Genomic DNA, 47,283 nt, shown 5'->3' on the forward strand with positions numbered 1-47,283 from the left:
GGCCATCAGGCTGTCCGCCGTGAAGACCAGCGCCGAGGACGGGAAATGAAAGGCGATATGGCCGACCGTATGGCCGTCCACCGCCAGCACGGTGCCGGTCTCGTCCCCGATGGCCACATTGTCGCCGGGCGCCAGCGCGACATCCAGCGCAGGCAGCCGGTGCGCATCGGCGGCGGCGCCCAGCACCCGCGCGCCGGTGGCGGCGCGGATTTCGGCCACGGCCTGAATATGGTCGTCATGGTGATGGGTGATCAGGATCTGGTGCAGCGGCCAGTCCCGCTCTGCCAGCGCTGCCAGCACCGGCGCCGCTTCGGGGGCGTCGACCAGCGCGACCTGCCCGGAGGCGGGATCATGCAGCAGATAGGCGAAGTTGTCGCGCAGGCAGGGGACGGTCACAAGGTCAAGAGGCATGGCTTTTCCCGGGTCGGCGGATAGAATGAACCCCGACCTTGGCCCGAAGGAGCCCCGCCCGCAATGCACCTTGATGTGCAGGACCTGCGCGATTTCTACTACCGCACCGCGCTTGGCCGGGTGGCGCAGCGGGCCATCCGCGATCAGCTGGTCCGGCTCTGCCCGCCTGCGCCCGGCCATACCGTGGCGGGCTTCGGGTTCGCTGTGCCGCTGCTGCGCCCCTATCTGGCCGAGGTGCGGCGGGTGATCGGGCTGATGCCCGGCCCGCAGGGGGTGATGCCCTGGCCCGCGGGGATGGAGAATGTCAGCGTGCTGTGTGAGGACACGGCCTGGCCGCTCTCCACCGGCTTTGTCGACCGGCTGGTGCTGATGCACGGGCTGGAGACCAGCGAACAGCCGAGCGCCGTGCTGGACGAGGCGCATCGCGTGCTGGGTCCGGGGGGGCGGGCGGTTTTCGTGGTACCGAACCGCGCGGGCCTCTGGGCGCGGCGGGATGTGACGCCCTTTGGCTATGGAAGGCCCTATTCCGGCGCGCAGCTGGAGGCGCAGCTGCGTCGCCATGGCTTCACCCCTGAACGCAGCCTGACCGTGCTGCACGCCCCGCCCAGCCACACACCGTTCTGGCTGCGCACGGCGGGGTTCTGGGAACAGCTGGGGCGACGCCTGCCGTGGCTGTCGGGCGGTGTGCTGATGGTCGAGGCGACAAAGCAGGTCTACGCGCCCACGCGGGGCGGGCTGAAGGCTGTGGTGAAACGGCCGCTGCGGGTGCTCGAAGGCGCGCGGGCGCCGGAGCCCGCGCTCAATCGCCTGCGCTGAACCGCCGCCTCTGCGGCGCGCGGCATTCGCCCCCCGGGTCTTCTCGCCCTCCGCCGCACCTGACGCTTCGAAATCCGCATGGGCGATATGCCCGCCGGGCGCGCGCGCTATGTCTCCGGCCGTCTTTGCCCTTGGCGGCATCCGCCGCCAGATCCCACGCGAAGCGGTGGTGGCGAAATCATGGATGCTGTCCTGAATGGTGATCCGCCCGATGGGGACATTTCCCTGCGCGACAAAGGCCCCTGTCCCATCCGCCGCAGCCCGGTCGAACCGGGGCATGGCAGGGCCGGAAGGGCAGGGAGGCGGGCGCTCCGTCGCGTCGTATCCTGCATCCTCTGCGGCCGGAAAAAGCGGTGTCGCGGGGGGCCGATTCTGCGGTCAGGCCGGTATTCCCGTCCCCCGCCTCCGCTTCATTATGACGCGGGCCGCGGGGCGCAGCGCTAACAGCCGGCAAAAGCGGAACCCGCCGCTCATGAAAGCGTGAGCATACTGGTTGCCGGGGGGGCGCACCTCTGCTAAGGACGCCGCGAATATTCGGAATAAGAGGGCGCTTCCGGCCCACGGCCTTGCAGGGCAAGGTCCGCGGTCAGGAGAGGTAAGGCCCAAATCAGGGGAAGGAAGACCGTGGCCGAACCAGCTTCGATCTCTCAGGGCATCGCCGCGCGATACGCGACCGCACTTTTCGATCTGGCACAGGAGGCGGGCACGCTGCCCGCGCTTGAAGCCGATGCAACCGCCCTGACCGAGGCGCTGGCCGCCTCGCCCGAACTGGGCCTCGTCATCTCTTCGCCGCTGATCAGCCGCGCCGAACAGGGTGCCGCGATCACCGCCGTGGCCACCCAGATGGGTCTGGGCGCGCTGACCATCAACACGCTGTCGCTGATGGCCGAAAAGCGCCGCCTGTTCGTGCTGCCGCAACTCTTGCGCGAACTGGCCGCCCTGATCGCCGCGGCAAAGGGCGAAGTCACCGCCGAGGTGACCGCCGCCACCGCGCTGTCGGCCGCCCAGTCGAAGAAGCTGGCCGAGACGCTGAAGGCCAAGGTCGGCAAGACCGTCAAGCTGAACACCACCGTCGATGAAAGCCTCATCGGCGGACTTATCGTCAAGCTGGGCTCGACCATGATCGACACGTCGGTCAAGTCGAAGCTCGCTTCCCTGCAGAATGCCATGAAAGAGGTTGGGTGATGGGAATTCAGGCCGCTGAGATTTCTGCGATCCTTAAGGAGCAGATCAAGAATTTCGGCAAGGACGCCGAAGTGGCCGAAATCGGCCGCGTCCTGTCGGTCGGCGACGGCATCGCCCGCGTCTACGGTCTGGACAACATCCAGGCCGGTGAAATGGTGGAATTCCCCGGCGGCATCCGCGGGATGGCGCTGAACCTTGAAGTCGACAACGTCGGCGTCGTGATCTTCGGCTCCGACAAGGACATCAAGGAAGGCGATACCGTCAAGCGCACCAAGGCCATCGTGGACGTGCCGGTGGGCGAAGGCCTTCTGGGCCGCGTCGTGGACGGTCTGGGCAACCCGATCGACGGCAAAGGCCCGATCGTCGCGGCCGAGCGCCGCGTGGCCGACGTGAAGGCTCCGGGCATCATCCCGCGCAAATCGGTGCACGAGCCGATGGCGACCGGCCTGAAGGCCATCGACGCCATGATCCCCGTTGGCCGCGGCCAGCGCGAACTGATCATCGGCGACCGTCAGACCGGCAAGACAGCCGTCGCTCTGGACGCCATTCTGAACCAGAAGTCCTACAACGAGGCTGCCGGTTCGGACGAGTCGAAGAAGCTTTACTGCATCTACGTCGCCGTCGGCCAGAAGCGCTCGACCGTCGCCCAGCTGGTGAAGAAGCTGGAAGAGACCGGCGCGCTGGCCTACACGATCGTCGTGGCCGCTACCGCCTCGGACCCGGCGCCGCTGCAGTTCCTGGCGCCCTTCTCGGGCACCGCGATTGCGGAATTCTTCCGCGACAATGGCCGCCACGCCCTGATCATCTATGATGATCTTTCGAAGCAGGCCGTGTCCTACCGTCAGATGTCGCTCCTGCTGCGCCGCCCGCCGGGCCGCGAAGCCTATCCGGGCGACGTGTTCTACCTGCACTCCCGCCTGCTGGAGCGTTCGGCCAAGCTGAACGAGGATTACGGCGCCGGCTCGCTGACCGCGCTGCCGATCATCGAAACGCAAGGCGGCGACATCTCGGCCTTCATCCCGACCAACGTGATCTCGATCACCGACGGCCAGATCTTCCTTGAAACCGAACTGTTCTATCAGGGCATCCGCCCGGCCGTGAACACCGGTCTGTCGGTGTCCCGCGTGGGCTCCTCGGCTCAGACCAACTCGATGAAGACCGTCGCCGGCCCGGTGAAGCTGTCGCTGGCGCAATACCGCGAAATGGCGGCCTTCGCGCAGTTCGGTTCGGACCTCGACGCCTCGACCCAGGCGCTGCTGAACCGCGGCGCCCGCCTGACCGAGCTGATGAAGCAGCCGCAATACTCGCCCCTGACCAACGCGGAAATCGTCTGCGTGATCTATGCGGGCACCGCGGGCTTCCTCGACAAGATCGCCGTCAAGGATGTGGGCCGGTTCGAAGCGGGCCTGCTGAGCTTCCTGCGCACCAAGCGCAAGGACATTCTGGACTGGCTGACCACCGCCGACCCGAAGATCAAGGGCGCCGATGAAGCGAAGCTGAAGGAAGCCATCGCCGAATTCGCCAAAGACTTCGCTTGATCCTGAAAGGACAGGGACATGCCCAGCCTTAAGGACCTAAAAAACCGCATCGGAAGCGTGAAGAACACGCGGAAGATCACCAAGGCGATGCAGATGGTCGCCGCCGCAAAACTGCGCCGGGCGCAGGATGCGGCGGAGGCTGCCCGCCCCTTCGCCGACCGGCTGAATGCCGTCATGTCGTCGCTGGCATCCGGCGTCGGCACGGGCGAGGGCGCGCCGCGCCTTCTGGCCGGGAACGGCAAGGATCAGGTGCATCTCCTGGTCGTCATGACCTCGGAACGCGGCCTCTGCGGCGGCTTCAACACCTCGATCGTGAAGCTGGCCCGCGCCCGCGCCGCCGAACTGGTGGCCGCCGGCAAGACGGTGAAGATCCTCACCGTGGGCAAGAAGGGGCGTGAACAGCTGCGCCGTGACTGGGGCCACACCTTCGTGGGCCATGTCGATCTGGCCGAAGTGAAGAAGATCGGCTACACCAATGCGCAGGATGTCGCGCGTCAGGTGACCGCCGCCTTCGACAATGGCGAAGTGGACGTGGTGACGATCTTCTACAACCGCTTCCAGTCGGTGATCAGCCAGATCCCGACCGCGCGGCAGATCATTCCTGCCCAGTTCGAAGCGGTCGGCGAAGCCTCGGCCCAGTATGACTACGAACCCTCGGAAGAGGCGATCCTCGCCGATCTTCTGCCGCGGTCCGTGGCCACGCAGATCTTTACCGCTCTCCTTGAAAACGGCGCCTCGGAACAGGGCGCGCGGATGTCCGCCATGGACAACGCGACGCGCAACGCGGGCGACATGATCAACAAGCTGACGATCCAGTACAACCGGAGCCGTCAGGCCGCGATCACCAAGGAACTCATCGAAATCATCTCGGGCGCCGAGGCGCTCTGACGAACCCGGAGTATTAGACTATGGCAAAAGCCCCGAAAGCCGCTGCTGCCGCCGGCAAGGTCACCCAGGTTATCGGCGCCGTCGTGGACGTGCAGTTCGAAGGTGCCCTTCCTGCGATCCTGAACGCGCTGGAAACCGACAACAACGGCAAGCGTCTGGTCCTTGAAGTGGCGCAGCACCTGGGCGAGAACACCGTCCGCTGCATCGCCATGGATGCGACCGAAGGTCTGGTTCGCGGCGCCGCGGTCAAGGACCTTGGCGCGCCGATCTCGGTTCCGGTGGGTGACGCGACCCTCGGCCGCATCCTGAACGTCATCGGCGAGCCGGTGGACGAAAAGGGCCCGGTCGTCGCTTCGGAAACCCGTGCGATCCACCAGCCCGCCCCGGAATTCGTCCAGCAATCGACCGAAAGCCAGATCCTCGTGACCGGCATCAAGGTCATCGACCTGCTGGCGCCCTATGCCAAGGGCGGCAAGATCGGCCTGTTCGGCGGCGCCGGCGTGGGCAAGACCGTTCTGATCATGGAGCTCATCAACAACATCGCCAAGGTGCACTCGGGCTATTCCGTGTTCGCCGGCGTGGGTGAGCGGACCCGTGAAGGCAACGATCTCTATCACGAAATGATCGAATCCGGGGTTATCAAGGAAGAGAACCTGTCGGAATCGAAGGTGGCGCTGGTCTATGGCCAGATGAACGAACCGCCGGGCGCCCGTGCCCGCGTCGCCCTGACCGGCCTGACCCTGGCCGAGCAGTTCCGCGACCAGTCCGGCACCGACGTTCTGTTCTTCGTGGACAACATCTTCCGCTTCACGCAGGCCGGTTCCGAAGTGTCGGCTCTGCTGGGCCGTATCCCCTCCGCCGTGGGTTATCAGCCGACGCTGGCCACCGACATGGGTGCCCTGCAAGAGCGCATCACCTCGACCAAGAACGGCTCGATCACCTCGGTGCAGGCGATCTATGTTCCGGCCGACGACCTGACCGACCCGGCGCCTGCGACCTCGTTCGCGCACCTTGACGCCACCACGGTTCTGTCGCGCGCCATCTCGGAACTGGGCATCTACCCGGCCGTGGACCCGCTCGACTCGACCTCGCGTCTGATGGACCCGGCCATTCTGGGCGCCGAGCACTATCAGGTGGCCCGTGACGTGCAGGGCATCCTGCAACGCTACAAGTCGCTGCAGGACATCATCGCCATCCTCGGCATGGACGAACTGTCGGAAGACGACAAGCTGACCGTGTCGCGCGCCCGCAAGATCCAGCGCTTCCTGTCGCAGCCTTTCGACGTGGCGAAGGTCTTCACCGGCTCGGACGGTGTGCAGGTTCCGCTGGAAAAGACCATCGCCTCGTTCCGGGCGGTTGTGGCCGGTGAATACGACCACCTGCCCGAAGCGGCCTTCTACATGGTCGGCGACATCGAAGAAGTGAAAGCCAAGGCTGCCAAGCTCGCCGCGGCTGCGGCATAAGGGGGCAACCATGGCAGGGGAACTGCAATTCGACCTCGTCAGCCCCGAGCGGCGTCTTGCCTCGGTCCCCGCGACCGAAGTGCAGATCCCGGCCGTGGCGGGCGACATGACGGCGATGGCGGGGCATGTTCCCACCATCACCACCCTGCGCGCGGGCCTTCTGCGCGCGGCCACCACGGCGGGCGTCAAATCCTATGTGGTGACGGGCGGTTTCGCGGAAGTCACGGCCACGGGCGTCACCGTCCTGGCCGAGCGCGCGATCCCGGTCGAGGAAGCCACCGGCACCATTCTGGATGACATCCTGGCCGAGGCGAAATCGCTGGCCGCTGCCGCCCTGCCGGGCGACAAAGACTTGGCCGAGAAGAATGTGGCCGATGTCATCGCCCTGCGCGATGCGGTGCTGACCGGCCGCTGATCCCGGATTGGGACTGATACGCAAAGGCCCCGCCCAAGCGGCGGGGCCTTCTGCATTTTGGTGGTTTTCACCGCGCGGCGGGCGACCTAATCTGCCCGGAAGACAAGGGCAGAATTCAATGCGGCGTTTCAGATCCACGGTCGGGGTTGTTCAGGGATCCCGGGTCCTGTTTTCCGATTTCGCCAATGGCGGCCAAATGTGGACTGGCAACGGCAACCGCGAAAGCCGGTTCATCGTGACCTTCAAAGAGCCCTTCGCCGAACCGCCCGCGGTGATCGTCGGCATGTCGATGTGGGACATGGACAGTGCCACCAACTCGCGCGCGGATATCACGGCCGAGCATGTGACGAAGAAGGGTTTCCACATCGTCTTCAAGACATGGGGCGACACCCGCGTCGCCCGCGTCCGCGCCGACTGGACCGCCATCGGTCCGGTGAAGGATGAAGACGACTGGGATGTGGAATAGCAGCGATCGGGAACAGCGCGGTGCTTAAGCCCCTGTGCTTTTCGGAAAGTGCTTCTGCCATGTAGTCGCTTTTCCTGATCGCCGGGCAACTATGCGCATGGATCAGAATGACGACGGCCCGGTCTCTGACGGCCCCCCGGATGCGCGCTCACCCGTCCTTTGGCGCGCTGCGGACTGGATCAGGGCAATCGTGCCGAAGGATGCCCGCCGCTTGCTGACGGGGCAGGGCGGGTTCAGCCCCCGCCCCCGAAGCCCGTTCAGCTGCGCGGATACAGGCTTTCGTAGATCGGAACCAGCGTTTCGGTCTCGAACAGGCTGGAGACGGACATGCCGCCCCAGATGTTCAGCACGGCCTGGGCGAACATGGGCGCGGTCGGCACGATGCGGATGTTTTTGCAGGCTTTCACTGCATCGGTCGGGGCGATGGAATCGGTGATGACCAGCGATTTCATCACCGAATTGGTAATCCGCTCCACCGCCGGGCCGGACAGCACGCCGTGGGTGATGTAGCTGTGCACTTCGGTCGCACCCGCTTCCATCAGCACTTCGGCTGCCTTGCAGAGCGTCCCGGCAGTGTCGCAGATGTCATCGACGATGATGCATTTCTTGCCTTCGACGCTGCCGATGACGGTCATCCCCGCCACTTCGCCCGCCTTTTCACGCCGCTTGTCCACGATCGACAGGGGGGCATTGATCCGCTTGGCAATCTCACGCGCGCGGGCCACGCCGCCCACATCGGGCGAGACGATCATCAGATCGTCCATCTGGCCACGGAACTGGTGTTCGATGTCCAGCGCGAAGACCGGGCTGGCATAAAGGTTGTCCACCGGAATGTCGAAAAAGCCCTGAATCTGCGCGGCATGCAGGTCCAGCGTCAGAACGCGGTCCACGCCTGCGGTCTGGATCAGGTTCGCCACCAGCTTGGCGCTGATCGGCGTGCGGGCCTTGGTACGGCGGTCCTGACGGGCATAGCCGAAATAGGGGATGACGGCGGTGATCCGCGCGGCCGAGGACCGGCGCAGCGCGTCGGTCATAATCAGCAGCTCCATCAGGTTGTCATTCGACGGGTTCGAGGTGGGCTGGATGACATACATATCCTCGCCGCGGACGTTCTCGAACACCTCGACAAAGATCTCCTGATCGTTGAACCGCTCCACCCGCGCATCGACAAGGCTGATCGACATGCCCCGGTGCATGGACATCCGGCGGGCGATGGATTGCGCGAGCGGCAGGTTCGCATTGCCGGAAATCAGTTTCGGCTCGGTGATGGCGGGCATGGGAGGCTCCGGTTGGGCAGCGGAATCGGCTGGCCGCGGCATAGCACCGGCAGGGCCGGGCGCAAAGGGCAAGGGCGGCGATTCCCGACCCAAATGACGCGGGGAAAGCGCGGGCCGCGGGGCAGGGGGTTGATCGGCGGCAGAGGGGGCGCTAATCCGGCGCGATTGCCGAAGAGGGGGCCATGCCCGAAGACCTGATTGCCGGACATCTGACACCGTGGCGGGTGTGGGACCGGGGCGGCCTCCGCCCGGTTCTGGCGCTGCATTGCTCGCTGGCGCATTCCGGGGCCTTTGCAGGTCTGGCCGAGCGGCTGGCGGGCGTGACGCTCACCGCGCTGGACCAGCCCGGCCACGGCCGCGCCGCCGACTGGGACGGCACCGGCGATCTGCACGACCTGACAACAAGGATCGCTGCCGATCTGGCGCAGCGCATCGGCGCGGGCGGGCCGGTGGATATCATCGGCCACAGCTTCGGCGCGACGATTGCGCTGCGGCTGGCGCTGGACCGGCCGGAACTGGTGCGCAGCCTCGTGCTGGTCGAACCGCCGCTGTTCGCCGCGGCTATGGCCGACCCGGCCGCCGCCCCACAGCTGGCCGCACAGGCCCGCGTGGCCGCGCTGATCACGCAGGACCGCGAGGCCGGGGCCGCGGCCTTCCATGCGCTCTGGGGCAGCGGCGAGGCTTTGGCCGACCTGCCCGAGCGGCAGCGCCGCTATATCACCGACCGCATCCACCATATCGCGGCCCAGACCGGCGCGCTGGTCCATGACAGCGCGCGGCTCCTGCGGCCCGGCGGGCTGGAGGGGGTGGCTGTGCCCGTCCTTCTCGTCGAAGGCGGTGACAGCCCGGCGGTGGTGGATTCGATCCAGTCCGCGCTGGCCGCGCGGTTGCCCCATGCCACCCGGCTGATCGTGCCGGGGGCGGGGCATATGGTGCCGATCACCCATCCCGATCTGGTGGCCCGGGCCGTGCAGGCCCATCTGGACGCGGCCTAAAGTGCTGCCAGGAAGGCGTCCACATCGCGGTCGCGGGTGGACCAGCTGGTGACCAGACGCGCGCCCTCGCGCCCGTCGTCCAGAGGCCAGGAATAAAGTTGCGCCCCGGCGGCACCCAGCCGGTCCGCAGTGCCTGCAGGCCATTCGGCAAAGATCATGTTGGCCTGCACCTTGTGGCTTTGCACCACGCCTTTGGCCGTCAGCCCCGCCGCCAGCCGCCCCGCGGCATCATTGGCCTGCCGGGCCAGACGCAGCCACAGGCCTTCGTCCAGATAGGCCGCCATCTGCGCTGACAGGAAGCGGTGCTTGGAAAACAGATGCCCGCCGCGCTTGCGCCGCAGTTCGAACTCCCAGGCTTTTGCCGGATCGAAGATCACCACCGCCTCGACCCCCAGACAGCCGTTCTTGGTGCCGCCGAAGGACAGGATATCGACGCCCGCCTTCCAGGTCATCTCGGCCGGCTTCGCGCCGGTCGCCACAATCGCATTGGCAAAGCGCGCGCCGTCCAGATGCACCGGCAGGCCAAAGGTCTTGGCCTCGGCCGCCAGCGCGGCGATCTCGGCCGCGGTATAGACGGTGCCTGCCTCGGTCACATTGGTCAGGGACAGCGCGCCGCGCTGCACGCCATGGACACCGCCCGCCCCGGTCCGTGCCAGCACGGCGCGCAGATCCTCGGGCGCCATCTTGCCATGCGCGCCGTCCACCAGCACCAGCTTCGCGCCGTTGGTATAGAACTCCGGCGCGCCGCATTCATCTTCGGCGATATGGGCCAGCCGGTGGCAGAAGACCGCGCCCCACGGCGGGCACAGCATCGACAGCGCCAGCGCATTGGCCGCAGTGCCGGTGGCCACCAGATAGACCGCCGCCTCCGGCGCCTCGAACGTGCGGCGCAGACGGTCTGTCACCAGATCCATCAGCGCATCCGTCCCATAGCTGCGCGCGGCGCCCTCGTTCGCGGCGGTCAGCGCGGCCATGACCTCAGGCGCGGCGCCCGATGTGTTGTCCGAGGCAAAGAACATCAGGGCATCTCCTCGATGATATGGTCTTCCCAGTCCTCCTCGGGCACCGTCAGTTCCGATACGGTGCGGCCGATGACGGATTGGCCCGCCTTGTGGGGGCTGTCCGGATCGCCGGTCAGCAGCGGATGCCAGTCGGGCAGGGGGCGCCCCTGATACAGCAGCTTGTAGGCACAGGTCGCGGGCATCCAATAGGCCGATTTCGCCAGCGTCTTCGGCGTCAGCACCACGCATTCCGGTACGTGCCGCTTGCGGTTCGCATAATCGCCGCACCGGCAGGTGTCATTGTCGAACAGCCGGCAGGCGATATTGGTGAAGGCCACTTCGCCGGTATCCTCGAACTCCAGCTTGTTCAGGCAGCATTTGCCGCAGCCGTCACAGAGCGCCTCCCATTCGGCAGGCGTCATCTTCTTCAGCGGGATGGTTTCCCAGAACCGGGGGCGCAGGTCGGACATGGCCGCAACCTGCCCTGTCCGCCGTAAAAAGGGAAGGGCGGGACAGCGACCAGCCGCGCGGCTGCCCATTTCCTCTTGATCCAAATACTCTGGGGGTCCGGGGGTGAAACCCCCGGCGCGCCGGCCGGGGCGGCTAAAGCGCCGCCACGATCGCCCGCGCCCTGGCGCAATCGGCATCCATCTGGGTGATCAGCGCGGGCAGCCCGTCGAATTTCATCTCAGGCCGCAGGTACTCCACCAGCGCGACCGAGAGGTGATGGCCATAGAGGTCGCCCTTGAAATCCATCAGGAAGGTCTCAAGGTTCGGCACTTCGCCATCGAACATCGGCCGCACGCCAAGGCTGGCCGCGCCGGAATAGCTGCCGGCCTGCGGGCCGGACAGCACGTCCACCTTCACCGCATAGACCCCGAATTTCGGCAGATGCAGGCCGCTCAGGCTCATGTTTGCCGTGGGATAACCCAGTTCGCGGCCGCGCTTTTCGCCATGGATCACCTCGCCCTCGATCCGGTGCCAGTGGCCCAGCATGGCGGCGGCATCGCGGGGGCGCCCCTCGGCCAAAGCGGTGCGGATCGCCGTCGAGGAGATCTCCACCCCCTCCACCGCCAGAAGCGGCGCGATGGTGGTGTCAAAGCCGAACCGCAGGCCCAGTTCGCGCAGGTCCGCCGCGGTGCCGGCGCGCGCCTTGCCAAAGCAGAAATCCTGCCCGATCACCACGTGCCGCACGCCCAGCCCCTCGGCCAGCACATCGCGGGCAAAGCCTTCGGGCGTCAGCGCGGCCAGCGGCGCGCCAAAGGGCAGCTGGAACAGATGCGCCACCCCCAGCTTGGCCAGCCGGTTGGCCTTGGCTTCGGCATTCATCAGCCGGAACGCGGGGCTGTCAGGAGCAAAGAATTCGCGCGGATGCGGCTCGAACGTCACCACGCCAAGCGGGCCCTTGCCGCGGGCCAGGTCGATCACTGACTGGTGCCCGCGGTGAAGGCCGTCGAAATTGCCGATGGCGACCGAGGCGCCGCGGGCCGCGGGGTCCAGCCATTGCCAGTCCTGATGAATCTGCATCGCACCCCGTGGGGGCGGCGCCCGCCCCGTCAGTCGAACTTGCGGCTTGGCGCCAGAACCAGCGCCTCGCCCTTCAGGACCGTTGTTTGACCCACCGAGGCGGTGGTTTCAAGGGTCACGCGGCGCTTTGCATGGTCGATCGACAGCACGGCGACCTTTGCCGTCACCTGATCGCCCGGGCGGACGGGGGCCAGAAACTTCAGGCTCTGCCCCAGATAGACCGTACCATGGCCCGGCAGCTGTTCCCCGATCACCGCTGAAATCAGCCCCGCTGTCAGCATGCCATGGGCGATCCGGCCCTGAAACATGGTGTCCTGTGCGTAAGCTTCGTCCAGATGCACCGGATTGCGGTCGGTCGAAACCTCGGCAAACAGTTCGATATCGCGGTCGGTGACGGTCTTGGTCAGCGTCCGCACCATGCCGATTTCCAGATCCTCGATGCAGATCGTTCCGCGCGGCAGGTTGTGTGTCGTGTCCAGCATCATGGGCTCCCCCCGGCTATGTCCGGGGTTCTAGCAGATGCTGCATTGCGGCGCAATTCTGTTGCGCACGAAACGTTCATTAGGTGTCTCATTTGTGAAACAATATTTCCGCCGCATCGCAGAAATCACGCCAGATGGGGGATGGCCCAGACCGGCGACAGCGCCCTTTCCGCCAGCCACGTCTCCAGCCGCGCGGGGTCGGGGCGCTGCGCATCCGGGCCAAAGGCCGCAGATTCGATGCCGCCGGTAACGAACATCACATCCAGCCCCTCCGCCAACCCGCCCTGCACATCGGTACCGACGCCGTCGCCGATGCACAGGATCGCCGGCGCCTCCGCCTTGGTCCGCGCGGACAGGCGGCGGCGGGCAAGGTCATAGATCGGCGGATGCGGCTTGCCGAAATACAGCGCGCGGCCCCCCATACCCTCATAATCCCGCGCCAGAGCGCCCGCGCACCACAGCCGCCGGTCGCCGAAATCGACCACGATATCGGGGTTCGCACAAAGCATCGGCAGGCCCAGCTGTTTCGCCATCATGAGCGTCGCGCGATAGTCGGCCGGCGTCTCGGTCAGATCGTCGCGCAGCCCGGTGCAGACGATCCCCTCGGCCTCGTCCAGCGTCACCCGCTGCACAGGTGGCTGGCCCGCGGCCACGGCGGCAATATCCGCGGCGAAATCGGTGAAGAAGGGCTCATCCTTGGGCGCACCGATGTGATGGATCCGGCGCCCCACGGCCCCGGTCACCAGCGCGAATTGTGCCGCATCGCCCGAGGTGACGATCTCGTCCCAGGCGTTGCGCGGCACGCCCAGCCGGTCCAGCTGCGCCGCCACGCTGGATTTCGGCCGCGGCGCATTGGTCAGCAGAACGACCGTCACCCCCTGCGCCCGCGCCGCATGCAGCGCGGCCACCGCGGCCGGGAAGGCCACCTTGCCGTTGTGCAGGCAGCCCCAAAGATCGCAGAACACGGCATCATATTGGCCTGACACTTCGGCCAGCGACGCGATGAGACGGGTCATCGGTGATCCTTTCTCAAAGACGGCATTTCATACTGGCGGAAATATCCTGCGGGGGTCCGGGGGCGCAAAGCCCCCGGCGCGGCTGCCGCAGCAGGATCAGATCTTCAGCATAGGGATGATCTGCTTCTTGCGGCTCATGATTCCGGGCAGAACGACGGTGTCGCCCAACACGGTGCAGCCGAAGCTGGCCTCGGCCACCTGTTTCACCAGATCGTTCGGCACCAGAAGCGTAGCCTCTTCGCGCAGGATGTCGATCACGAAGAGCAGCACCTGATCGGCGCCGTCCTCTGCCGCCACGGCAGGCATCGATTCCATCAGGCTGTCCTTGCGGTCCAGCAGGAGCTTGGGTGCGGTGGTCTCCAGCACGGAAATCCGCAACTCCTTGCCACCTATGGAATATTCCTTGCTGTCCATCCGCAGGAGTGCGGCGTCCGAAAAGGCGGAGACATCCGACTTCGCCTCGAACATCTGCGCGGCATAATCCGGGATCGACACGCCCAGATCGGCAGCCAGCGCCTCGGCCACGGCGCGGTCATGGGCGGTGGTGGTCGGGCTGCGGAATTCCAGCGTATCGGACAGGATGCAGGACAGCATCGCGCCCTTCACCGCCTTCGGCGCGCGGGCCACATCGGCGCCCATCAGGTCATGCATCAGCGTGGCGGTGCAGGCCAGCGGCCGGATGGTGATCTCGATCGGCGATTTGGTCTTCAGCCCGCCCACCAGCATATGGTGGTCGATGATCTGGGTCAGGTTCGCCTCGGCAATGCCGGGGGGCAGTTCGGCGGGGTTGTTGGTGTCCACCACCACTACATCCTGTCCGGGGGCCACGTCTGCAATGATCTCGGGCTTCTCGATGCCCCAATGGCGCAGGACGAAGGCGGCCTCGGTGTTCGGCTCACCCAGAAGGACGGCGCGGGCAGGGATGCCCTTCACCTCGGACAGATACCAGGCCCAGGCGATGGGAGAGCCGGTGGAATCGGTATCGGGCGATTTGTGGCCGAAGACGAGCGTCGTCATGGGAAACCTGCGGTCTATGGGAATTCGGCGCGGTTTATAGGCGGTGCAGCATGGTTTGTCACGGGGGAGGGGCACCAGGGAGGGCTGGGCGCGGTTTTGACGCGGGCGGGCAGATATGCTAAACACTGCGCACTTCAGAGGAGTGCACTGGCCATGGATCATCACGCCTGAGCCCCGGAACGGGCCGCCGCCCGCGCAGTCCCTGCGCGCCGCAACCCCTGAAGAGGAGTGCCCTGACAATGGTTATGACCCGGATCCGGCACGGCTGAGCGCCCGTGCGTCGCGCCCTCCATGCGAGGGCTGATCCCTGTTCCATTCACAAAGGCCATCCGATGCCGAAGAAATCCCATCCCCCCGCCATGGCGGGCCGTAACCTGCTGCCGACCGATCCGGCCGGTTCTGTGGCGGCTCCCCCGAAACCGGCGCGCGGCTTCGACCCCGCCGCCCTCAACGCCAAAGGCAAGAGCCAGCCCGCCGGTCCCCGTGCGCAGGTCGCGGCCATCCGCCCGCTGCGCCTGCCCGGAAAGGGCCGCGGCGGCTGACCGGAGACGCTGGTCCGCAAAAGACCGGATCGCAAAAGACGGGGGTGGCGCTGCCCGCGCCACCCCCTTTCCCGGGTCAGAACTCCAGCGGTGTCAGGGTCCAGCCCTCCTGCGCCAGAAGATTCAGCACCCCTTCTTCCCCCGACAGGTGCAGCGCACCGAAGGCCACGACCAGCGGGCCGGTCCCTTCTGCCGCGGCCGCGTCGATCACCGGAATCCAGGCGCGGTTGCGGCGGTTCATCATCGCGTCTTCCATCATGGCCATTTCGGCATCCACCTGCTCGGGCGTGGCGCCGGGCAGGTCATACGAGACCTCGCGCGTCAGTTCCCAGATCACCCGCGATTCACCGCGGAAATACAGATCCGCCAGCGTGACGGTGAAGTCGCCGCTCCGGCCCTCCATCAACAGGGTCGATTCGATCATGTCGGTTTCCTGATCCGGGGTCATGGCCCCGAAGATCGAGAATACCGTGTCATAGGGTTCCAGCGCCCTGATCGGGATGCCCGCCTCTGTGGCGGTGCCGATCAGCGCGGAATCCAGCCCGCGCGGTGTGCCCGCCGAAGGCATTTCGCAGGGGGACAGGGACAGCACGCTCATCGCATACCACGGCTGGAACTTGGCCGCCATGAAGGGGGGAATGCCGCGCGTCTCCATCGCCGCGGACAGCCGCTCCCAGGTTTCGGCCGGCAGCCGTTCCAGCAGGCTTGGCCCTTCGGTGATGAAGATCAGCGACGGGTCCTCCGTCATGGCCGTCTTCAGCGCCTTTTCCTCGTCCGGACCGGCCTCGACCAGCAGCGCCGCGGCATCCCGGATCAGCGGCTCGGCCGCGGTGACGACGGCGTCATGGCGGGAATCGGCCAGATGATAGGTGCCGATGATGGTCATCTCCTGCCCGTCCCGTTCGGCCTGCCAGAAATTGCCGGTGGCGAAGGGGGCGGACTCGGCGCGGGCGCTCAGGGCAGCCTGTTCGTCCGGCGGCAGCGCGTCGAACAGGTTCACGCCGCCGCATTCCTTCAACGGCGCGGATTCTGCCGCGGCCGGAGCAGAGGTGATCGGCCCGAGGGTGCAAAGGGCGGCAAGGGCGGCGGAAAGGATGCGGCGCATCGGGCCTCCGGTTGGGGTGCTACGCATCCAAGGTGGCACTCCCCGCGCCTGAACCCAAGCCCTGTTCGCGGATTTTGAACTCTCACTTTTGCCGATGCACGGGTGTTGACAGGTGAACCGGCTTTGCCTACCTCTCTCGCCGTTAGCACTCGTCATGTGCGAGTGCTGATCCCATCGAACCTGGAACCCAAGGGAGAGTTACCAGATGGCTTTCAAACCGCTGCATGACCGCGTGCTGGTCAAGCGTGTCCAGTCCGAAGAAAAGACCAAGGGCGGCCTGATCATCCCCGATACCGCCAAGGAAAAGCCCGCTGAAGGCGAAGTCGTGGCCGTGGGCGAAGGCGCCCGCAAGGATTCGGGCGAGCTGATCGCGCCGTCGGTGAAGGCGGGCGACCGCGTCCTGTTCGGCAAGTGGTCGGGCACCGAAGTCACCGTCAACGGCGAAGAGCTGCTGATCATGAAGGAAAGCGACATTCTCGGCGTCCTGGCCTGAGATCGCTGACCTGACCTGAAACCATTCCAAGGAGAAACAGCAATGGCTGCCAAGGACGTCAAATTCACCACCGATGCCCGCGACCGCATGCTGCGCGGTGTCAACACCCTGGCCGATGCGGTCAAGGTGACGCTGGGCCCGAAGGGCCGCAATGTCGTGATCGAAAAGTCGTTTGGTGCCCCGCGCATCACCAAGGACGGCGTGTCGGTCGCCAAGGAAATCGAACTCTCGGACAAGTTCGAGAACATGGGCGCCCAGCTCGTCAAGGAAGTCGCGCAGCGCACCAATGACGAAGCCGGCGACGGCACCACCACCGCCACCGTGCTGGCACAAGCCATCATCAAGGAAGGCCTGCGCTCGGTCGCGGCCGGCCTGAACCCGATGGATCTGAAGCGCGGCATCGACCTGGCCACCTCCAAGGTCGTTCAGGCGATCAAGGATGCCTCGCGCCCGGTCAAGGACTCGGACGAAGTGGCCCAAGTCGGCACCATCTCGGCCAACGGCGAAGCTTCGATCGGCCGCTTCATCGCGGATGCGATGCAGAAGGTCGGCAACGAGGGCGTGATCACCGTCGAAGAGAACAAGGGCCTGGAGACTTCGGTTGAAGTCGTCGAAGGCATGCAGTTCGACCGCGGCTACCTGTCGCCCTACTTCGTCACCAATGCCGACAAGATGATTGCGGACCTGGAAGACGCCTACATCCTGCTGCACGAGAAGAAGCTCTCGTCGCTGCAGCCGATGGTTCCGCTGCTGGAAGCCGTGATCCAGTCGCAGCGCCCGCTGGTCATCGTGGCCGAAGACGTCGAAGGCGAGGCTCTGGCCACGCTGGTCGTCAACAAGCTGCGCGGCGGCCTGAAGATCGCTGCCGTCAAGGCTCCGGGCTTCGGCGACCGTCGCAAGGCCATGCTGCAAGACATCGCGATCCTGACCGGCGGCCAGGTGATCTCGGACGATCTGGGCATGAAGCTGGAAAATGTCGGCATCGACATGCTCGGCCGTGCCAAGAAGGTCTCGATCAACAAGGACAACACCACCATCGTTGATGGCGCCGGTGACAAGGCCGAGATCGAAGCCCGCGTGGGTCAGATCCGCGCCCAGATCGAGGAAACCACCTCGGACTACGACCGTGAAAAGCTGCAAGAGCGCGTGGCCAAGCTGGCCGGCGGCGTTGCGGTGATCCGCGTCGGCGGTGCGACCGAAGTCGAAGTGAAAGAACGCAAGGACCGCGTGGACGACGCCCTGAACGCGACCCGTGCGGCCGTGCAGGAAGGCGTGATCGTCGGCGGCGGCGTGGCGCTGGTTCAGGCGACCAAGGTTCTGGAAGGCCTGAAGGGCGCGAATTCGGATCAGGATGTCGGCATCGCCATCATCCGCCGCGCGCTGGAAGCTCCGCTGCGCCAGATCTCGGAAAACTCGGGCGTCGATGGCGCCGTGGTTGCCGGCAAGATCCGCGAATCGGCTTCGAACACCTTCGGCTTCAACGCCCAGACCGAAGAATACGGCGACATGTTCGCCTTCGGCGTGATCGACCCGGCCAAGGTTGCCCGTACCGCGCTGGAAAACGCGGCTTCGGTGGCTTCGCTGCTGATCACGACTGAGGCGATGATCGCCGACAAGCCGGCCGACAAGGCTGCTGCTCCGGCGATGCCGGGCGGCGGCATGGGCGGCATGGACTTCTGATCCATCCCCTTTGCGGGACTGCGGGGGCGGCCTTCGGGCCGCCCTTTTGCGTTTGTCGGGCGTGTTGTCGCGTCCTAGACAAGGTTGTCGTCCTGCCGGAAAGATGTGGCAGGGTCGTTCAGAGACCCGTTGTGAAACAAGAGGATATGCCTTGTAACTCCGCTCGCATGCCGCGCGGGCGCCATCCACTGTGACATCCGGCGGGATGAGTGCGGAAACCGCATCAGGATCATGTTCGGGGATGGAAGGACTGGCGCCAGCCCATCAGCTTTCACGCCGGACGTCCGTCCTTCACAGCCGCCATCCTGCGCCTATCGTGAAACCGGATGCGCCTGATCCGGCGCGAGGGCCGGCGCCGCCAGCCCAAGCCGCGCGGCCAAAGCCGTCAGCACCGCGCCCGCGTCGGACCAGTCGGCCCGGTGGCTAAGGTACAGCGTGGCCTGCGACTGGTGGATCAGCCCGTCAGACAGAATTTTCAGGTGGTTCGCCCGCAGGGTTTCCCCGGTCGAGGTGATGTCGGCAATCGCCTCGGCCGTCAGGTTCTTCACCGTGCCTTCGGTCGCGCCCTGACTGTCCACCAGCGCATAATCGGCCACACCCTTTTCGGTCAGGAAATCCCGCACCAGCCGGTGATATTTGGTGGCGATCCGCAGGCGGTGCCCATGGGTCGCCCGGAACGCCGCCGCGGCCGCGTCCAGATCATCCAGCGTATCTACGTCGATCCAGCCCGCGGGCACGGCAATGATAAGATTGGCATGGCCGAAGCCCAGAAGCGCCCATTCCGCAACCTGCCGGTCCCAGTCGGCCAGCTTGTCGCGCACGAGGTCAGACCCGGTCACGCCAAGATGGATGCGCCCGGCGGCCAGTTCGCGCGGGATTTCCCCGGCGGACAGCAGCACCAGCTCCACGCCCGCAACCCCGTCGACCGCGCCCGAATATTCACGCTCGTTGCCGGTGCGGGCCATGGTCACGCCGCGGGCGCCGAACCAGTCGAAGGTCTTTTCCATCAGCCGCCCCTTGGACGGCACGCCGATCTTCAGCATCACGCTTTCCTCAGCCGGGCGACGAGTTCCGGCCGGACGATGGCGCCCACAGCCGGAATGGACCGCCCCTGTCCCAGCACGCTGGTCATCGCATCATAGCGCCCGCCGCTGGCCACTGCGGGCAGGTCCGCAGGCCCGTGCAGCGAGAAGACGAAGCCATCGTAATATTCCAGCGTGGTGCGGCCATGGCTGGCCTCGAACGGCAGGCTTGCCACATCCACCCCGCGCGCGGCCAGCGCGGAGAGGCGGGCGGCGAAGGTTTCGATCGCCGGTTCGATGGCGGGCAGCATGGGCGCGATGCCCCGCAGATGCGCCAGCGCGGCCTGCGCCGGAGCCTGCAGGGACAAGAGGTCATAAAGCAGCGCCGCCTCCGGCGCCTTCAGGGGCGGCGTCGCCGCATCCTCCAGAAGCGCCGCCGCGCGGGCGGCAATATCTTCGGGCGAGCGCAGGCCCACCAGCGGCCCCGCCGCCGCCACCAGCGCCTCGGGTGCATCGGCTGCCAGTCGTTCCAGAAGCTGCGCGCGGGCCGCGGGCACCGGCGCGCGCCCGGCGAAACGGTCGAGCAGCAGGCGGAACCGTTGCGGACGCCAGATGTGGCGCAGAAGTGCGGCCTTGCGACGGTCGGTCGTCGACAGGCCCCGCACCGCGGCGGTCAGGATGCCGATATCCCCGGTGGCGGGCCGCAGGTTCAGATCGGCCAGGGCCCCTGCGAACAGCGCAAAAACCTCGGCATCGGCCTCGGGTGCATTGCGGTCAAAGACCTCATAGCCGACCTGCAGATATTCCCGCGCGCGGCCGTCCAGATGTTCCTGCCGGCGGAAAACCTCACCCATATAGGCATAGCGCGCCGGGTCTGCCCCGCCCGCCATATGCGCCTGCACCACGGGCACGGTGAAATCCGGCCGCAGCATCATCTCGCCATGCAGCGGATCGGCGGTCACATAGGCGCGGGCGCGGATATCCTCGCCATAAAGGTCCAGCAGAGTTTCCGCCGGTTGCAGGATGTCGGTTTCCACCGGCTGCGCGCCTGCCGCCAGAAAGGCGGCATAAAGCCGTTCAGCCTCGGCCCGGATGGCGGTTTTGTCGGCGGTCATAGCAGGTCATCGAACCCGTTCTCGGACGGGTTTGCGTTCTTATCGGTGGCGGCAAGCATCTTCTGCACCTCCGAAACGAGGTCGGCGCGTTTCACAGTGATCTGAGCAGGACGACCTTTCCACTCTTCCAAGGTAGCATCCTTGGCGATTTCGGCACCGAGGATCAAATCCTTCAGCACGACCATATCTTTGGCTGCCTCATCCGCACCCTGGATGATTGCAATGGGCGACTGCCGCTTGTCCGCATATTTCAGCTGGTTGCCGAAGTTCTTCGGATTGCCCAGATAGACCTCGGCCCGGATTTTGCCCTTGCTAGGATCGTTCGGGTCTATGTCCGCCTGCCGCAGGTCGGCGACCATGGCCATGTAATCGGCCATCCGGTCGCGGTCCATCACGGTGACGACCACCGGCCCTCGCCAGATATCCGAGTCACCAACCCGCCCCTTGGCCCGCAAGGCCGCCAGCAGCCGGTCCACCCCGATGGACACGCCCGTCGCAGGCACTGTTTGTCCGGTGAAGCGCTTCACCAGATCATCATACCGCCCACCCCCGGCGACCGAGCCGAAGCTGCGCTTCCGGCCCTTTTCGTCCAGGATTTCAAAGGTCAGCTCCGCCTCGAACACCGGTCCGGTGTAATAGCCAAGCCCCCGCACGACGCCGGGATCGATGGAAATTCGATCTGCACCATAGCCTTGTGTAGCAAGAAGCGAGGAAATGGTCGCTAGCTCTTCGACGCCCTCCTTGCCTTGGGCGGATGTTTTTACGAGGTCTGCCAAATAGTTCAGGGTAAATTTGTTCCTGAGCGCGCCTTCTTTATCGCCGCGACCCGCAATCGAGATCCAGTCGGGGTCCGTTGCCCAAGATGCCAGCCCGAGAAGGGAAGCAAACTTTGGATCGTGAGATTTTGCAGCTGCCTCTACTTGCTCCAAGATGCGAGTGATCGCTGAGTTAGCCCCAACAAAGCGCATTATTATCTCTTGCTGCGCAACCGTCAGCCCCGCGCCCTTGGTGAAGTCGCCGCTCTCGTCTTTGCGGCCTTCGCCCAGCAGGGCACGGACGCCCGCTTCGCCCAGACGGTCGATCTTGTCGATGGCGCGCAGGACGATGCCGCGTTCCTCGGCCTTGTCGTCTCCCGACAGGCCCGCGACCTCCATCACCCCGTTCAGCACCTTGCGGTTGTTGACCTTGATGACGTAATCGCCGCGCGGAATGCCCACGATCTCCAGCGCGTCGGACAGCATGGCGCAGATCTCGGCATCCGCGGCCACCGACCCGGACCCCACCGTATCCGCATCGCATTGATAGAACTGGCGGAACCGGCCCGGTCCCGGCTTTTCATTGCGCCAGACCGGCCCCATGGCATAGCGGCGATAGGGCGAGGGCAGGTCGTTCCTGTACTGCGCCGCGACGCGCGCCAGGGGCGCGGTCAGGTCATAGCGCAGCGCCATCCAGCTCTCGTCCTCATCCTTCCAGGCGAACACACCCTCATTCGGACGGTCCACATCGGGGAGGAACTTGCCCAGAGCCTCGACCGTTTCGACGCCCGAGGTTTCCAAGGGATCAAAGCCGTAGCGATGATAGACTTCGGCGATCCGGTCCAGCATCTGCTTGCGTTCGGTCACTTCCGCGCCGAAATAGTCGCGGAAGCCCTTGGGCGGTTCGGCCCGGGGACGGCGGATCTTGCCTTCGGACATGGGAAACCCTCTTGCCTTGCGGGGTTCCCTTAGCGGATGGGGGCAGGCACGGCAAGCGATGGCAGGCCGCAGGGCACAGGAAGGGCGCGCAGATGGACCGGACCGAGGCGATGGAAGAGAAGCTGGCCCATCTGATGCGGGCGGTGGACGACCTGTCGGATGTGGTGGCCCGGCAGGCGGGCGAGATCGACCTGCTGACCCGCCGCGTCCGCCTGCTGATGGAGCGCGAGGCCGAGCGCGAGCAGATGGCCGGAGAGGCGCCCGCCGCCAACGTCCGCCCGCCGCACTGGTAACACCGCACGGGGGCGCTCGCCCGCCACAGGCCCTCAGGCCGGGCTCTGCGCCAGCGCCCCGTGGTCGAAGCACCCCATACGCAGGAAATGCAGGCTCTGGCGGATCACCTGCGGCTGCATCACCATCCATGTATGGCTGACCGGCAGGGTGATATGGTCCGCCATCCCCTCCAGCCGCGTGCTGGCCACGCTGACCTTGCCGTCATCCTCGCCCGGCAACAGCGAGGAAAACCACGGGCTGACCGAGCGGTTGCCTGCAATGATGCCCAAAGGATAATCCGCCGGCGGCAGGCGGTTCGGCCAGCTTTGCGGTCCGGTGCCAAGATCCAGCCCCGCCGGCCCGTTGATCCAGCGGAAGGGCGGCAGATGGCCCAGACGGTCCACGATCTCGGACCCGTGGTTCGGCGGCGCCAGCATCACCACCCGGCCGAAGCCCGCCGGGCGGTGCCGCGACAGCCAGTCGCGCAACAGGATGCCGCCCATGGAATGGGTCACCGCATGAACCGTTCCCGGCCCGGCAAGGGCAAAGGCACCGTCCAGCGCATCGGCAAGGCCCCGCGGCGCGGCGCCGGTCGACGGGTAGCGCCAGTTCACCACCCGAAATCCCTTTGCCCGCAGCGCCACGGCCATCGGCACCAGCGAGCGTGAGGTCCGCGCCAGCCCGTGAATCAGCAGCACCGTCGCCGCGGCCACGGGCTCAGGCCTCCGGAGAATCGGTGTCGCTGGCGCCCTGCGCCCGCCGCGCCCGCGCCTCCCGCGCCAGCTGGATATAGCGGGCGCGGAACTCGGCAATGGCCCGTTCGTCCAGCTCCTCCAGATCCAGCAGCGCGTTATGCGCGCCGTTCGTGGCCCGGATCAGCTCATCCAGCTTCAGCTGGATCGCGGCGGTGTCATGGTCCTGACTGGTCTGGATCAGGAAGACCATCAGGAAAGTCACGACATTGGTCACCGTATTCGCCACCAGCTGCCAGCCGTCGGACCAGCCGAACAGCGGCCCGGTGACGGCCCAGACCACGATAAAGGCCGTCGCGGCCAAGAGCGCCGCCGGGCGGCCGCAAAGCCGGGCGATCCGGCGTGAAACGGTGGAATAGCTCATCTCTGCCCGCCTCCTTGTGCGGCGGCCAGAGTGGCCCCGCGCCCGTCCGGCGGCAAGGGCGGATCAGCCGGATCGCGCCGCAGGCCGCCGCCATGACCGTGCCTGCCTCCGGCGGGGATATTTGCGCAAAGCGGAAAGCCCATTCCAGTTTGCCCAAATATCCCGGGGGTGAGGCCGCAGGCCGAGGGGGCAGCGCCCCCTGCACGGGCAGAGGTCAGGCTGGACAGCGCGGCCATCTCGGGCAAGGGTGGCATATGGCCCGGATGAAACCCCGCATCGCCGTTCGCGCGCTGATCCTGCAGGACGACCGGCTTCTGCTGGTCAATGCCTATCGCGGCGCGCGGCTGAACCTGTGGTGCGCGCCCGGGGGCGGGGCCGAGGGCGGCACCTCGCTGCCGGACAACCTGATCCGCGAGGTGCATGAGGAAACCGGGCTTTCGGTTGCCGTCCAGCCCGCGCCGGTCTTGGTGAACGAATTCCACGATCCGGCCAGCGGCTTTCATCAGGTCGATATCTATTTCCGCTGTAAGGTGCTGGCGGGGAAACTGGACTCCGCATGGCGCGACCCGGAGGGGATCGTGACCGAGCGACGGTTTTTCTCGCGCGCGGAGTTGGAGAGCGGCACGGTGCGGTTCAAGCCCGATCTGCTGCCCGCGGCGACCTGGGACACGGCGCCCGCGCTGTATGACCCGCTGGAGCCGATCCTCAGATGAGCCGCGCCTTCGTGAACGAGGATGCGGGCAAGGACCGGCCCGACCTGCCGGAACTGCCCGTTTCACCGCATCCCAATGTGGTGACCCCGCGCGGGCTGCGCGCCTTGCGCGCCAGGCTGGAGGCGCGGCGGGCCGATCTGACAGCGCTGCGGGCGCGGGCGGACCGGCTGGACAAGCTGCCCGAAGCCGCGGCGGAACGCGACATCCGCTGGCTGGAGGCGCGGATCGGCAGCGCCATTGTCTCGGACCCGGCCAGCCGCCCGCTGACCGAGGTGGCCTTCGGCTTGCGGGTGCGGGTGGTGGACGAGGGCGGGCGTGAAAGCTGGTATGAGATCACCGGCGAGGATGAGGCCGACGCCACGCTGGGCCGCATCGCGCCGCATGCGCCCCTTGCGCGGGCGCTTTTGGGCGCGCAGGTGGGGGATGAGGTGACATGGCGCCGCCCTTCCGGGGCGATGATGCTGGAGGTGCTGGAGGTGCTGGAGATTGCCCGTGCTGATCCGTGAACTGGCCCCGTCCGAGGTGGCGCTGGTCGCGGCCTTTTATGAGGAGGCGCAGGACTACTGGCGTCTGGCCGACCGCCGCCCGCCCGATGCGCAGAAGGCCGCAGAGTTCTTTACCGATGGCCCGCCCGGCTGCGACCCGGCGCAAAGCCACCGGCTGGGGCTGTTCGTCGACGGCCGCCTGTCCGGTGTGGCGGAACTGTCCTTCGGCTTTCCCGCGCCCGAAGACGGCTATCTGGGCCTGATGCTGCTGGCCCCCCGCCTGCGCGGCAGCGGCCATGGCGCGGCCCTGCTGGCCGAGGTCGAACGCCTCGCCCGCCAGCGCTCTGCCCCCCGTCTGCTCTTGGCGGTGCTGGAAGAAAACCCCCGCGGCCGGGCGTTCTGGGAACGGGAAGACTTCCGCCCCACCGGCATCTCCCGCCGGGATGACGAGACGGGCCATGTGATCCACCGGCTGGAGAAGGGGCTGTGAGCCCATTGCGGTCGTTCGTGCTATGTCGCTGTCACAGAATCGGAAAGAGACGGCAATGTCAGACCCTTGGGCAGACATCAGATGCAATTGGGATCAGCAGCCAGACGATGCCGCTTTGAAAAATGCGGTGCGTCTGGTGGAAGCTGTTCGGTTGGCGGGTTTCCCACCCAGCGAGGCAGCCACGGGTAAGTGGCTTAGTGTCTGCCTGTTTTGGGATGGAGGACGGACTGAAGTTGAGATTTTCGGCGACCGATTTGAACTCTACTTTCTTCCCAAATCCCCAGAGGACGGCACGTTTGACGTTCAGCATCACGATGCCGCGGCCTCCGATACCATCGCGGTGTTGATAGAAAAGATTCATACGGCTCGCACTGGTATGCACGACTGACTGCTTCATCCGCAATACAGGTCAACCCCAAACGCAAAAGGGCGGCCCGATGGGCCGCCCTTCGCAACTCCCGCAAGGGGGATGGATCAGAAGTCCATGCCGCCCACGCCGCCGCTGGGCAGGGCGGGAGCCTTGTGGGTGGGATCATCGCCCGGTGGTGATCAGGGCCGAGGCGAGCGGGGCCGCATTCTACGGCACGCTGCAGGTCACCTTGACGGGGTCGAGCATACCGCCGCGGAACAGCCACGCGCGCCTTTCCCCGGCAGGTTGAAGCCGGGGCGGGATGAGGACGGGCATCTTGCCGGCCACAGCCGCTGCCGCCGGCACCCGCGACGCAGGGACAGCCGGAGCGGGCACATTCGGGTCATGCGGCCGCTCCGGCAGGGTTTGCGGGACAGAACAGGGCGTCGGCCTGTCTTTGCGGTCAGGCCAGTTGCCGGATCAGTGCCAGTGCGGTGGCGGGCGGGGCCTGTTCGACGCGGCGGTAATCCATCCCCTCGCGCCGGGAGAGCAGCCCCATTTCCACCATGTCGCGCCGCAGGATCGCCGGATCGTGGAACAGATGCCAGTCGCGCAACAGATCGGACACCTGCCGTTCGGTCATCACCCGCCCGCGCGGCAGGCGCGACCACAAAGCCCAGAGGCACAGGACCTGCACATTGCGGCGCGCCGGCCATTGCTTCAGCCGGCCCTGCCGGTCGAACTGGTTAATGGCGCGTTCGGCCAGTGCCAGATCGGCGGTCTCCTCCGGGGCCGGGGCGGCCTCCATCCGCGCGCCTGCGGCATGGCTGGCGCGCAGATGCTGGTAATTGCGGAACCCCCCGGCGCGGGCCAGCATGTTCATCAGCGCAAGATGCGAGGGCAGGCCGGGCGCCGCGGCCAGTTGCCGGGCAAGGGCGCGGGAAAAGGCGGACAGATCCGCCACGGGAAGGGGAATGGTGTCTCGGGTCATCGGTTCATCCTGTCCGTGCCGCAGGAAGATCGCAGGTCGCTGGCTTGGCGACGGGCACGGGGGATTACCAGATGTGCTTCGTCTGTCTGCGGCAGGTTTAGCTTCCCCGGAGGGGACAGCGACGCCTCGGTGAACTGCCGACCGTGGCGCCGCTTTAGCATGAAACCCCGGGGCCGCAAAGCCCCGGTCTTCGGTCAATGGTCCGCGGTGGCGGCGGCGGCCTTGATGTCTTCGATCGAATCCTTGGCGCCGTTGAAGAAGGCGTTCAGCACCACGGCGGCGATCGAAGCCAGAAGGATGCCGGATTCGATCAGCGGGTGCAGGTCGTGCCACATCCATTGCTTGAAGCTGGGTGCGACCAGCGGGATCATCCCGAAGCCAAGGCTGACCGCCACCACGAACAGGTTGTTGCGGTTCCGCGCGAAATCGACGCCTGACAGGATGCGGATTCCGGTGGCCGCGACCATGCCGAACATCACCAGCCCCGCACCGCCCAGAACCATGGTCGGCACCGATTCCACCAGTGCGCCCATCTTGGGCACCAGCCCCAGCACGATCAGGATCACCCCGCCCGCCACGCAGACGAAGCGGCTTTTGATTCCCGTCACGCCCACAAGCCCGACGTTCTGGCTGAAGGAGGTGTAAGGAAAGGTGTTGAAAAGGCCGCCGATGACGGTGCCCAGACCATCGGTCCGCAGCCCGGCGGACAGCATCGGCTGGGTCACCGGCTTTCCGGTCATATCGCCAAGGGCAAGGAACATGCCGGTCGATTCGATCATCACCACGATCATCACGAGGGTCATGGTGATGATCATGACAGGTTCAAAGGTGGGCGTGCCGAAGTGGAAGGGGGTGATCATCCCGAACCATGCGGCCTCACCGACCTTGGAGAAGGTCATGGCACCGATGGTCACCGCGATGACGGCGCCGATGACGATGCCCAGAAGGACCGAGATATTGGCGACGAAGCCGCGGCCGAATTTGGCGATCAGGAGGATGGACACCAGCACGATGGCCGAGACAAGGACATTGCCGAGCGGTGCATAGGCCGGGTTCTGCAGCGTCGGCGCGGCGGCGAATTTCGGTGGCACCTCGGGCAGGCCCGCGGCCACGGCGCCCTCGGTCACGGTCTTCAGCCAGTCGGCATGGGCCGGATCGATGATCGACGGCGCGGTGGGGCCGACGGGGTTGCCGAAGATCCAGTTGATGCCGATGCGCATGAGTGAGACGCCGATCACAAGGATGATCGTTCCCGTCACCACCGGCGGAAAGAACCGCAGGAGTTTTGACATCAAGGGCGCGATCAGGATCGAGATGACGCCCGCGGCAATGATGGCGCCGAAGATCGCCCGCGCGCCTTCGGTCCCCGGATTGGCACCCGCCATGGCGACCATCGGGCCGACGGCGGCGAAGGTCACGCCCATCATCACCGGCAGTTTGATGCCGAACCATTGGGTCATGCCCAGCGACTGGATCAGCGTGGCGATGCCGCAGACGAAGAGATCGGCCGAGATCAGGAAGGCCACATCGGCCGGGTCCAGCTTCAGCGCGCGGCCGACGATCAGCGGCACGGCCACCGCGCCGGCATACATCACCAGCACATGCTGGAGGCCAAGGGTGAACAGTTTCGGCGGTGGCAGGATTTCGTCCACCGGATGCGTTGTGGTCATGGAGCGTCCTTTCCCTCGGGGCGGTTATGTTCGCGCCGTCTCGGCGCCCGCCCCGGGGACGCCGTCCGGTTAAGGTTGCCCCTCTCAGGGGGCCGTCACGCGGAAGGGCTGCGGGAAGCGGTGCTCTTCCAGATTGGGGGTGGCGCCGATCCGGTCCACCACCGCAAAGATGCCGGGCGCGTGCAGCGGTGTCAGCACACCGTGCCATGTGCCGCGGGCAAGGTTGATGCCCTGTGCCCCATTGGTGATGAAGGCGCGGGGGATTGCCTGAGGATCGGGCGAAACGATGACGAGGAACGGATGCTGTGACAGCGGCAGGAAGGCCTGGCTGCCCTGCGGGTGGCGTTCGATCAGGTCGAAGTCATAGGGCAGGCTGCGCGGTTCGGCATTGAAGACCGAGATGCCGGCGCGGCCGGGCGGATCGGTCTCAACCCCGAAATCCAGTACGGCGCGGTCATGGTGGCGGCGGCAGAGACCCGCATTGATCAGCCGGAAATCGCCCGTCGCCTCCAGCACCTCGCCGAAGGGGGCGAAGGCTGCGGCGGTCAGCGGTTCGGTCAGGATCAGGTGCATGGGCAGGGTTCCTTTGGCCGGGACCCCGGGGGCGCTTCGCCCCCCGGACCCCCAGAGGATATTTGGGCAAACTGGAAAGGGGGGCGGGGTTACCGGCCAAAGGCCCCGGGGCCGCGCAGTTTGGCGTGGCGGTTCACATCCTTGTAGAGCAGGTAGCGGAACGGTCCCGGCCCGCCCGCATAGCAGGCCTGCGGGCAATAGGCGCGCAGCCACATGAAATCCCCGGCCTCGACCTCGACCCAGTCGCGGTTGAGCTTGTAGACCGCCTTGCCCTCCAGCACGTAAAGCCCATGTTCCATCACATGGGTTTCCTCGAACGGGATCAGGCCGCCGGGCTGGAAGGTCACGATGTTCACATGCATGTCGTGGCGCAGGTCATAGGGATCGACGAAGCGCGTCGTCGCCCATGCGCCCTTGGTATCGGGCATGGCCGCGGGCGAGAGATGCTGTTCGTTGGTCACGAAGGGAGGCGGCACCTCCAGCCCCGGCGCGGGTTCATAGAGTTTGCGCACCCAATGCAGTTTGGCGGGCTGGCGGGTCGGGTTCTTCAGGGTCCATGGGGTGCCGGGGGGCAGATAGGCGTAACCGCCGGGGGCCAGCGGATGCACCGTGCCGCCGATGGTCAGGAGCGGGCGGCCTTCGGTGACGAAGAGGACGCCTTCGGCCCCCGCCTCCGGCTCTGGCGTGTCGGAGCCGCCTTCGGGGTCGATCGTCAGGATATATTGCGAGAAGGTTTCGGAAAACCCGCTCATCGGGCGGGCGATCACCCAGAAATGCGTTTTGGTCCAGCCCGGCATGAAGCTGGTTACGATGTCGCGCATCACGCCGCGGGGGATGACGGCATAGGCCTCGGTAAAGACGGCGCGGCCGGTGTGGATCGCGGTCTGCGGCGGCAGGCCGTCGGCGGGGGTGGCGTAACGGGTCATGGCAGGAGGTCTTTCAGACGGAGTTCGGCGATCCGCTCGACTTGACGGCAGGCGGTGGCGAATTCGGTGGCGCTGTCATTGGCGATGCGCGCCCTGAAGGCGGCAAGGATGCTGTCCTTGGTGTTGTCGCGCACGGCGATGATGAAGGGGAAGCCGTGGCGGGCGACATATTCGGCGTTCAGCGTCTGGAAGGTCGCACGTTCCTGATCGGTCAGCGCATCCAGCGCGGCGCTGGCCTGTTCGGCGGTCGATTCCGCGGTCAGGCGCTTGGCCGCGGCCAGCTTTCCGGCCAGATCGGGGTGGGCACGCAGGACAGCCATCCGTTCCTCGGGCGTAGCGGAGCGGAACATCCGGGCCAGCGCATTGTGCAGGCCTGCGGCGCTGTCATGGGCGGGACCAAGCTCCAGATCGAAGGCCCGCTCGGCGATCCAGGGCGAATGTTCGAAGATGCTGCCGAAGCGTTCGACGAACCGCTGCCGGTCCATCCGGCTGGGGCGTTCGATGCGGCGGTGCGGGTGCACCGCGGCCCAGTGGCGGGCAATGTCGATGCGGCGGGGGAACCAGACGCCTTCGAAGCCTTGGGCATAATCGAGGAACTTCTTCAGCCCGGCAAACTTGCCCGGCCGTCCGATCAGCCGGTTGTGCAGGCCGATGGAGAACATCTTGGCGCGGCCGTCCAGCCCTTCGGCATAAAGCGTGTCGAAACTGTCCTTCAGATAGGTGAAGAACTGCTCGCCGGTTATGTATCCGGGCGCGGTGGCGAAGCGCATGTCGTTCGCCTCCAGCGTATAGGGGATGACGAGCTGGTCACGGTGACCGATTTCCAGCCAATAAGGCAGGTCGTCGTCATAGGTGTCCGAGATCCAGTCCAGCCGCGCGGTTTCCGCGGTCAGCGCGACCGTGTTCATGCTGCACCGGCCGGTATACCAGCCCCGCGGCGGCTCTCCCACCACCTCCGCATGCAGGCGGAAGGATTCCGCGATCTGGCGGGCCTCCTCCTCGGGCGGCATGTCGCGGTGATCGACCCATTTCAGCCCGTGGCTGGCGATTTCCCAGCCCGCGGCCTTCATCGCGGCCACCTGTTCGGGGTTGCGGGCAAGGGCTGTGGTGACCCCGTAGACCGTCACCGGGATCTGCCGTTCGGTGAACAGGCGATGCAGCCGCCAGAACCCGGCGCGGGCGCCGTAGTCGTAGATCGACTCCATGTTCCAGTGCCGCATGCCGGGCCATGGGGCGGCCCCGGCGATGTCGGACAGGAAGGCCTCGGACTGGGCGTCGCCGTGCAGGAGGCTGTTTTCGCCCCCTTCTTCGTAGTTCAGCACCAGCGAGACGGCGATCTTTGCCCCGCCGGGCCATTGTGCATCGGGCGGGTTCGGGCCGTAGCCGCGGAAGTCGCGGGGGTAACGGGTCATGGCAGTCCTCTTGTCATTGCCGCCAGATTAGGCGCATCCGTCGGCGGCTTCTTTCAAGATTTGCCAGAAGGTCCTTTGCCGGCAAGCGGTTGTCGCCAAGGCGCGGCAAACGTGCTTCTCTGTGGCCAAAGACGAGAGGGGAGTGCTGAAATGGCGGGCGAAGCAAAGACGGGGCGGCTGACGACCCATGTGCTGGATACCGCGAAGGGCAAACCCGCGGCGGGGGTGAAGATCGCGCTTTACCGGATCAGCGGGCAAAGCCATCGCAAGATTGCCGAGGTGGTGACCAATGCCGATGGCCGCACCGATGCGCCGATGCTGTCCGGGGCGAAGCTGACCGAAGGCGATTACGAACTTGTGTTCTTCGCAGGCGATTATCTGCGCGCCAGCGGACAGGCGGGCGAGGGCACGCTGTTTCTGGACCAGATTCCCATCCGTTTCGGCATTCCTGACGCGACCCAGCACTATCATGTTCCCTTGCTGATCAGTCCTTTCGCCTATTCCACCTATCGCGGGTCGTGATTTCCGGCCCTTGCGGCGCGCGGGGGTTTAGGGTTTCCTGCGGGCTGATTTTTTCATCCCGGGGAGGGAGCACCATGTCTTTCATCCGCACCTGTGTTGCGGCGCCTGCACTTGTCGTTCTGCTGTCGGGCACGGCCCATGCCGCGCTGACGGCGGACCAGATCTGGCAAAGCTGGAAGGATGGCGCGGCAATGGCGGGGCTGAAGCTCTCGGCCGCGACCGAGCTGAACGAGGACGGCACGCTGACGCTGAACGGTGTGACGCTGGCGCCCGAAGGCGCGAAGGCGCCGCTGACCATCTCGGATCTGGTGCTGACCGAGCAGGATGACGGCACCGTTCTGATCGAGCCGGGTGCCGCCATCGGCCTGACCTCAACCGAAGGCGACTCGGCCAGCAACCTGAAGATCGCGCATGAAGGCCTGACCCTGACCGCCAGCGAAGGCGACGAAGGCGGCATCGTCTATGACTATTCGGCCGACAGCCTAAATGTCAGCTTTGACAGCACGGCGCCGGGCTATTCCTTCACCGACCAGCCCGCCAAGCCCACCACCGCCAAGGGGACCTTTACCTTCGAAGCGCTGGAAGGCAGCTACAGCGACACCCCCGGCGACAACCGCGTCTTCGGGCTGGATCTGGCCGCGTCGAAAATGGCCTATGATATCGCTTCGGACGATCCGAACATGCCGATGAAGACGGCGCAGAAGACCGAGGCCGCGGATGTGGACCTTTCGGCGGAATTCACCCTGCCGACCTCGCCGCTGTCCAGCCTGCAATCGCCTGCTGATTTCGGCCGCGCGCTGCAGGAAGGCCTGGCCTTCACGCTCAGCATGACGCAGGGCGCCTCGACCGGCTCTGCCGTGCAGGAAGACCAGTTCTTCCCCTACAACCTGACCTCCAGCAGCCTGCCGGGCAGCGCGGAACTGGTGCTGAACAAGGATACGTTCCACCTGACCGCCGCGGGCGAGGGGGGCGAGATGGAAATGACATCGGCCGCCATTCCGGCGCCGCTGAAGCTGGCCTTCGGGGCCGTGGCGATGACGCTGACCTCGCCGGTGGTCGCCACCGAAGCCGCCGGGGATTACGCCTACAAGCTGGGTGTTGCTTCGCTGACGCTGAACGATGAAGCTTGGGGTCTGTTCGATCCGGAGGCCAAGCTGAAGCATGATCCGGCCACCATCGACATCGACATCAGCGGCAAGACCAAGATCGACTGGCCCGCGATCATGGCGGCCGAAACGGGCGGCATGACCGAAGCTCCGCCGGTTCCTGCGCCCGAGACGCTGGATATCGCCAAGCTGGCGGTCACCGTGGCGGGCGCCGCGCTGGATGCGACCGGGGCCTTCACCTTCGACAATGCAATGGGTGTCCCGATGCCGGTGGGCACGGCCGATGTTTCCGTCAGCGGGGCGAACCAGCTGATTGATGGTCTGGTGGCCATTGGTGTGATCACCGAAGACGACGCCATGGGCGCGCGCATGATGATGGGTGCCTTCATGACCCCGGGTTCGGCCCCCGACACCCTGACCTCGAAGATCGAGGCCAAGGAAGGCGGCGCGATCTTCGTGAACGGCCAGCAGATCCAGTAAGGGGCCTCTGTGCCACGAAAAAAGGCGCGGTCCCGCGGGGCCGCGCCTTTTTTTTATTGCCCCGTTGGGGGCAACCTTTGCCGCCCCGGCCTACTGCCGGGCGGGTTGTGTCATCAGGTCTTCGGGCACGAAGCCGGCGCTGCGCGCTGCGTGCAGAAATGCCCGCCGGGCGGTGCCGGGGCTGACCATGCAATGCTGGGCCGCGTCGATCCGGTTCAGCGCGCGATCGCGGGCGTCATCGGCCACCGGCCATTTGCGGCGCAGCCAATAGGCGGCCTGTTCGATGGTGCTGAAGGTCTGGGTGTCGCCGTCGGGCGTCACCACCAATGTCAGGGGCGAACCCCAATGCAGTTCAATCAAGGGATACTCATCTTTCGGACAGCGCAGCCGAACACAGGGAACGGTGCACAAAAAGAAACGGGGACGGCCCGAGGCCATCCCCGTTCCGTGGTCTTGGGCGCGGGCCTTATGCCAGCGCGAGGTTGGTCGCGGATTCGCGGCCGTTGCGGTCCCGCTCCAGATCGAAGGTGACGGCCTGACCGTCATTCAGCTGGCGGATGCCCGCATGTTCCAGCGCGGAGATATGGACGAAGACGTCCTTTGCGCCGCCCGCCGGAGCGATGAAGCCGAAGCCTTTGGTGGCGTTGAACCATTTCACGGTGCCGTTGGCCATCGTGATATTCCTTTCTGTTTGCCGCCCACAACATGTGACGGCCCGGCTTAGAGTCATCAGAAGAACAACTGAAGCCGAGAGGAAACAGAAGGTCGAAAGAATTAGCTTTGCCTCTCCCATATGGGCGGCTTGCCCTCGCAAATCAAGGATTGGTTTCAGAAATCGCGGTGTCGGTCGGCCCGGACATGGCCGCGCGCATCGCTTCGCGCATGCGCTGGGCCATGAAATCGGTGAACAGCCGCACCTTGGGGTCCTTCAGGCGGCGGTGCTGCGACAGGCTGGAGAGTTGGGTGGGCAAAGGCGGCGTCGCCACCGCCACCGGCACCAGCCGTCCCGCGCGCAGATATTCCGCCACCTCGAACAAGGGTTTCAGCACGATGCCGCGCCCGTCCAGTGCCCATCCGGTCAGCACATCGCCATCGTCGCTTTCGTAAGGCCCGGTGATCTCGAACCGTCGCGGGCCTTCGGGGGTCTGCAGGGTCCACTGGAATTCCTTGGCACCGGGAAACCGCAGGTTCAGGCAATCATGCCGGTCTTCGACCAGCGCCGCGCCATCAGCGGGCATGCCGCGGCGGGCGATATAGTCGGGTGCCGCGCACAGAAGGCGCGGGCAATCCGCCACCAGCCGCACCTTCAGCGTGGAATCCTCCAGAAGGCCCAGATGGAAGGCCACGTCGATCCCCTCGGCCACGACGTCGATCAGCCGGTCCGACAGCCGCAGCCGCACCTCGATCTGCGGATACAGGTCCTTGAAGGCAGGCACATGCGGTGCGATCAGCCGCCGCCCGATGCCCAGAGGGGCCGCCACATGGATCGTGCCCCGCGGGTTCTGCGTGACATCCATCACCGCGGCCTCGGCCTCGTCGATCGCCTCCAGCACGCGGCGCGCCCCGTCATAGAAGATGCGGCCGTTCTCGGTCGGCTGCAGGCTGCGGGTGGTGCGGTTGAAGAGCCGCACGCCCAGATGCTTCTCAAGTTCCGAAATCCGGGCCGACGCCACCGCGGGTGAGGTCCGCTGGTCGCGCGCCGCCACACTCATATTGCCCAGCTCATAGACGCGGACGAACATGCGGATGTTGTTCACATAGCTCACGCTTGGCTCCTATCTTGTTGAGAATCCAAGGATTGCTTCATTTCTCTGGCCGATTCAGCTTCAGGTCATTCCCCATCAAACATGCATTCGGGCGGTCTGTCCCGGTGAAAACGCAGAACCGGGATCTGCGGCCTGACCGGATCGGTCTTCTTCAGGGGTGACCGAGACCAGCCCCGGGTGCGCCGTTTGCGCAGGCGCAAGGGGGTGCGTTCTGCCCGAAGGCCGGAATGCGGCGCGGTGCCTCTGGCCATGGGCAGGGGGGCGAATCCGCATTCGTGGTTCGGACCGTCCCTGCGTTTACGGCCCGGCAGGCATCGCCATTTCCGGTCAGCGGTCTGCCGGTTTTCGCGCCAGTGCGCCCGCCGCCCGGGCGTCAGGCCGGACGGAAGCGACGACATATCCGGGCGACCGGACGCGAGGCTTCAGCGCGGATGCGGTGGGGGGATATGGCAAAGCATTGATTTCGGGATGTAAATGCCGGGCTTCGCACTTTGCTTTCTTTAGGCATATCCTACGGGCTGTATTCTCTGGCACGGATTGAAAGTGATCCGGCAATTCCAAGGATTAACGGCAAAGATGGCTTGGGTATAGCCTTGGCCGAACGAAGCCCCGCACCGCAACGGGGACGAACGCAGCTTGCGCGATGGGGGAAGCATGGAAGTTCTGTACGAATGGGTGGTTCTGGGGGAGTGGGTGGAGATCGCCGCCCGCTGGCTGCATGTGATCACCGCCATCGCCTGGATCGGGTCCAGCTTCTATTTCGTGGCGCTGGACCTTGGCCTGCGCAAGACGCCCAGCCTGCCACCTTTGGCCCATGGCGAGGAATGGCAGGTCCACGGCGGCGGCTTCTACCACATCCAGAAATACCTCGTCGCGCCCGAGTTCCTGCCCGAGCATCTGGTCTGGTTCAAATGGGAAAGCTACATGACCTGGCTGTCCGGCTTTTCCATGCTGGTGCTGGTCTATTACCTGTCCGCCGACCTGTTCTTGATCGACCCCAATGTGATGGCGCTGACGCAAGCGCAGGCCATCGGCATCTCGCTCGCCTCGCTGGCCTTCGGCTGGGTGGTCTACAACCAGATCTGCAAAGTCTTTGTGGCGGCGAACCAGACCCTGGTGATGATCGCGCTGTTCGTGGTGCTGGTGGGGATGAGCTATTTCTACACCAGCGTCTTTTCCGGCCGCGCCGCCATGCTGCATCTGGGCGCCTTCACCGCGACGATCATGAGCGCGAATGTCTTCTTCATCATCATGCCGAACCAGCGTGTGGTGGTGGCCGATCTGAAGGCGGGCCGGGTGCCCGATCCGAAATACGGCAAGATCGCCAAGCAGCGCAGCACGCATAACAACTACCTGACGCTGCCGGTGCTGTTCCTGATGCTGTCGAACCACTATCCGCTTGTGTTTGCGACGAAATACAACTGGATCATCGCCTGCCTCGTCTTCCTGATGGGGGTGTCGATCCGGCACTGGTTCAACACCCGCCATGCGGGCAAGGGCAATCCGCACTGGACCTGGCTGGTCACCGTGCTGCTGTTCCTCGCCATCGCGCGGCTGTCGGTCGAGAGGGTGGAAACGATGCCCGAGGATGCCGCGCTGACCAAAGTGTCGATGCCCTTTGCCGCAGCCCCCGGCTTTGACGAGGTGGTCAGCATTGTGCAGGGCCGTTGTTCGATGTGCCATGCGGCCGAACCCTCATGGGAGGGGCTGCATTGGGCGCCGAAGGCGGTGGTGCTGGAAACCCCGGCCCAGATCGCGCAGGAGGCGCGGCGGATCTATCTGCAGGCGGGGTTGAGCCATGCCATGCCGCCGGGCAATCTGAGCTATATGGAAGAGACCGAGCGGCAGAAGATCGTCGACTGGTTCCGCGCCGCCGGGAAGGCCGACCCGATCTGAGCGCCTTTCCCCCATTCATCTGTTCATAAATATCCCGCGGGAGGTCCGGAGGGCGCGAAGCCCTCCGGGAGCGTTGCAGTGCGCGCCGTCAAGCCGGATCGACCAGCCGGCCCAGCACCCGCCCGCCCAGGATGTGCAGGTGGTAATGCGGCACCTCCTGCATGCCATGCAGGCCTGCATTGGTGATGGCGCGATAGCCCTCAGGTCCGGACAGACCCAGATCGGCGATCACCTGCGCAACGGTGCGGTGGAAATCCACGATCTCCTCGGCGCTTGCCTCGGCGGCGAAATGGTCCAGATTGACATAGGCACCCTTCGGGATGGCCAGAACATGCACCGGCGCATGCGGCCGGATGTCGTGGAAGACCAGAGTATGCGGGCTTTCCAGCACGGTCTTGTTCGGGATCTCACCGCGTAGGATGCGGGCAAAGATGTTCTGCGGATCGTAGGTCCAGGCCATTGGTGTCAGTCCACGAAGAGGTAATCGGTGCGGGCGATGTCCTGCGCCTTGTCGGTCGGGATGTCAAAGAATTCTGCCAGCGGCACGGTGTTCTCATCCACGCTGGCCGATTGCCGGATGCGGTAATGGCCGGGGAAGTTGCATTCCCGGATGCGGTCGCTTTCGAATTTCACGTCATAGCGGATGGTCGGCAACAGCCGGTTCAGCGTCTCTTGCGGGGTGCGGTCGCCCGCCAGCCCGACGCGCCGCGCATGGCCGATCAGATATTCATCCGTGAAATCGCATTCGATTTCCAGCAACCGGACCTGCGCCTTGTCATTGTAGAAATCCTGCATCAGATCCACCGAAGCGGGGTCGATACAGAAGATCAGCCGGTCGGTCTGCCAGTAATCGAAAAGCATGCGCACCAGCGCCCGGCGATGGCGGGTCCGCTTTTCCAGATTGGACTGGATGCCGCCCAGATCGGGCAGCGGGGTAGAGCCTTCGTTGAACAGATAGTCCATCGCGGGCAGGTTCGTCACATTGCGCACCCGGTCCACCAGCCGCTTGGCGACATGCCATTTCTTGCAGGTCACCATCATCAGCTTGCGCTCACGCCCGAGGCTGGTCTCGCTCTCCCAGAACCGGGGCGCGAAGCGGCGGCCGATGCGGCCACGGCCCGTCAGGAAGCGGAACAAGCTGCGCCCCTCGTTCGAGATGGCGAAGCGGCGGCCCTTGGCGGCATAAAGCTCTCCCAGCCGCTGTTTCAGATCCTTGGCATCCGGGCTGATCTTGCGGGCGAAAAGATAGTCCTGCGACAGCAGCAGATCGTAGTGATCGTTGTAGAAGGTCACCGGCATGCCGTAATCGGTGAACATCAGAAAGGTCAGCGGCCGGGTGCGCAGGTCGGATTCCGGCACCAGATGGCGGACGACGGTCTGGAAAAACGTCTCATCCGGGATCCAGGTCGTGCGGAAGAACCGCATCACATCGCGGCGCGTGTCGATGAATTCCAGCACCGCCTCGACCGTGCGGCGGCGCAGGCACCACCATTGGCTGCCGATCTGCATGGCCAGATCGGCAGGCACCTTGCGCGCCAGGCCCAGCCTCTTCTGCCAGTCCATCGAGCGGTAGAACCACGCCTTGTGGGTGCGTTCGTTGAACCAGTGCCGGTAGATCAGCCGCTCTTCCTTGATGCCGGTCTTGATCCAGTCCGAGGCGTAGAAGTCGAAGCTTTCGATGTAATCCACATCCTCGCGCTCCAGAAACTGATGCGCATATTCGGCGGATTTGATCGGCATGCAGTCGCCGGACAGCATGTAGAAATGGGTTGCCCGGGGGAACGCCTCGGCCGCGCGGCGGAGCGCGAGAAGCGTGGCCTCGACCAGAGACCATTGGCCCCAGCCGCATTTGATCCGCCGCCGGGCGAAGACCACGCCGGGGTTGTCGGCCAGGGCCAGCCGGATCTTCTCGAAATGGTCGCGGTTGGCGCGGCCGTCAAAGTGGATCGACACGCAGTCGCCCGCCGCCGTCAGCCGCTGCGCCTGGGCGATGATCCCCTCGGGGTCTTTGTGACAGAGAAGGATATAGGCAATCTTCGCCATGATCAGAGTGTCTGGTTCGCCTCGCTGCGCCACTGTTTCCTTAAAGTGCTTGATGCTTCCTTGAAAGGACAGAGTTTCTTTGCTTTTTTCCGATCCATTGGTTCCGGGATGGAAAAAATGCCCGGGTGAGGCAGAGGGTAAGGCGGATGGGATTTCCAGGCACCTGGATGACGGAAAGCGAAAGCGTGGTCTATCGCGTGGTGCCGAAATGCGCCTGTTCGACCATCGGGCAGATCATGTTCTACTCGGACCATGGCCGGTTCTTCGATGGCGACATCCATGATGCCACCGCGGGCATGCATAAATGGGCGATGGAGGCGAGCCAGCCGCTGATCGAGAAGAACGTGAAGAAGCATAAATCCTATGCCTTCACCTGCGTCAGGAACCCCTACACGCGCATCCTCTCCAGCTTCTTTGACAAGATCTGTGGCATCCAGCGCAACGGAAAGCGCTATCGCGGCAACCTCGTGCCCATGCTGGTGCAGAAATACGGGGTGGAGGTCGGCGGCGACGACGGCAAGCAGGAGTTCGACCAGATCGCCAGCTTCCGCCGGTTCCTGCTGTTCGCGCGCGACACCATCCGCTTTCGCAAGCCGATGGAGCCGGACATCCACTGGTCGGCGATGGCGGGGCATATCAGCACCTTCATCGTGAACGGCGGCAAGTATGACCACATCTTCTTTACCGAGGATTTCAACCCGGGCATGCAGGTGGTGCTGGACAACATCCAGACCCCGCACAAGGTGGATCTGAAGAAGATTCCCCGCTTCAACGAAAGCGAAGGCCACGGGCCGAAGCGTCTGCACCCGGTCGAGGATTACTTCGACGATCTGTCGATGCATCTGGTGTGGGAGATCTACAAGCGCGACTTCCAGCTGTTCCGTTATGATTTCGAGAACCCGGGCAACAAGATGCCCAAGGGGGAGGTCGATCTGGACGAGGTTCACGCCAAGCTGGGCGACTGAACCCCTCCCGCGCGCCACATACGCCCGGTCCGCCGCCCGCGGGCCGGGCGTTTGCATTTGCGGCGGGCGGATCGGCGGAATTCTGCAACGCGGCGGACATAAAATTACAAAATAGACTTTTGATGTATTGCAAAATTGCGCAGTCAATTTTATCCCTTGCTCACACAGCCGCCGATTCTGCGGTGCGGCACGGATGAGGACACGCCCATGGCTCTGGACACGCAGGCTCCGATCATGACCTACGACGCCCCGAAGAAAGACCTTTACGAGATTGGCGAGATGCCCCCCCTCGGGCATGTCCCGGCCAAGATGTATGCTTGGGCCATCCGCCGCGAACGCCACGGCGCGCCCGAGGATGCGATGCAGCTGGAGGTGGTGGACACCTGGACGCTGGACAGCAACGAGGTGCTGGTCCTCGTGATGGCCGCGGGTGTGAACTACAACGGCGTCTGGGCCGGGCTTGGTGTGCCGATCAGCCCGTTCGACGGCCACAAGCAGCCCTATCACATCGCGGGCTCCGATGCTTCGGGCATCGTCTGGGCCGTGGGCGACAAGGTGAAGCGCTGGAAGGTCGGCGATGAGGTGGTGATCCACTGCAATCAGGACGATGGCGACGACGAGGAATGCAACGGCGGCGATCCGATGTTTTCCCCCAGCCAGCGGATCTGGGGCTATGAGACGCATGACGGGTCGTTCGCGCAGTTCACCAAGGTGCAGGCGCAGCAGCTGATGCCGCGCCCCCGCCACCTGACCTGGGAGGAATCCGCCTGCTACACGCTGACGCTGGCCACCGCCTACCGCATGCTGTTCGGCCACGAACCGCATGACCTGAAGCCCGGGCAGAACGTGCTGGTCTGGGGCGCCTCGGGCGGTCTCGGTTCCTATGCGATCCAACTGATCAACACCGCGGGCGCCAATGCGATCGGCGTGATCTCGGATGAATCGAAGCGCGACTTCGTCATGGGGCTGGGCGCCAAAGGCGTGATCAACCGCAACGATTTCAAATGCTGGGGCCAGCTGCCCAAGGTGAATTCGGACGAATACAACGCCTGGCTGAAGGAGGCGCGCAAGTTCGGCAAGGCGATCTGGGACATCACCGGCAAGGGCGTGAATGTCGATATGGTCTTCGAACACCCGGGCGAACAGACCTTCCCGGTCTCGTCTCTGGTGGTGAAGAAGGGCGGCATGGTGGTGATCTGTGCGGGCACCAGCGGCTTCAACTGCACCTTCGACGTGCGCTATATGTGGATGCATCAGAAGCGCCTGCAGGGCAGCCATTTCGCCCATCTGAAGCAGGCCGCGGCGGCGAACAAGCTGATGTGCGAACGCCGTCTGGACCCCTGCATGTCCGAGGTCTTCCCCTGGGCCGAAATCCCCAAGGCGCATACGCTGATGTGGAAGAACCAGCACCGGCCCGGCAATATGGCCGTTCTGGTGCAGGCGCCCCGCACCGGGCTACGCACCTTCGAGGATACGGTGGAAGCCAGCCAGAACCGCTGATCTTTTCGCGGCCCCCTCACGGCACGCACATGACACCCGCGCCTCCGACGGCGCGGGTGTTGGCGTTTTCGCAGCCGGGTCAGGATCTTCATGTGCCAAGGGGCAGGTATTGCCGCGGGTCGGCCGGATGCTATGGTGCGGAAAGACAACCCTCGCCGCGGTAGGGGCATGAGCCATACATGGATCTTCGACATGCTGCGGGACCTTCGGGCCTATGCCTTGGCGAACGGCCTTCCCGCCGTGGCCGCCAAGGCCGAAGAGACGCTGCGCGTGGCCGAGGCCGAGATTGCAGCACAGCCCGGACCCGGTTCGGTTCCCGGGCGGGAGGGCGGGCCGGACCGCGCGCATTGACGGTGCACGGACCTGTTGCCAAGGCTGGCCCTTCCGCGGTGCAGCGGCTAGACAGGGCGCATGCAGGCGCTGTCCCCCACCTTTTCTGACGATCAGGCCGAAGCCTGGGACCGGATCGCTGCCGATCTGGCCGCGCAGGGCATTGACATGGCCGATGCTGCGCTGGCTCCTCCGGGCGAAGGCCGCAGCACCGTCCTTGCGGTGATGGGCAAGGCCGGATCGGGCAAGACACTGCTTCTGGCCGAGCTTTACAAGGCGATGAAGGGGGCAGGCGTCGATGTCGTCTCGGCCGACTGGGAGGGCAAGCGCCGGCGTGAGCGCCGGACATTGGCCATTCTTGCGCCCACCAACAAGGCGGCCAGCGTTCTGCGGCTGCGCGGCGTGCCGGCGACGACCATTCACCGCATCCTCTATACCCCGGTCTATGATCCGCAATATGAGAAGATCGCCGAATGGCTGGCGGGGCAGGGGCCACGCCCCACGGTCGAGGGGCTGACCGAACTGGCGCTGGACCGCGCGCATGCCTTCTACCAGCAGGTCGCCTCGATCCCCGGCGCGTTGGCGGCGGCGGGCCTGCGCGGATCGGATTTCATCACCGGCTGGAAGCGGCGCGACGAACCCCTCGACGTGGGCTTCGTCGATGAAGCCTCGATGCTGGACGAGCGGCAGTTCACGGATCTGCAGGAAATCTTTCCCCGGCTGGTGCTGTTCGGCGATCCGGCACAGCTGGCGCCGGTGGGCCAGTCCGGCAAGATGGTCTTCGATGGCCTGCCCGCGAAATCACGGCTGGAGCTGCACCGCATCCATCGCCAGACGCAGGACAATCCGATCCTGGATCTGGCCCATGCGCTGGCCGATGACACACTTGGATTCGATGACTTCGAGGCGATGGTCCGCGACAAGGCCCGCCGCGATGACCGGGTGGTCTGGGCCGAGCGGGTGGATGCAGATCTGATGGCGCGCAGCCCGGTGCTGGTCTGGCGCAATGTCACGCGGGTGAAGCTGATCACTGCCTTCCGCATGGCCCATGGCGCGCCGGAAGACGATCTGATGCCGGGCGAACCGCTGATCTGCGACGGGATCGAACTGCCGCTGAAGCACCGCAAGAAGCGGATCGACCTTGAGGCGCGCGGCCTGATCAAGGGGGCGCAGGTCATCTATCTGGGCCCGGGCACCAAGCCGGGCTTTGCCAAGCTGCATGTCATCGGGGCTGAGGACCCGCGACTCTCGGCCGCCTCGATCATCAAGATCGAACGGCCGGACGAGGAGGAGCCGTTCATTCCGCATGCCCATACGATGGGCGCGGCCTTCCTGCATGGCGCGGCGGTGACGATCCACAAGGCGCAAGGCAGCCAATGGCCCGAAGTGCAGGTCTTCGCCCCCGATCTTTCCGCCGCGGCCTGGGCCGGGCGGTCCGAAGCGGGGGTGGCCCTGTGGAAACGGCTGGCCTATGTGGCGATCACAAGGGCCGAAACGCGGCTGCACTGGATCGTGCGCAACCGCCTGGCCCGGCCGCAGCACCCGCTGGGCGTCGAGGATCTGCGCGTCGCGGCGCCGAAGCTGGAGCTTTCGGGCGGCGACGAAAGCTGACGGCTCCCCGTGTGCCTTGCGGGCCTTCTCGCGGTCCTTCCCCTTGGCCACGGCCCGCGCTAGGGTGCGGCAGATAGAAGAAGAGGCCACCATGTCGCTGGTATTCGTTCAGTTCCGCTGCACCCCCGGCAAGACCTATGAGGTGGCCGATGCCATCTGGGACCGCGAGGTTGTGAGCGAGCTCTACTCCACAAGCGGCGAATACGACCTGATCGCCAAGGTCTATATCCCGGAAGGCGAGGATGTCGGTCACTACCTGTCCTCGCGCCTGTTCGACATTCCGGGCATCGTGCGGACGCTGACGACGATGACGTTCCGCGCCTTCTGACCCCTCGGAAGGGGGCGCTGCCCCCGTCCTCGCCAAAGGGGCGAGGACTCCCCCGGGATATTTGTGCAAACTGGAATGGGCCTTTCCAGTTTGTCTAAATATCCCCGCCGGAGGCCCGCCTGAGCCCAGAGCCGCGAAAGCGGCGGCGGGCGAGGTAAAAGGCTTGCGCCGCAAGGCGCGCAATCATGTCAGAGCCAGTGGTCGCGACCGGTGCCGGTGGCGTCGTTGACGCGGGCAAAGCCTTGTTCGGCGGCCAGACGGTCCAGTCCGCGGGCGATGCGGGCGATCAGCGACATCCCCTCATAGACCATGGCCGAATAGACCTGTACCGCAGTGGCGCCAGCGCGGATCTTTTCCCAGGCCTGTTCCGGACTGGCGATGCCGCCCACGCCGATCAGCGGCAGCTGGCCTTCGGTCAGCTGCGACAGCCGGGCGAGCACCCGGGTGGATTTCTCGAACAGCGGCGCGCCGGAGAGGCCGCCCGTCTCTGCCTTCTGCGCGCTGGCCAGCCCGTCACGTGCGAGGGTGGTATTGGTGGCGATGATCCCCGACAGGCCGGAGGTGCGGGCGACCTCGGCTATGCCGGCCAGTTCGTCGTCGTGCAGATCCGGGGCGATCTTCAAAAACACTGGAATCGGCCGGGGCAGGCCCGCGCGCGCCTCCATCACACCGGCCAGCAGGGCGGCCAGCGCGGCCGGGCCCTGCAGGTCGCGTAACTTCTCGGTGTTCGGGGAAGACACATTGACCGTGGCAAAATCGACATGCGGGCCGCAATGGGCCAGCACGCGGGCGAAATCGGCGGCGCGGTCGGTGCTGTCCTTGTTCGCGCCAAGGTTCAGCCCCACGGGAACCGGGCTCCGGGTCCGGGCGGCCAGCCTTGCGCCGATCGCCTCCATCCCTTCGTTGTTGAAGCCGAAGCGATTGATGACGGCGCGGTCCTCGCTCAGCCGGAAGAGCCGCGGCTTCGGGTTGCCGGGCTGCGGGCGGGGCGTCGCGGCGCCGGCCTCGACAAAGCCGAAGCCCGCGCGCGACAGGGCGGCCAGCGCCACGGCGTTCTTGTCATAGCCCGCGGCCAGCCCGACAGGATTGGGCAGTACCATCCCAGCCAGCCGTGTTTCCAGCCGGGGCGATGTAATCACGCCCGGCAGCGGCACAAGGCCTGTCCGCAGCGCCAGCAGAGACAGACCGTGCGCCCGTTCGGGATTGGTCCGGTGCAGCAGGGCCAGCCCGGCGCGTTCGGTCAGGCTCACCATACACCTTCGGGAAAGATATGGCCGGTGGCACCCAGGGGCAGGGATTTGTCCCAGACCACCTCGGACAGATCCAGCGGGCGATAGAGATGCGGGAAAAGCGCGCCGCCGCGTGAGGCTTCCCATTTCAGCGCCGGGCCAAGGCGGTCGGCCGCGAAGGCGACGAGGACGAGGTTGCTTTCGGTGGCGAAATGCCGGGCCGCGGTTTCCGCGACCTGGGCGGCGGTCGAGAAATGGATGAACCCGTCGGCCAGATCGACGGGGGCGCCCGCGGTCTGGCCCGCGGCGCGGAAAGCATCCCATTCGGGGCGGCGGAAGATCTTGTAGATCAGCATGGGGGTCCCTTGCACGGGAACGGCCCGCCGGTCAATGGGCTGACCGGTTCGGGCCGCGCGCGCCGGGGTGTTCGCGTGCAATCGGCAGGCAATGTCACGCCGGTTTCACCGGGCCGCGGCAGGAAGGGGCAGATCGCCCTTTGACTCGGGGGCTCTCGTAACAGCAGTGTAACACCATCAACCAACAAGGAGGTTTTCATGTTCCGCAGTTTCATGATGTCGGCGGCGGCGCTGGCGCTGACAGCCGGGGCGGCCTCGGCCGATTACACCCTGACCATCCTGCACACGAACGACTTTCATGACCGGTTCGAGCCGATTTCGGCCTATGACGGCCCCTGCGCGCCCGAGGACAATACCGCGGGAGAATGTTTCGGCGGTTCGGCCCGGCTGGTGACGGCGCTGGCCGAAGCGCGGGCGCGGTCGAACAACACGATTCTGGTGGATGGCGGCGACCAGTTCCAGGGCACGCTGTTCTATACCTATTACAAGGGCAAGATGACGGCCGAGTTCATGAACAAGCTCGGCTATGATGCGATGACGGTGGGCAACCACGAATTCGACGATGGGCCGGAGGTGCTGGCCGGATTCGTCGATGCGGTGAAATTCCCGATCCTGATGTCCAATGCCGACATCTCGATGGAGCCCCTGCTGAAGGGCAAGATCGCCAAATCCACGGTGATCGAGAAGGGCGGCGAGAAGATCGGCCTGATCGGCCTGACCCCGCAGGACACCGATGAACTGGCCAGCCCCGGCAAAAACGTGATCTTCACCGATCCGGTGCAGGCCGTGCAGGGCGAGGTGGACAAGCTGACCGCCGAGGGCGTGAACAAGATCATCGTGCTGTCCCACTCGGGCTATCTGGTGGACCAGAAGGTCGCGGCCGAGACCAAGGGTGTGGATGTGATCGTCGGCGGCCATGACAACACCTACCTGTCGAATGTCAGCGAAGATGCAGCCGGCCCCTATCCGACCATGGTCGGCACCACGGCCATCGTGCAGGCCTATGCCTATGGCAAGTTCCTGGGCGAGCTGAATGTGACCTTCAACGACGCGGGCGAGATCGTCACCGCCGCGGGTGAGCCGCTGATCATGGACAAGGCCGTGGCCGAGGACAGCGACACGCTGGCCCGCATCGCCGAGCTGGCCGTACCGCTGGAGGAAATCCGCAACAAGGTGGTGGCGGATGCTTCGGAAGCCATCGAAGGCAACCGCGATGTCTGCCGTCAGGTGGAATGCAGCATGGGCAACCTTGTGGCCGATGCGATGCTGGCGCGGGTCGCCGATCAGGGCGTGACCATTGCGCTGGCGAACTCGGGCGGCCTGCGCGCCTCCATCGACGCGGGCGAGGTGACGATGGGCGAGGTGCTGACCGTGCTGCCGTTCCAGAACACGCTGTCGACCTTTGAGGTGACGGGCGCGGGGATCGTCGAGGCGCTGGAGAACGGCGCCAGCCAGTATGAGGAAAAGGCCGGCCGCTTCCTGCAGGTGGCGGGTCTGAAATACACGGTCGACCCGGCCGCGCCCGCAGGCAGCCGGATCTCGGATGTGATGGTTCTGGTCGGCGGCGACGCCTGGGCCCCGATCGACCCGGCCACTGCCTATCTGGTGGTGTCGAACAACTATGTCCGCCAGGGCGGCGACGGTTTCGCAAGTTTCGTCAACGCGCCGAAAGCCTATGACTACGGCCCCGATCTGGCCGATGTGGTGGCGGAATACATGGCGGCGAACGGGCCTTACCAGCCGTATACGGATGGGCGGATCACGGTGAAGTAAGGATCATCTGCCACCGAAAGACGAAGGCGGGGGTGAAAGTCCCCGCCTTTCTGTTTCAGTCCGCTAATCTGCGTCGGGCTTAAACAGATTATGATAGGCAATCAAAGGCGTTGTTGCGTTAATCGGATGGAGGCCAAGGTGACCCTTTCCCGCTCTGCGTTCAGCGAACGGCTGTGATCTCGGCGGTGCCGAGGGCGTTGTATCTGTTCATGATGGCGATGCGGATCTGGAT

51 protein-coding genes (1 of these 51 cut by a window edge) are annotated in these 47,283 nt (G+C 65.5%); 24 read left to right on the plus strand and 27 right to left on the minus strand.

What is annotated here, in order from left to right; all coding sequences use genetic code 11:
• Window positions 1–411, minus strand: partial view of a hydroxyacylglutathione hydrolase gene (gene gloB, locus ACO2Q5_RS11300; protein WP_423291007.1) — the 5' portion only. 357 nt of this gene lie to the left of the window's left edge; only the first 411 of its 768 coding nucleotides appear in the window; the start codon lies at window positions 409–411; its stop codon lies beyond the left edge, outside the window.
• A gap of 63 nt (window positions 412–474) precedes the next feature.
• Here gloB and ACO2Q5_RS11305 point away from each other — a divergent pair, with 63 nt between their 5' ends.
• The 7 genes from ACO2Q5_RS11305 (at window position 475) to ACO2Q5_RS11335 (ending at window position 7,182) form a co-directional block, all read left to right on the plus strand.
• A complete protein-coding gene (locus ACO2Q5_RS11305) occupies window positions 475–1,227 on the plus strand; it encodes a class I SAM-dependent methyltransferase (RefSeq protein ID WP_423291009.1) in 753 nt (250 codons plus the stop codon).
• A 624-nt stretch (window positions 1,228–1,851) separates the two neighbouring features.
• Complete coding sequence (locus ACO2Q5_RS11310) at window positions 1,852–2,412, plus strand: F0F1 ATP synthase subunit delta (protein WP_423291011.1); 561 nt, start codon at window positions 1,852–1,854, stop codon at window positions 2,410–2,412.
• Window positions 2,412–3,950, plus strand: a complete 1,539-nt coding sequence (gene atpA, locus ACO2Q5_RS11315; protein ID WP_423291013.1) for a F0F1 ATP synthase subunit alpha — start codon at window positions 2,412–2,414, stop codon at window positions 3,948–3,950. Before ACO2Q5_RS11310 ends, atpA begins: the two co-directional genes overlap by 1 nt.
• Window positions 3,951–3,968: 18 nt before the next feature.
• Entirely contained in the window at window positions 3,969–4,838 is an 870-nt protein-coding gene (locus ACO2Q5_RS11320) for a F0F1 ATP synthase subunit gamma (RefSeq protein WP_423291015.1), read from the plus strand.
• A 20-nt stretch (window positions 4,839–4,858) separates the two neighbouring features.
• A complete protein-coding gene (atpD, locus tag ACO2Q5_RS11325; protein WP_423291017.1) occupies window positions 4,859–6,301 on the plus strand; it encodes a F0F1 ATP synthase subunit beta in 1,443 nt (480 codons plus the stop codon).
• A 10-nt stretch (window positions 6,302–6,311) separates the two neighbouring features.
• Window positions 6,312–6,716 carry a F0F1 ATP synthase subunit epsilon gene (locus ACO2Q5_RS11330; protein ID WP_423291019.1) on the plus strand — a complete coding sequence of 135 codons (405 nt, stop codon included), beginning with the start codon at window positions 6,312–6,314 and terminating at the stop codon, window positions 6,714–6,716.
• Between the two features lie 196 nt (window positions 6,717–6,912).
• Window positions 6,913–7,182, plus strand: coding sequence for an H-type lectin domain-containing protein (locus ACO2Q5_RS11335; RefSeq protein WP_423291021.1), 270 nt, complete (start codon window positions 6,913–6,915; stop codon window positions 7,180–7,182).
• 257 nt (window positions 7,183–7,439) lie between these two features.
• On the opposite strand, the gene ACO2Q5_RS11340 is transcribed toward ACO2Q5_RS11335, so the two are convergent.
• Complete coding sequence (locus tag ACO2Q5_RS11340) at window positions 7,440–8,459, minus strand: ribose-phosphate pyrophosphokinase (RefSeq protein WP_423291023.1); 1,020 nt, start codon at window positions 8,457–8,459, stop codon at window positions 7,440–7,442.
• 182 nt (window positions 8,460–8,641) lie between these two features.
• On the opposite strand from ACO2Q5_RS11340, the gene ACO2Q5_RS11345 reads away from it, so the two are divergent.
• Window positions 8,642–9,454: an alpha/beta fold hydrolase gene (locus ACO2Q5_RS11345; protein WP_423291025.1), complete on the plus strand. Its 813-nt coding sequence runs from the start codon at window positions 8,642–8,644 to the stop codon at window positions 9,452–9,454.
• On the opposite strand, the gene ACO2Q5_RS11350 is transcribed toward ACO2Q5_RS11345, so the two are convergent.
• From ACO2Q5_RS11350 to ACO2Q5_RS11375, 6 genes are all read right to left on the minus strand, one after another.
• Window positions 9,451–10,473 (minus strand): threonine aldolase family protein, encoded by a 1,023-nt coding sequence (locus tag ACO2Q5_RS11350; RefSeq protein ID WP_423291027.1) that lies wholly within the window; start codon window positions 10,471–10,473, stop codon window positions 9,451–9,453. The genes ACO2Q5_RS11345 and ACO2Q5_RS11350 overlap by 4 nt on opposite strands.
• Complete coding sequence (locus ACO2Q5_RS11355; protein ID WP_423291029.1) at window positions 10,473–10,925, minus strand: YcgN family cysteine cluster protein; 453 nt, start codon at window positions 10,923–10,925, stop codon at window positions 10,473–10,475. Before ACO2Q5_RS11355 ends, ACO2Q5_RS11350 begins: the two co-directional genes overlap by 1 nt.
• A 133-nt stretch (window positions 10,926–11,058) precedes the next feature.
• A complete protein-coding gene (locus tag ACO2Q5_RS11360; RefSeq protein ID WP_423291031.1) occupies window positions 11,059–11,982 on the minus strand; it encodes a bifunctional riboflavin kinase/FAD synthetase in 924 nt (307 codons plus the stop codon).
• A gap of 29 nt (window positions 11,983–12,011) precedes the next feature.
• Window positions 12,012–12,464, minus strand: coding sequence for a MaoC family dehydratase (locus ACO2Q5_RS11365; RefSeq protein WP_423291033.1), 453 nt, complete (start codon window positions 12,462–12,464; stop codon window positions 12,012–12,014).
• A 125-nt stretch (window positions 12,465–12,589) separates the two neighbouring features.
• The gene (locus ACO2Q5_RS11370; RefSeq protein WP_423291035.1) at window positions 12,590–13,480 is read right to left on the minus strand and encodes a TIGR01459 family HAD-type hydrolase; all 891 of its coding nucleotides are present in this window, start codon (window positions 13,478–13,480) and stop codon (window positions 12,590–12,592) included.
• Between the two features lie 96 nt (window positions 13,481–13,576).
• Window positions 13,577–14,497 (minus strand): manganese-dependent inorganic pyrophosphatase, encoded by a 921-nt coding sequence (locus tag ACO2Q5_RS11375; protein ID WP_423291037.1) that lies wholly within the window; start codon window positions 14,495–14,497, stop codon window positions 13,577–13,579.
• A 332-nt stretch (window positions 14,498–14,829) separates the two neighbouring features.
• On the opposite strand from ACO2Q5_RS11375, the gene ACO2Q5_RS11380 reads away from it, so the two are divergent.
• Entirely contained in the window at window positions 14,830–15,039 is a 210-nt protein-coding gene (locus tag ACO2Q5_RS11380) for a hypothetical protein (RefSeq protein WP_423291039.1), read from the plus strand.
• 76 nt (window positions 15,040–15,115) lie between these two features.
• Here the strand turns inward: ACO2Q5_RS11380 and ACO2Q5_RS11385 are convergent, their stop codons facing one another.
• Complete coding sequence (locus ACO2Q5_RS11385; RefSeq protein WP_423291041.1) at window positions 15,116–16,144, minus strand: TraB/GumN family protein; 1,029 nt, start codon at window positions 16,142–16,144, stop codon at window positions 15,116–15,118.
• A 205-nt stretch (window positions 16,145–16,349) separates the two neighbouring features.
• On the opposite strand from ACO2Q5_RS11385, the gene groES reads away from it, so the two are divergent.
• Together groES and groL are read left to right on the plus strand one after the other, a co-directional pair.
• The gene (groES, locus tag ACO2Q5_RS11390; protein WP_423291043.1) at window positions 16,350–16,637 is read left to right on the plus strand and encodes a co-chaperone GroES; all 288 of its coding nucleotides are present in this window, start codon (window positions 16,350–16,352) and stop codon (window positions 16,635–16,637) included.
• A 42-nt stretch (window positions 16,638–16,679) separates the two neighbouring features.
• Window positions 16,680–18,317: a chaperonin GroEL gene (groL, locus tag ACO2Q5_RS11395; RefSeq protein ID WP_423291045.1), complete on the plus strand. Its 1,638-nt coding sequence runs from the start codon at window positions 16,680–16,682 to the stop codon at window positions 18,315–18,317.
• 311 nt (window positions 18,318–18,628) lie between these two features.
• Here the strand turns inward: groL and hisG are convergent, their stop codons facing one another.
• The 3 genes from hisG to ACO2Q5_RS11410 are packed head-to-tail and all read right to left on the minus strand — an operon-like array spanning window position 18,629 to window position 22,148.
• The gene (gene hisG, locus ACO2Q5_RS11400) at window positions 18,629–19,360 is read right to left on the minus strand and encodes an ATP phosphoribosyltransferase (protein WP_423291047.1); all 732 of its coding nucleotides are present in this window, start codon (window positions 19,358–19,360) and stop codon (window positions 18,629–18,631) included.
• Window positions 19,360–20,454, minus strand: coding sequence for an ATP phosphoribosyltransferase regulatory subunit (locus tag ACO2Q5_RS11405; protein WP_423291049.1), 1,095 nt, complete (start codon window positions 20,452–20,454; stop codon window positions 19,360–19,362). The genes hisG and ACO2Q5_RS11405 overlap by 1 nt, the downstream gene beginning before the upstream one ends.
• Window positions 20,451–22,148, minus strand: a complete 1,698-nt coding sequence (locus ACO2Q5_RS11410) for a histidine--tRNA ligase (protein ID WP_423291051.1) — start codon at window positions 22,146–22,148, stop codon at window positions 20,451–20,453. Before ACO2Q5_RS11410 ends, ACO2Q5_RS11405 begins: the two co-directional genes overlap by 4 nt.
• A gap of 92 nt (window positions 22,149–22,240) precedes the next feature.
• On the opposite strand from ACO2Q5_RS11410, the gene ACO2Q5_RS11415 reads away from it, so the two are divergent.
• Entirely contained in the window at window positions 22,241–22,441 is a 201-nt protein-coding gene (locus tag ACO2Q5_RS11415) for a SlyX family protein (RefSeq protein WP_423291053.1), read from the plus strand.
• Window positions 22,442–22,474: 33 nt separating this feature from the next.
• Here the strand turns inward: ACO2Q5_RS11415 and ACO2Q5_RS11420 are convergent, their stop codons facing one another.
• On the minus strand, window positions 22,475–23,134 hold the full coding sequence (locus ACO2Q5_RS11420; protein ID WP_423291055.1) for an esterase/lipase family protein: 660 nt from the start codon (window positions 23,132–23,134) through the stop codon (window positions 22,475–22,477).
• Between the two features lie 4 nt (window positions 23,135–23,138).
• Window positions 23,139–23,537, minus strand: coding sequence for a low affinity iron permease family protein (locus ACO2Q5_RS11425; protein ID WP_423291057.1), 399 nt, complete (start codon window positions 23,535–23,537; stop codon window positions 23,139–23,141).
• A gap of 254 nt (window positions 23,538–23,791) precedes the next feature.
• Between ACO2Q5_RS11425 and ACO2Q5_RS11430 the strand changes: the two genes are divergently transcribed.
• From ACO2Q5_RS11430 to ACO2Q5_RS11440, 3 genes are read left to right on the plus strand one after another with little or no spacing between them, the layout of a single operon-like run.
• Window positions 23,792–24,250 (plus strand): NUDIX domain-containing protein, encoded by a 459-nt coding sequence (locus tag ACO2Q5_RS11430; RefSeq protein WP_423291059.1) that lies wholly within the window; start codon window positions 23,792–23,794, stop codon window positions 24,248–24,250.
• Entirely contained in the window at window positions 24,247–24,756 is a 510-nt protein-coding gene (locus tag ACO2Q5_RS11435; protein ID WP_423291061.1) for a GreA/GreB family elongation factor, read from the plus strand. Before ACO2Q5_RS11430 ends, ACO2Q5_RS11435 begins: the two co-directional genes overlap by 4 nt.
• Window positions 24,743–25,225, plus strand: a complete 483-nt coding sequence (locus ACO2Q5_RS11440; RefSeq protein WP_423291063.1) for a GNAT family N-acetyltransferase — start codon at window positions 24,743–24,745, stop codon at window positions 25,223–25,225. The genes ACO2Q5_RS11435 and ACO2Q5_RS11440 overlap by 14 nt, the downstream gene beginning before the upstream one ends.
• Window positions 25,226–25,283: 58 nt before the next feature.
• Here the strand turns inward: ACO2Q5_RS11440 and ACO2Q5_RS11445 are convergent, their stop codons facing one another.
• The 6 genes from ACO2Q5_RS11445 to puuE form a co-directional block, all read right to left on the minus strand.
• Window positions 25,284–25,586, minus strand: coding sequence for a hypothetical protein (locus ACO2Q5_RS11445; protein WP_423291065.1), 303 nt, complete (start codon window positions 25,584–25,586; stop codon window positions 25,284–25,286).
• Between the two features lie 451 nt (window positions 25,587–26,037).
• Window positions 26,038–26,565 carry a DUF2087 domain-containing protein gene (locus ACO2Q5_RS11450; RefSeq protein WP_423291067.1) on the minus strand — a complete coding sequence of 176 codons (528 nt, stop codon included), beginning with the start codon at window positions 26,563–26,565 and terminating at the stop codon, window positions 26,038–26,040.
• A 194-nt stretch (window positions 26,566–26,759) separates the two neighbouring features.
• Window positions 26,760–28,235 carry a nucleobase:cation symporter-2 family protein gene (locus tag ACO2Q5_RS11455; protein ID WP_423291069.1) on the minus strand — a complete coding sequence of 492 codons (1,476 nt, stop codon included), beginning with the start codon at window positions 28,233–28,235 and terminating at the stop codon, window positions 26,760–26,762.
• A gap of 84 nt (window positions 28,236–28,319) precedes the next feature.
• Window positions 28,320–28,808, minus strand: a complete 489-nt coding sequence (locus ACO2Q5_RS11460) for an ureidoglycolate lyase (RefSeq protein ID WP_423291071.1) — start codon at window positions 28,806–28,808, stop codon at window positions 28,320–28,322.
• 89 nt (window positions 28,809–28,897) lie between these two features.
• Window positions 28,898–29,734, minus strand: a complete 837-nt coding sequence (locus tag ACO2Q5_RS11465; protein ID WP_423291072.1) for a bifunctional allantoicase/(S)-ureidoglycine aminohydrolase — start codon at window positions 29,732–29,734, stop codon at window positions 28,898–28,900.
• Window positions 29,731–31,146, minus strand: coding sequence for an allantoinase PuuE (gene puuE, locus ACO2Q5_RS11470; protein ID WP_423291073.1), 1,416 nt, complete (start codon window positions 31,144–31,146; stop codon window positions 29,731–29,733). The genes ACO2Q5_RS11465 and puuE overlap by 4 nt, the downstream gene beginning before the upstream one ends.
• 150 nt (window positions 31,147–31,296) lie before the next feature.
• On the opposite strand from puuE, the gene uraH reads away from it, so the two are divergent.
• Complete coding sequence (gene uraH / locus ACO2Q5_RS11475; protein WP_423291074.1) at window positions 31,297–31,668, plus strand: hydroxyisourate hydrolase; 372 nt, start codon at window positions 31,297–31,299, stop codon at window positions 31,666–31,668.
• A gap of 74 nt (window positions 31,669–31,742) precedes the next feature.
• On the plus strand, window positions 31,743–33,254 hold the full coding sequence (locus tag ACO2Q5_RS11480) for a DUF2125 domain-containing protein (protein ID WP_423291075.1): 1,512 nt from the start codon (window positions 31,743–31,745) through the stop codon (window positions 33,252–33,254).
• Window positions 33,255–33,344: 90 nt separating this feature from the next.
• Here the strand turns inward: ACO2Q5_RS11480 and ACO2Q5_RS11485 are convergent, their stop codons facing one another.
• The 3 genes from ACO2Q5_RS11485 to ACO2Q5_RS11495 all read right to left on the minus strand — a co-directional run bounded on the left by ACO2Q5_RS11485 (window position 33,345) and on the right by ACO2Q5_RS11495 (window position 35,020).
• Complete coding sequence (locus ACO2Q5_RS11485) at window positions 33,345–33,614, minus strand: DUF982 domain-containing protein (RefSeq protein WP_423291077.1); 270 nt, start codon at window positions 33,612–33,614, stop codon at window positions 33,345–33,347.
• A 106-nt stretch (window positions 33,615–33,720) separates the two neighbouring features.
• Complete coding sequence (locus ACO2Q5_RS11490) at window positions 33,721–33,927, minus strand: cold-shock protein (RefSeq protein ID WP_423291079.1); 207 nt, start codon at window positions 33,925–33,927, stop codon at window positions 33,721–33,723.
• Window positions 33,928–34,069: 142 nt separating this feature from the next.
• Window positions 34,070–35,020 carry a LysR substrate-binding domain-containing protein gene (locus ACO2Q5_RS11495; protein ID WP_423291081.1) on the minus strand — a complete coding sequence of 317 codons (951 nt, stop codon included), beginning with the start codon at window positions 35,018–35,020 and terminating at the stop codon, window positions 34,070–34,072.
• Window positions 35,021–35,683: 663 nt separating this feature from the next.
• On the opposite strand from ACO2Q5_RS11495, the gene ACO2Q5_RS11500 reads away from it, so the two are divergent.
• The gene (locus ACO2Q5_RS11500; protein ID WP_423291111.1) at window positions 35,684–36,916 is read left to right on the plus strand and encodes a urate hydroxylase PuuD; all 1,233 of its coding nucleotides are present in this window, start codon (window positions 35,684–35,686) and stop codon (window positions 36,914–36,916) included.
• A gap of 88 nt (window positions 36,917–37,004) precedes the next feature.
• On the opposite strand, the gene ACO2Q5_RS11505 is transcribed toward ACO2Q5_RS11500, so the two are convergent.
• On the minus strand, window positions 37,005–37,376 hold the full coding sequence (locus ACO2Q5_RS11505; protein WP_423291083.1) for an HIT domain-containing protein: 372 nt from the start codon (window positions 37,374–37,376) through the stop codon (window positions 37,005–37,007).
• 5 nt (window positions 37,377–37,381) lie between these two features.
• The gene (locus tag ACO2Q5_RS11510; protein ID WP_423291085.1) at window positions 37,382–38,959 is read right to left on the minus strand and encodes a DUF5928 domain-containing protein; all 1,578 of its coding nucleotides are present in this window, start codon (window positions 38,957–38,959) and stop codon (window positions 37,382–37,384) included.
• A gap of 146 nt (window positions 38,960–39,105) precedes the next feature.
• On the opposite strand from ACO2Q5_RS11510, the gene ACO2Q5_RS11515 reads away from it, so the two are divergent.
• The 5 genes from ACO2Q5_RS11515 to ACO2Q5_RS11535 all read left to right on the plus strand — a co-directional run bounded on the left by ACO2Q5_RS11515 (window position 39,106) and on the right by ACO2Q5_RS11535 (window position 43,693).
• The gene (locus ACO2Q5_RS11515; protein WP_423291087.1) at window positions 39,106–39,924 is read left to right on the plus strand and encodes a sulfotransferase family protein; all 819 of its coding nucleotides are present in this window, start codon (window positions 39,106–39,108) and stop codon (window positions 39,922–39,924) included.
• A 207-nt stretch (window positions 39,925–40,131) separates the two neighbouring features.
• Window positions 40,132–41,424, plus strand: coding sequence for a crotonyl-CoA carboxylase/reductase (gene ccrA / locus ACO2Q5_RS11520; protein ID WP_423291089.1), 1,293 nt, complete (start codon window positions 40,132–40,134; stop codon window positions 41,422–41,424).
• Window positions 41,425–41,592: 168 nt separating this feature from the next.
• Window positions 41,593–41,775, plus strand: a complete 183-nt coding sequence (locus tag ACO2Q5_RS11525) for a hypothetical protein (RefSeq protein WP_423291091.1) — start codon at window positions 41,593–41,595, stop codon at window positions 41,773–41,775.
• 60 nt (window positions 41,776–41,835) lie between these two features.
• The gene (locus ACO2Q5_RS11530) at window positions 41,836–43,365 is read left to right on the plus strand and encodes an ATP-dependent DNA helicase (protein WP_423291093.1); all 1,530 of its coding nucleotides are present in this window, start codon (window positions 41,836–41,838) and stop codon (window positions 43,363–43,365) included.
• A 91-nt stretch (window positions 43,366–43,456) separates the two neighbouring features.
• The gene (locus ACO2Q5_RS11535) at window positions 43,457–43,693 is read left to right on the plus strand and encodes an Lrp/AsnC ligand binding domain-containing protein (RefSeq protein WP_423291095.1); all 237 of its coding nucleotides are present in this window, start codon (window positions 43,457–43,459) and stop codon (window positions 43,691–43,693) included.
• Window positions 43,694–43,881: 188 nt separating this feature from the next.
• Here the strand turns inward: ACO2Q5_RS11535 and ACO2Q5_RS11540 are convergent, their stop codons facing one another.
• Both ACO2Q5_RS11540 and ACO2Q5_RS11545 read right to left on the minus strand, forming a co-directional pair.
• On the minus strand, window positions 43,882–44,943 hold the full coding sequence (locus ACO2Q5_RS11540; RefSeq protein WP_423291097.1) for a quinone-dependent dihydroorotate dehydrogenase: 1,062 nt from the start codon (window positions 44,941–44,943) through the stop codon (window positions 43,882–43,884).
• Window positions 44,940–45,278 carry a DUF952 domain-containing protein gene (locus ACO2Q5_RS11545; RefSeq protein WP_423291099.1) on the minus strand — a complete coding sequence of 113 codons (339 nt, stop codon included), beginning with the start codon at window positions 45,276–45,278 and terminating at the stop codon, window positions 44,940–44,942. The genes ACO2Q5_RS11540 and ACO2Q5_RS11545 overlap by 4 nt, the downstream gene beginning before the upstream one ends.
• A gap of 198 nt (window positions 45,279–45,476) precedes the next feature.
• On the opposite strand from ACO2Q5_RS11545, the gene ACO2Q5_RS11550 reads away from it, so the two are divergent.
• Window positions 45,477–47,051, plus strand: coding sequence for a bifunctional metallophosphatase/5'-nucleotidase (locus ACO2Q5_RS11550; protein ID WP_423291101.1), 1,575 nt, complete (start codon window positions 45,477–45,479; stop codon window positions 47,049–47,051).
• The last annotated feature ends 232 nt before the right edge of the window (window positions 47,052–47,283 follow it).

The sequence above is a fragment of the Neotabrizicola sp. VNH66 genome, assembly GCF_049445895.1.
Classification (GTDB): Bacteria; Pseudomonadota; Alphaproteobacteria; order Rhodobacterales; family Rhodobacteraceae; genus Pseudogemmobacter.

Coding starts and splice junctions, on each gene's coding strand:
- ACO2Q5_RS11385 (WP_423291041.1), bottom strand. CDS start 16,144: ATGCGCCGCATCCTTTCCGCCGCCCTTGCCGCCCTTTGCACCCTCGGG.
- ACO2Q5_RS11305 (WP_423291009.1), top strand. CDS start 475: ATGCACCTTGATGTGCAGGACCTGCGCGATTTCTACTACCGCACCGCG.
- ACO2Q5_RS11340 (WP_423291023.1), bottom strand. CDS start 8,459: ATGCCCGCCATCACCGAGCCGAAACTGATTTCCGGCAATGCGAACCTG.
- ACO2Q5_RS11450 (WP_423291067.1), bottom strand. CDS start 26,565: ATGACCCGAGACACCATTCCCCTTCCCGTGGCGGATCTGTCCGCCTTT.
- ACO2Q5_RS11370 (WP_423291035.1), bottom strand. CDS start 13,480: ATGACCCGTCTCATCGCGTCGCTGGCCGAAGTGTCAGGCCAATATGAT.
- ACO2Q5_RS11345 (WP_423291025.1), top strand. CDS start 8,642: ATGCCCGAAGACCTGATTGCCGGACATCTGACACCGTGGCGGGTGTGG.
- ACO2Q5_RS11435 (WP_423291061.1), top strand. CDS start 24,247: ATGAGCCGCGCCTTCGTGAACGAGGATGCGGGCAAGGACCGGCCCGAC.
- ccrA (WP_423291089.1), top strand. CDS start 40,132: ATGGCTCTGGACACGCAGGCTCCGATCATGACCTACGACGCCCCGAAG.
- ACO2Q5_RS11330 (WP_423291019.1), top strand. CDS start 6,312: ATGGCAGGGGAACTGCAATTCGACCTCGTCAGCCCCGAGCGGCGTCTT.
- groL (WP_423291045.1), top strand. CDS start 16,680: ATGGCTGCCAAGGACGTCAAATTCACCACCGATGCCCGCGACCGCATG.
- groES (WP_423291043.1), top strand. CDS start 16,350: ATGGCTTTCAAACCGCTGCATGACCGCGTGCTGGTCAAGCGTGTCCAG.
- uraH (WP_423291074.1), top strand. CDS start 31,297: ATGGCGGGCGAAGCAAAGACGGGGCGGCTGACGACCCATGTGCTGGAT.
- ACO2Q5_RS11350 (WP_423291027.1), bottom strand. CDS start 10,473: ATGTTCTTTGCCTCGGACAACACATCGGGCGCCGCGCCTGAGGTCATG.
- ACO2Q5_RS11355 (WP_423291029.1), bottom strand. CDS start 10,925: ATGTCCGACCTGCGCCCCCGGTTCTGGGAAACCATCCCGCTGAAGAAG.
- ACO2Q5_RS11530 (WP_423291093.1), top strand. CDS start 41,836: ATGCAGGCGCTGTCCCCCACCTTTTCTGACGATCAGGCCGAAGCCTGG.
- puuE (WP_423291073.1), bottom strand. CDS start 31,146: ATGACCCGTTACCCCCGCGACTTCCGCGGCTACGGCCCGAACCCGCCC.
- hisG (WP_423291047.1), bottom strand. CDS start 19,360: ATGCTGAAGATCGGCGTGCCGTCCAAGGGGCGGCTGATGGAAAAGACC.
- ACO2Q5_RS11425 (WP_423291057.1), bottom strand. CDS start 23,537: ATGAGCTATTCCACCGTTTCACGCCGGATCGCCCGGCTTTGCGGCCGC.
- atpD (WP_423291017.1), top strand. CDS start 4,859: ATGGCAAAAGCCCCGAAAGCCGCTGCTGCCGCCGGCAAGGTCACCCAG.
- ACO2Q5_RS11465 (WP_423291072.1), bottom strand. CDS start 29,734: ATGACCCGTTACGCCACCCCCGCCGACGGCCTGCCGCCGCAGACCGCG.
- ACO2Q5_RS11375 (WP_423291037.1), bottom strand. CDS start 14,497: ATGACGACGCTCGTCTTCGGCCACAAATCGCCCGATACCGATTCCACC.
- ACO2Q5_RS11510 (WP_423291085.1), bottom strand. CDS start 38,959: ATGGCGAAGATTGCCTATATCCTTCTCTGTCACAAAGACCCCGAGGGG.
- ACO2Q5_RS11545 (WP_423291099.1), bottom strand. CDS start 45,278: ATGCTGATCTACAAGATCTTCCGCCGCCCCGAATGGGATGCTTTCCGC.
- ACO2Q5_RS11505 (WP_423291083.1), bottom strand. CDS start 37,376: ATGGCCTGGACCTACGATCCGCAGAACATCTTTGCCCGCATCCTACGC.
- ACO2Q5_RS11360 (WP_423291031.1), bottom strand. CDS start 11,982: ATGCAGATTCATCAGGACTGGCAATGGCTGGACCCCGCGGCCCGCGGC.
- ACO2Q5_RS11415 (WP_423291053.1), top strand. CDS start 22,241: ATGGACCGGACCGAGGCGATGGAAGAGAAGCTGGCCCATCTGATGCGG.
- ACO2Q5_RS11525 (WP_423291091.1), top strand. CDS start 41,593: ATGAGCCATACATGGATCTTCGACATGCTGCGGGACCTTCGGGCCTAT.
- ACO2Q5_RS11445 (WP_423291065.1), bottom strand. CDS start 25,586: ATGAATCTTTTCTATCAACACCGCGATGGTATCGGAGGCCGCGGCATC.
- ACO2Q5_RS11365 (WP_423291033.1), bottom strand. CDS start 12,464: ATGCTGGACACGACACACAACCTGCCGCGCGGAACGATCTGCATCGAG.
- atpA (WP_423291013.1), top strand. CDS start 2,412: ATGGGAATTCAGGCCGCTGAGATTTCTGCGATCCTTAAGGAGCAGATC.
- ACO2Q5_RS11460 (WP_423291071.1), bottom strand. CDS start 28,808: ATGCACCTGATCCTGACCGAACCGCTGACCGCCGCAGCCTTCGCCCCC.
- ACO2Q5_RS11515 (WP_423291087.1), top strand. CDS start 39,106: ATGGGATTTCCAGGCACCTGGATGACGGAAAGCGAAAGCGTGGTCTAT.
- ACO2Q5_RS11405 (WP_423291049.1), bottom strand. CDS start 20,454: ATGACCGCCGACAAAACCGCCATCCGGGCCGAGGCTGAACGGCTTTAT.
- ACO2Q5_RS11490 (WP_423291079.1), bottom strand. CDS start 33,927: ATGGCCAACGGCACCGTGAAATGGTTCAACGCCACCAAAGGCTTCGGC.
- ACO2Q5_RS11535 (WP_423291095.1), top strand. CDS start 43,457: ATGTCGCTGGTATTCGTTCAGTTCCGCTGCACCCCCGGCAAGACCTAT.
- ACO2Q5_RS11430 (WP_423291059.1), top strand. CDS start 23,792: ATGGCCCGGATGAAACCCCGCATCGCCGTTCGCGCGCTGATCCTGCAG.
- ACO2Q5_RS11380 (WP_423291039.1), top strand. CDS start 14,830: ATGCCGAAGAAATCCCATCCCCCCGCCATGGCGGGCCGTAACCTGCTG.
- ACO2Q5_RS11320 (WP_423291015.1), top strand. CDS start 3,969: ATGCCCAGCCTTAAGGACCTAAAAAACCGCATCGGAAGCGTGAAGAAC.
- ACO2Q5_RS11335 (WP_423291021.1), top strand. CDS start 6,913: ATGTGGACTGGCAACGGCAACCGCGAAAGCCGGTTCATCGTGACCTTC.
- ACO2Q5_RS11550 (WP_423291101.1), top strand. CDS start 45,477: ATGTTCCGCAGTTTCATGATGTCGGCGGCGGCGCTGGCGCTGACAGCC.
- ACO2Q5_RS11455 (WP_423291069.1), bottom strand. CDS start 28,235: ATGACCACAACGCATCCGGTGGACGAAATCCTGCCACCGCCGAAACTG.
- ACO2Q5_RS11410 (WP_423291051.1), bottom strand. CDS start 22,148: ATGTCCGAAGGCAAGATCCGCCGTCCCCGGGCCGAACCGCCCAAGGGC.
- ACO2Q5_RS11480 (WP_423291075.1), top strand. CDS start 31,743: ATGTCTTTCATCCGCACCTGTGTTGCGGCGCCTGCACTTGTCGTTCTG.